The sequence below is a fragment of the Photorhabdus sp. CRCIA-P01 genome, from assembly GCF_003545805.1.
Taxonomy (GTDB): Bacteria; Pseudomonadota; Gammaproteobacteria; order Enterobacterales; family Enterobacteriaceae; genus Photorhabdus; species Photorhabdus antumapuensis.
Map to the genome: position 1 here is coordinate 1 of NZ_NMQR01000037.1, position 41,633 is coordinate 41,633.

Sequence of the window (41,633 nt, forward strand, 5' to 3'; positions counted from 1 at the left end):
ATATAAATGTAGACAATTATTTAATAAAACTCATGAATTAAACTATTTTTACAACAATTAATCATGCAAATATATGTATTTTTAATTCAGATTATTCAATAAAAAACACAACGTTAATTTAACAACATGAGTATTATGACGTTCGGTTGTGCCTTGATGTATTTAATAATTTTTCAATAAAGCAAGAACCAATAATGGAGAAATATATGTTATTAGCTCAACTTCCAGCGGAAAAAACACTGAACGAAACAGATATTCCCTCGGCTACCTTGCAATTACTGACTGGTAAACAAGAAGGTGTTGCACGCCCCGGAGGAATATTTACCAAAGAAGATCTGATTAATATCAAACTGTATGTTAAAAAAGGACTATCACTCCCTTTTAATCTTGAGGAAGTGAAGAGCTACTTGGGTTACCAAAAGATCGAGATCGCCGGATTAGAACCCGAAGATATTCACACGTTGTTTGAAGAAATTCGCACTCACTCGTTTAGCTGGAGCGATGTGGAAAACGATATTCTGCAACAAAGCATAGACCTGGAAGTTATTGGCACACAAATCACCGAAACGGGTGAAAACATCATCAGCATCATTAATGAAATGCCAATTATCACACGCATAAAAAGGAGATTAGGAGAAATATCGGATCGACAACTCGCCGAGATCACCTACACCCATGAAGACAGAGAAGTATCATCTGTTCTAGAGGAAATCCTTGACACCATAAAAAATGATATTAAAAAACAGCGTGAGAAAACTGAAAAGGTCAAAACCAAAGTATCCGATTTCAAGCTAAAGCTGATTGGTGGCAGATTGTCAAACGGCAGCATTGCTCTAGGTTTACAACCACAAGTCGAAAATAAGCGAAAGCTGATGAAAGACAATAAGATGTCGGTCAGCATCGGAGATCTGGACGATAAAATCATTGAGAAAAAAGAAGAAATTATCCAACTCAAGAAAGACTACGATAAATTCGTAGGCTTGGCTTTCTCTGGTATCGCAGGGGGACTGATCGGCCTCGCTATTACTGGCGGCATTTTTGGTTCCAGGGCAGAGGAAGTACGAAAACGGAAAAACATGCTGATAGAAGAAGTGCGCAGTCTGGAAGAGAGCATCAAAGGTAAACGCGCATTACAAAAATCTATTACTGGTTTAGCCCTTGATTTTAGCGACATTGATACCCGTTTGCTGGATGCAGAAGTGGCTCTGAATCATTTGGATTACATGTGGCAATCCATGCTGACCCAGATCAATGCATCGAAAGATAAATTCACTCAAATTAACGACGCACTGAACCTGACCTCTTTTATAACTAAATTCCAGCAAGTCATAAACCCTTGGAAAGAGGTGGAAGGTTCCGCTAAACAATTAGTCAAAGTTTTCGATGAAGCGTTGAAAGAATACAAACATCGCTATAACTAATCGTTCCCCGTATTAAATAGGACTATAGAAAAAAGGAGTCTTAAAATGACTGAAGTCATTACTTTCCCTCAGAAAACTATCACTTATCCAGAAATTAGTGTAAAAACTTTGAGCCAAGCAGTGAAAAACATCTGGCGTTTAACGCACCAGCAAAAATCAGGCATTGAAATCATCCAAGAAAAAACTCTGCGGATAAGCTTATACAGTCGTGATATCGACGAAGCCGCTCGCGCCTCTGTACCTCAACTACAAGCTGTCCTGAGGCAACTCCCGCCTCAAGACTATTTCCAGACCATTATCGAAATTGATACTGCTCTGGAAAATCAAGAATTGGATGACGAGACACGAAATACCCTGTTGGAAGCACGTTCAGAACAGATCAGCAATCTGGATAAAGATGTCAAAAATGTCATTTCCAACTTACACAACGAAGCTAACATAATGGCCAGCAAAATTGCCAATGTTCGTAATGTGGTTATTTTAGAACGTCTGGAAGAGCGTCTGAAAGAAGAACAGGAAAGAAAAGAAGAATTGCAGGCCGATATCACGCAGAAAGAGCAAAATAAGGCCAAGCTAATCCCAGATCGCGATAAGCTCATCGAAAGCCAAAATATCATCCGTCAATATAATCTGGCCGATATGTTTAAGGACTATATTCCCAATACCAGTGAACTGGACAAACTGAATCTGGATAGCCCTAAAAAAGAACTGATAAAACAGGCGATCAAACAAGGAGTTGAAATCGCTAAAAAGATTCTGAGCAATATCTCCACTGGACTCAAGTATATTGAACTAGCTGATGCCAGAATCAAATTGGATAAACAAATCGCTCAATTAACCGAGGATTGCGACGATTTTAAAACCCAGCTAAAAGACGTGGAACAACGGATTGCCGGGATAAATGATGTGCATCAAATCGACAAAGAACGAGCTACCCTATTACTCCAGGCAACTAAACTGGAACAAGTATGGAGCATCTTTGCTGACCAACTACAGGAAACAATAGAGGATCAAACCAACCAGAAAAACCTGACTAAACTCATACACGATCAGTTAGATTACCTCGATAATCTGGAGTCGCAGTACAGCGGACTTCTACTGAAATAAATATAACTTTCCCCTTGACCTTTATCAGGCAATACAAGTTATTAAGTACGATAAGTGAATAAAAGTCGTATGAAGTACAGTTCAGGGGGAAAAGAGTATTATCAATGAGTTGCAATAACCCGGTAAGGATAATCTTACCGGGTCAGGTTATTGACCAACCCATTTAAAAACATCCCCAAAGACATAAGCAGGGCCGCATGTCTGCTAGATTGGAGACATAATATCATTACGCGGAAACTGAAAGATTTTCACAAATCTCCCCTTCTAATAAGCATCAGTCCAGCATTATCGATTGTGTCGCATGATCGATTGTATTGCATGATCGAGTGATGTTTTAATGCTCGCCACCATCTTTTCGATATAAACTAGGAGAATGTAAGTGAACAAACTAATTCTGCCCTCTAATATGTTGTTGAAAGAGGAACAAACTGTTCCGTTGACCCAAGTAGACCTAACCAAAGAAGACTCATTTCTGCTGGAGTTGCTACAACAGCAAATTGAAGCCGAGGACAGTCTCACGCAACAGACCGGACCACGTTGGTATCGTTCGGGTTTCGGCCCTAAACCAACTCAAGGCGGAGCGTATATTTCTGGTACAACCTTAGCTCCCTCGAACGGACCGGCGCCTTCAGGAATTGTGAACAGCATTCAGTGTACCTATGACCGAGTCAATTGGGCTGGCTGGCAAAATCAAATCACGCTGCGTCTTTTCATCAGCACCCCGGATAATTCTACGGCATGGGAAGCATTTCTGGATGTAGCCAGCGACTCGGCCACGATCAATGCCGCAGGAGCGAATGTTCCAGCAGACTGTAGGATTACCCTGCAAATGAAAGTCGGAAATCTCACGGTCGGGTTGTATCAGCCGCCGTACATTTCATCCTATGACTGCTGGGTAAACTACAACTAACACGAACTGTTGAGGACGCGCCTTTGGATATGTGCCAAAGGCGTATTTCTAAATACGTTGTTTACTGTGAAAGATGTTATCCTGAATATATTCTTGAATAAGTCAGATTGGATGCGATAATTAGAGAAATTAAATGAATTTTTAATTGAAAAATAAGAAAACTCTCTTTCACTCACCCCAGTCACATAGTTGTCTATGCTCCTGGGGATTCGTTCACTTGCCGCCGCGCTGCAACTCGAAATCTATTAGGTATATACCATGATGATTAAACTTAATAGAAATCAGGTAGTAAGAGCAGTAAAAACAACGATTAAAACCAAAGGTTAAAAAAATGGCTTTTAATAGCCGTTTAAAACCTGCTCATCATAAAGCCATCAGTGAAAAATGAGAAAAATAATTAACTTTATTAATGATTATAAATAACGTTTCATAATTCTACTACACATGACCATTTTCAACTCATTGTTATACATAGAATTATAAGTGACATAAGATGTATAACCATTTTGAAATCTCATTTATACCCCGTAAAAAAGGCAAATAAGAATATAAAACAGGTTAACAAGGCAATATATTTAAAAAATCAACCGATTTTAATAACGTTTTCAACTGGGAATTAAACTTTTTTATCAGCCAGTTAAATAATCGTTTATAAAGAATCCGATTCCCTGTAATAAAATATTATTAAATGAATTTACTGATTTATTTAAACATCATTTAAATAGACATGGTTTTAAGAGAAAACCTAAAATCATATGACGAGACTGTTTTAATAAATAAAAGATTTTATTTTTATAACCCAAGTCTTTTCAAAACTGACCCGGTAAGGATAATCTTACCGGGTTTTTATATTCCAAATAATCCGTAACAACCGACTGGCTATTTAGAGAATAATTTTCGCTTGCTGTATCACATCAATCAACGGTTGAGGCCAAATACCTAGCGCCAGTACCAATAATGCGGAAATCAGAACAACCATCCCGCCGGCAGTCGATGCCCAGTTCCTTGGTGTGTCACGATTAAGCGCTTTCGGCGCAGGCAAGTACAAACTGACCATGACCCGTAGATAGTAATACAGGCCAATAGCACTACCCACAACCACAGCACCCGTCAACCACCACAGCTCCGCTTGCACACCTAAGACAATGACGTAGAACTTACCAATAAAGCCAAACGTCATTGGAATCCCCGCCAGTGACAACATCATCACGGTCATCACCGCAGACAAGATAGGTTTATGCCAAAACAGGCCACGGTATGAGTAGAGGGAATCTGCATCCGGCCCTTTATATGGGCTGGACATGAGGCTAACAACGCCAAATGCACCGATACTGCTAAACAGATAACCGGCCAGATAGATACCGACCGTTTCTTCTGAAAGCTGGTGATTCTGTACCGCCACCAGCGCCACCAGCAGATAACCCAGGTGAGCAATAGAAGAGTAACCCAGCAGACGTTTGATATTCGTCTGGGTCAGCGCCATCAAGTTACCGAACAACATAGAAGCAATCGCAATAACGGTTAATACCGTACGCAATGCTTCACTGTCCGCCATTGGCGCTTCAACGAATAGACGTATCACTACTGCGAAAATCGCTATCTTACTGGCTGTTGCCAAGAAGGTAGAGACCGGCGCGGGCGCACCCTGATAAACATCCGGTGTCCAGAGATGGAAAGGTACCAATGATAATTTGAAGCCAAGGCCAACAACCAGCATACCCAAGCCTGACAGTATCAAAGGTTGATAGATATAGCTGTCAGACAAACGATGCCCCAATGCGGCAAAAGAGAGATCGCCTGATTCCGCATAGAGCAACGCTATACCAAACAGCATGAAAGAAGAGGCTGCCGCGGACAGCAGCATATACTTGATAGCCGCTTCCAGAGAGCGTTTCTGACGATAGGCATAACCAATCAAACCAAACAGCGGCAAAGTTAATAACTCAATACCGATAAACAATGATGCCAAGTGGTTTGCACAAGCCAGAAGAATCCCGCCCACTGTCGCAATCAGCACCAGTAAATAGAACTCTTCTTTGTTATCTGGATAATTTTCTAGCCAGGAATAGGCGAACGTCGTCGTTGCCAGGCTTGCAACCAGCACGAGACCGATATAGAGCATAGCATAGCGATCCACATGAACCAGTGGAGTGACATCCATCGCTTCTTGCTGTCCGACAAAATAGAGAGACAGCAGAGCCAGATTCAAACCTATCACGGTCAAAGTGGTATTAATAAAGTGATCGCGTCGCCACGCAATGGACAGCATCACAACTACTACCGTCAATCCGACGATCAACAGCGGTAACAGCGCGATCAGTTGTTGAGGAGTTATTGTCATGGCGAATTACGGCCTTGTAGTTGAAATTGAAGCTGAATACCAGGTCTGGATGTTATCCATCGCTGCCGCTGAAGTATCAAGGATAGGTTGTGGGTAGAAACCCATCACCACCAGTAATATCAACAGCACCATTACAATGGATACTTCTCGCATATCCATCCGTCTTAGTGGTTCATCTGATTTTGACTCACCGTAGTAAGCACGCTGCATCATATACAGGGCATAGACAGAAGCGAAGACCAGACCAAACACAGAAATCGTTATAATTAACGGAAATTCACTAAAACTACCAAACAGGATCATAAATTCACCGACGAAGTTACCGGTCCCCGGCATCCCCAGTGTCGCCACGGCAAAAGAGAGCGATAACGCAGGCAGGAACTGCACACGTTTCCACAAACCACCCATAAGATTCATATCACGGGTATGTAAGCGCTCATAAAGCTGCCCACAGAGAATAAACAGACCCGCGGCTGACAGACCATGAGCAATCATCTGAATAATTGCCCCCTGGTAAGCAAGCTGGCTGCCAGAATAGATCGCGATTAACACAAACCCCATATGAGAAATACTGGTATAAGCAATCAAGCGTTTGATATCTGTCTGGCTAAATGCCATCCATGCGCCATAGAAGATCCCAAGCACACCGAACCACATCGCAATCGGTGTGAACTCATGAGAAGCTTCCGGGAACAGTGGCAAAGCGAAACGCAACAGACCATAACCCGCCGTTTTCAGCAAAATACCTGCCAAGTCAACAGAACCCGCTGTTGGTGCCTGACTGTGCGCATCAGGTAACCACCCATGTAAAGGCACAACCGGCATTTTCACGGCAAACGCAATGAAGAAACCGAGCATCAGCAAGTATTGAACGGTATGTGACATTGGTGTATTCAGCAGTTTTTCATAGCTGAATGTCCACTCACCTGTCCCGTTATAGTGAACCAGGACCAGCGCCAGAATCGCAATCAGCATCACCAAGCCACTGGCCTGGGTGTAAATGAAAAACTTGGTCGCCGCGGTGATACGGGTTTTACCGCCTGAGCCTCGGTGCCCCCACAATGCAATCAGGAAGTACATCGGCACCAACATCATTTCCCAGAAGAAGAAGAATAGGAACATGTCGATAGCGAGGAACACCCCCATCACACCACCCAGGATCCACAGCAAGTTCAAGTGGAAAAAGCCCTGATACGGCTGATTTTCCGTCCATGAACAGAGAATAGCCATCAGCCCCAGTAGCGCAGTCAACACCACCATCAGCAGCGATAAGCCATCCAAAGCCAGGTGAATACTGATACCAAAACGTGGGATCCACGGCATAAGAAATTCTAATTGCCATTGAGGGATCCCTTGCGGATTCGCTAGGGTGTAGCCCCCCTGCAACCACAGTTGCAGAGAGAGCACCAGAGTCAACCCCATCGAAATTAACGCGATCCAACGTGGTACACGGGTACCGAAGCGTTCAGCCTGCCAACTCAACAGACCACCGATGAAAGGCATAAGAATTAGCCAAGGTAATAGCCAAGGTAATAGCATGGCGCAATGTATCCCTTAAATTAAACCAGTAGCAGCAGAGCTAAAACCAGCACTGCACCCAACCCCATAGAGGCAACGTACCAACGGACCTGTCCATTTTCACTCAGGCTAAGACCTTTATTACTCCAGCGTGATAACACCGCAGGAATATTCATCAGTGAATTTAGCGGATCGTTTCGCAATAAATGTGTAATGTTCTTGAACGGCTTAACAAATATCCAGTCATAGAGAACATCAAAGCCCCAGGCATTAAACCACCACACGGAGAAGAAACGGCCCGGAGCACTTTGTGCCACACCATTCACTAACTGACGTTTACCCAAATACAGTGCCATTGCTAGCAAAATACCCGCTACCGCGATCACACCAGAAACCACTTCCAGGGTCATTTTTCCTGTATGATCCGTTGAATGGCTTCCCGGCAACACACCCGCCAATGGTGGCACAATTAGTGCGCCCACAAAGGTGGAAAGCACCAGCAATACCAGTAACGGCAGATGATGGGTAATACCTTTAACAGGATGGGCTTTTGTTTTCGCCTCACCGTGGAATACGATGAAAATCATGCGGAAGGTATACAAAGAAGTCATAAATGCCCCCGCCAGACCCGCCAGCATTAGGTTGATATGACCATGTGACATTGCTCCCCACAGAATTTCATCTTTACTGTAGAAACCGGCAGTGACGATTGGCAACGCTGATAACGCCGCACCACCGACCAAGAAGCAGACATAAACCAACGGAATGGATTTACGCAATCCACCCATTTTGAAAATATTCTGCTCGTGATGACAGGCCAGAATGACGGAACCCGATGCCAGGAACAACAGCGCCTTAAAGAAAGCGTGAGTCATCAGGTGGAAGATTGCCGCATCCCACGCCTGAACCCCCAATGCCAGGAACATGTAGCCAATCTGGCTCATGGTTGAGTAAGCCAATACACGCTTAATATCGGTTTGCACTAACGCAGCAAAACCAGCCAACACCAGCGTGACAGCACCGACAGTGCCAACCAGTTGCAGGATTTCTGGCGCCATCAAGAACAGGCCGTGGCTACGGGCAACCAGATAAACCCCAGCGGTCACCATCGTGGCGGCGTGGATCAGCGCAGAAACCGGCGTCGGGCCAGCCATCGCATCAGCCAACCAGGTTTGTAGCGGCAATTGGGCTGATTTACCGACTGCTCCCCCTAATATCATCAGGGTCGCCCAAGTCATCACCGAAGAACCGGCTTCCAGATGTTGCGGCGCCAAAACCGCCAACTCGCGGAAGTTCAGGGTTCCCAGATTGTCATACAGAATAAACATGCCGATAGCCAGGAAGACGTCACCCACACGGGTAACGACAAAGGCTTTCATTGCCGCGGCACCATTTGCCGGGTTGGTATAGTAGAAGCCAATCAGCAGATAACTGCACAGCCCCACCCCTTCCCAACCGAGATACATCAGCATCATGTTATCTGCCAGAACCAGTATCACCATGCTGGCGATAAACAGGTTGGTATAAGCGAAGAAACGGGAATACCCCTCTTCACCACGCATATACCATGAGGCATACATATGGATCAGGAAACCGACACCGGTGACCACACTCAGCATGGTCAGAGACAAACCATCAAGAACCAACGTGAAAGGAATACTGAAATCCCCGACTTCCATCCAGTTCCACAGGTTTTGGCTGTAAATCAGATCACCCGCCGCATTCTGGCTGTTGAAATCAATAGCAACCCACAACGTCACCAGCGCAGCCAAGCCAACAGAACCAATCCCAACGGTGGCTGATGTGTTTTCAGACCAGCGGCCACGGGAAAATGCTAACAGCAAAAATCCCAGCAGTGGCAGCAGAATTGTTAAATAGAGTAAGTTCATCCGCGCATCTCACTGACTGTATCAATATTCAGATTCTGGCGACGACGATAGAGCTGCAATAACAGCGCCAGGCCAATACTCGCCTCTGCCGCCGCCAAGCTGATAGCCAAAATAAACATCACTTGACCATCTGGCTGGCCCCAATAGCTGCCTACCACAACAAAAGCCAGGGCCGCAGCATTAATCATCACTTCAAGGCCAATTAACATAAACAACAGATTACGGCGGATGATGAGCCCGGTCAGGCCCAACACAAATAGAATTGCCGCCAAAATCAGTCCATGTTGAAGAGGTATCATGGTTGTTCCTCCGCATTTCGGTTGCTGAGCACTTCACCCTGTTTATGCTCACGGCCTATGTGATACGCCACCACCATACCGGCAAGTAATAGCAAGGAAGCCAGTTCAACAGCCAATACATACGGACCAAATAAACTGATCCCCACTTCTTTAGCACTAATAACTTCACCCGTGATATTGTCTGCAATATCGCCATGAGAAACATTGATAATGCTATACACCAGCACAACAAGCAGCACGGCTGACAGTATCCCCGGACCAACCCAGGTTCGCGGTTTCAGCCAAATACGCTCCTGTTCAACAACAGATCTGCCAAGGTTAAGCATCATCACCACGAAAACGAACAGCACCATAATGGCCCCGGCGTAAACGATGATCTCCAGCGCTGCGGCAAAATAAGCACCCAGCGAAAAAAACACCGCTGAAAGCGCCAGCAAAGAAACAATCAAATACAAAAGCGCGTGTATCGGATTAGTGTGTGTAATCACCCTGATGGTTGCCAATATCGCAACCAGCCCGGCGGTATAAAACGTAAATTCCATGAATATCGCTCCTTACGGCAACAGGCTTTTAACGTCGATAGGTTTTGCTTCGTCGTCGGCTTCACCTTTTGATTTGCCGTCAATCGCCATACCTGTCTTACGGTAAAAGTTATAATCAGGATATTTACCTGGCCCTGAAATCGTCAGGTCATCTTTTTCATACACCAGATCCTGGCGCTTAAACTCTCCCATTTCGAAATCCGGTGTTAACTGGATTGCGGTGGTCGGGCAAGCCTCTTCGCACAAGCCGCAGAAAATGCAGCGTGAGAAGTTAATGCGGAAAAACTCTGGATACCAGCGGCCATCTTTATGCTCGGCCTTTTGCAACGAGATACAACCGACCGGGCAAACTGCCGCACACAGGTTACAGGCAACACAACGCTCTTCACCGTCCGGATCGCGCGTCAACACAATACGGCCACGGTAACGGGGTGGCAGATAAACCGGTTCCTCTGGATACATTTGGGTTTCGCGCTTATGAAAGGCATGCAAGCCAATCATCCAAATACTGCGTACCTGGGTGGCAAAACCAACCACTAACTCTTTCAATGTCATGGTTCATTCCCCCCTTATTGAGCGTTGTACAAAATCACTGCCGCAGTTGCCAGCAGGTTAAGTAAGGTCAGCGGCAGACAGATTTTCCAGCCAAACGCCATCACCTGGTCATAACGCGGACGCGGTAAAGAGGCACGTATCAGGATGAACATCACCATGAAGAATGCCGTTTTCAACGCAAACCAGACAAACGGCGGCAGGAACGGACCATGCCAACCACCAAAGAACATTGTCACAATCAGGGCGGAAACCGTGACAATACCGATATATTCACCCACGAAGAACAGACCGAATTTCATACCGGAATATTCAATATGATAACCATCAGCCAGCTCCTGTTCTGCTTCCGGCTGGTCAAATGGATGACGGTGACACACCGCCACACCCGCGATAGCAAAAGTCAAGAAGCCAAAGAACTGAGGAATGACATTCCACATATGCTCTTGTGCATTGACGATATCCACCATATTGAAGGAATCTGCCTGCGCAACAACGCCCATAAAAGAGAGACCAATAAACACTTCGTAACTCAGTGTCTGCGCGGAAGCACGCATTGCCCCCAGTAACGAGTATTTGTTGTTACTTGACCATCCAGCAAACAGCACCGCATAGACAGCCAGACCCGCCATCATCATGAAGAACAAAATGCCGATGTCCAGATCAGCGGCCATCCAATTCGGCGTGATCGGCACAATGGCAAATGCCAACAACAGAGAAACGAAACCAATCACCGGCGCCAAGGTAAAGATCATTCTGTCCGCAAAACGGGGGACCCAGTCCTCCTTGAAGAACATTTTGATCATGTCAGCGACGATCTGTAACGATCCGCCCCAACCTACGCGGTTAGGTCCATAACGGTTTTGAAACAGCCCTAGCAAACGACGTTCACCAAAGCTCATCAATGCCCCACAGACAACCACCACTACCAAGATCACTACTGCCTTCAGAACAGCGATCAGCACATCAATAATTTCGGGGGTTAACCAACTCATTGTGCAACCTCCCGCAGATTATTCACGGAAACCCCTGCCAATACCGGAGGAATACCCGGCATTCCCATTGGCAAACCAATCTGCCCTTGAGCAAGATTTTCACTCAGACGAACTGCCAGACGCAGTTGCTGACCAAAACAATCAAACTCCAGAACAGAACCCGTTTTCACACCCAATTGATCCGCATCTTTGCTATTGAGCATCACATAAGGCTCCGACATGCGTTCCTGAATCACATCGGAACGCTGAGTTAACTCTTCACTACCAAACAGGTGATGGTAAGGAGCCACTGTCCATTGGTTATTTTGTGCAGTAAATGCTGTCGGAATTTGATCAAAATAGTTCAAACCCCCGTCAGTTGTTTCAATCAGACGCACACCAGGATCGCCAAAGCGCAGATGACCACCGACCTCCGCCTGGAATTTGTTCCAAGCCTGTGGTGAGTTCCAGCCCGGTGCCCATGCAAATGGCACCTGCTGGCGATAGGCATTAGGGCTATTGTTACCTTCCATTGAGAAAGCAAATGGCGAATCAACATCCTGCGGCTGACGTTGCTCATGTACGCTGAGATTCGCCAACATAGCAGTACGACCGCTGTAACGGTGCGGTGAACGTGCCAGTTTCTGACCACGGATGCGGAATGTAGAATCAGGCGCTGCATCAACAATACCTTTGAGCTGTGGCATTGCTTCAACACAGGCATCAATTACATGGTCAAGTTGCGTCCAATCCAAATGGCGTTCAGAATAAGTTGTATGCAAGGAGTGCAACCAACGCCAACTCTCCAGCATCACCACCGATTTGTCGTAGAAAGAGGGTTCGAAAACTTGGAAGTAACGCTGTGCACGCCCCTCCTGATTCACCAGCGTACCGTCACTTTCCGCAAAGCTCGAAGCTGGCAGAATCAAATGGGCTTTATCCATGATGGCAGTGCGCTGATGGTCAATCACAACCAGGTTTTTCAGATTGTTCAGTGCATCGTCCACCTTATCTGCTGCGGCATGCCGATAGAGATCATTTTCCATCACGATAACCGTATCAGATTTACCACTGCTTATCCGTTGCAGCGCAACATCCAGTGGCTGAGCCTCCATCATTCCCAATCCAATACTATTCGCATAGATCGCGACAAACGACAGACCGACATCCGAGCCTCGATCTTTCAGCGCCCAGGCAACATTGGCTGCCGCCTGAATAATCGCATCACTACCCACGTTACTGCCGCTGATAATCAGCGGTTTCTTCGCGCCGAGCAATGCTTGCGCAACCATATCCACTTTGGCTTTCAGTTCGTCAGGCAAATTCTCGACTGCCGGCGCCGTGTTATCCAATGCATGAGCGACCGCGAAACCAAAACGAGCCTGATCATCAACCGGCGCACGATAATTCCACGCTGCGATATCATCCAGACGGGTATCATCCACGTTGGTCACAAACAGAGGATATTTGGCACGCTGACCAATATTCATCACCGCGGCAATCTGCCAATCAGCAACTTTCTGAGCAGCCGCCATTTCGCGGGCTTTGCCTTTCACAGCCTGACGAACGGACAGTGCCATCCGGGCACCGGTTTGCGTTAAATCTTCGCCTAAAATCAGTACCGCATCATAACTTTCAATTTCACGCAGCGACGGTGTATAAACACCACCCTGTTGCAGAATTTCCAGCATCATATCAAGCCGTTGTTGTTCAGCCGCCGCAATCCCACTATAGAAGTTTTCCGCACCCACCAGTTCACGCAGGGCAAAGTTGCTTTCCAGACTGGCGCGGGGAGAACCGATACCGATGGCATTTTTGGACTGACGCAAAATATCCGCCCCACCCTGCATGGCCTGTTCAGCGTTAAGCGAGATCCAATGATCACCACGCAATTGCCGTGGTTGACGAGGGCGATCTTGACGGTTGACATAACCGTAACCGAAACGACCACGGTCACACATAAAGTAGTGGTTTACCGTCCCGTTATAACGGTTCTCGATACGGCGTAATTCACCATAACGCTCCCCCGGACTGGTGTTACAACCAATACTGCACTGCTGGCAGATGCTTGGCGCAAACTGCATGTCCCATTTACGGTTATAACGTTCAGAATGGGTTTTGTCCGTGAATACCCCGGTCGGGCAGATTTCGACCAAATTACCGGAGAATTCACTTTCCAAAGTGCCGCTTTCAGTGCGACCGAAATAGATATTATCGTGAGCGCCATAGACACCAAAATCCGTGCCGTCAGCATAGTCGTTGTAGTAGCGCACACAACGATAACAGGCAATGCAGCGGTTCATTTCATGAGAAATAAATGGCCCCAATTCCTGATTGTTATGAGTCCGTTTAGTAAAACGATATTTACGGAATGTATGACCCGTCATCACAGTCATATCCTGCAAGTGGCAGTTGCCCCCTTCTTCACACACCGGGCAATCATGCGGGTGGTTAGTCATTAACCACTCAACCACACTCTCACGGAACTGTTTAGCCTCTTCATCATCAATAGAGATAAAGGTGCCATCCATTGCCGGAGTCATACAGGACATAATCAGACGACCACGCGTATCATCCGCATTTTGGTATTGCTTTACCGCACATTGGCGGCAAGCGCCAACGCTTCCCAGCGCTGGATGCCAGCAAAAATAAGGAATATCTAGCCCCAAAGAGAGGCAAGCTTGTAACAGGTTATCAGCCCCGTCTACATCATATTTTTTGCCGTCTACATGTATCGTAGCCATAGTCAGCATGCTTCCAAGTGACCTGCTTTTCAGCAAGTGTTAATCAAAAATTCTGCTAATTTCGTGAAGAACCCATTACCAACGCTGCTTTAGCAGGTTTGGTTGGATACCCGCAATCAGGTGGGAATTCCCATAGTTTTTGGTCACAATTCCAGCTTCGAATTCATCACGGAAATATTTGATGGCACTCTGTAAGGGTTCCACGGCCCCGGGTGCATGAGCACAGAATGTATTACCCGGCCCAAGGAAGCGACAGAGCTGTTCCAGCGTTTCGATATCCCCTGGCTGCCCTTCCCCACGTTCTAATGCCCGCAGAATTTTCACGCTCCACGGCAGTCCGTCACGGCATGGTGTACACCAGCCGCAGGATTCACGGGAAAAGAACTCTTCAAGGTTACGGGTCAGAGAAACCATGTTGATTTCGTGGTCAACAGCCATTGCCAATGCAGTGCCCAGACGGCTGCCCGCTTTAGCGATATTTTCGAAATCCATTGGCAGATCCAGATGGTCAGCGGTCAGGAAGTCTGTTCCTGCGCCACCCGGTTGCCACGCTTTGAATTTCAGGCCATCACGCATGCCACCAGCATAATCTTCAAGAATTTCACGGGCAGTCACACCGAATGGCAGTTCCCACAACCCCGGATTTTTCACCCGACCGGAGAATCCCATCAGTTTGGTACCGGCATCTTTACTCTTGCCTGCACTCAGGCCGATATACCACTCTTTACCAAATTCAAGAATTGAGGGAACGTTGCATAAGGTTTCAACGTTATTGACACAAGTGGGTTTGCCCCATGCACCGGAAGTGGCTGGAAATGGCGGTTTTGAGCGAGGGTTAGCCCGGCGGCCTTCCAGGGAATTAATCAGCGCGGTCTCTTCACCACAAATATAACGCCCTGCACCAGTATGCACAAACAGCTCAAAATCAAAGCCACTGCCCATAATGTTTTTACCCAGCAAACCTGCCGCTTTAGCTTCTTCAATGGCTTTACGCAGATGCACCGCCGCTTCCACATATTCACCACGCAGGAAGATATAGCCACGATAAGCTTTCAGGGCAAACGCACTGATCAGCATCCCTTCCACCAACAGGTGAGGAAGTTGCTCCATTAACAGGCGATCTTTGTAAGTACCCGGCTCCATTTCATCTGCGTTACACAGCAGATAACGGATATTCATGCTTTCATCTTTTGGCATCAGACTCCATTTCAGACCGGTGGAGAAACCGGCACCTCCACGGCCTTTCAACCCAGCGTCTTTTACCAGAGAAACCACTTCAACCGGAGCCATGCCTTTCAGCGCTTTTTCAGCACCGCGATAACCACTTTTGCTGCGGTACTCATCCAGCCATACCGGCTGTTTATCATCACGCAAGCGCCAGGTAAGAGGATGGGTTTCCTCAGTACGGATAATTTCTTTTATTCCTGAATGTGCTGTCATGGATACTGCTCCAGTAACTTCTCAATCTCTTCAGGTTTGACAGAACTGTGAGTATCGTCATCGATCATCATGGTCGGACCTTTATCACAGTTACCCAGACAACAGGTTGGCAGCAGCGTAAAACGCCCGTCTTGTGTCGTCTGCCCCGGACAGATCTTCAAATGCCTTTCAATAGCGGCCTGGACATCCTGATAACCGGTAATGTGGCAAACCACGCTGTCACAGTAACGGATAATATGGCGGCCCACAGGTTGACGGTAAATCTGGCTGTAGAACGTTGCCACACCTTCCACATCACTGGCGGGAATACCAAGCACATCAGCAATCGCGTAAATGGCGCCATCCGGCACCCAACCACGATGCTTCTGCACAATTTTCAATGCTTCAATAGAAGCGGCACGCGGATCTTCGTAGTGGTGTTTTTCATGCTCAATCGCATCGTGCTCTTCGGTACTCAGTACAAAATCTGCTTTTGCCTGAGACTCTGTCACGTTAACCACATCAAGGCGCGCCTGTTGAGCATTCGCGTTAATTTCACTTTGCATAGTTAGCGATCCACATCAGACATAACAAAATCAATACTGCCCAGATACACGATAAGGTCAGAAACCAAGCTACCGCGGATCACCGAAGGAATTTGCTGCAAATGAGGAAAACTCGGTGTACGGACACGGGTACGATAACTCATGGTACTGCCGTCACTGGTCAGATAGTAACTGTTGATACCCTTGGTTGCTTCAATCATCTGGAAAGACTCATTTGCTGGCATTACCGGCCCCCATGACACTTGCAGGAAGTGGTTAATCATGGTTTCAATATGCTGCAAAGTGCGTTCTTTCGGTGGTGGCGTCGTCAGTGGGTGATCGGCTTTGAATGGGCCTTCCGGCATATTTTTCAGACACTGTTTCAGGATCCGCATACTTTGGCGGACTTCTTCAACTTTCAGCATCACACGGTCATAACAGTCGCCGTTATTACCAATCGGCACGTCGAATTCAAAATTTTCATAACCAGAGTATGGGCGCCATTTACGCACATCAAACGCAATACCCGTTGCCCGCAAACCCGCTCCAGTGGTGCCCCATTCAAGGGCTTGTTTGGAATTATAGGCAGCAACGCCAATAGAACGGCCTTTCAGGATGCTGTTTTTCAGCGCCGCTTTCACATAGGAATCAAGGCGTTTCGGCATCCAGTCCAGGAAATCATTCAGCAATTTATCCCAACCACGCGGCAGATCATGCGCCACACCGCCAATACGGAACCATGCCGGGTGCATACGGAAACCAGTAATCGCTTCCACCAGATCATAAATTTTCTGGCGGTCGGTAAAGGCGAAGAACACCGGAGTCATCCCACCGACGTCCTGAATAAAGGTCGAAATGTACAGAAGATGGCTGTTAATGCGGAACAACTCCGACAACATGACACGAATGGTTTTTACCCGGCCGGGTACTTCAATTCCCGCCAGTTTCTCCACCGCCAGCACATAAGGCATTTCGTTAACACAGCCACCTAAGTATTCAATACGGTCGGTATAGGGAATATAACTGTGCCAAGATTGGCGCTCACCCATTTTTTCCGCACCGCGATGGTGATAGCCGACATCCGGTACACAATCGACAATCTCTTCGCCATCCAGTTGAAGAATAATACGGAATGCACCATGAGAAGAGGGATGGTTAGGACCAAGGTTGAGGAACATAAAGTCCTCGTTATCGGTACCCCGTTTCATTCCCCACTCTTCCGGCTTGAAAGTCAACGCTTCCATTTCCAGATCTTCTTTCTGCCGGGTTAGCTCGAAAGGATCAAATTCTGTCGCACGAGCCGGATAGTCCTTACGCAGCGGATGCCCTTCCCAAGTCGGCGGCAACATAATGCGGCGCAGGTTCGGATGGCCGTTAAAGACAATCCCGAACATCTCCCATGTTTCGCGTTCATACCAGTTGGCATTTGGGAACAGAGGAGTTGCCGTCGGCAGATGCAAATCTTTCTCACTAAGCGCAACCTTCAACATAATGTCGCGGTTACGTTCAATAGAAAGCAAATGATAAAACACAGAAAAATCCGCGTCAGGCAGCCCCTGGCGGTGAGTACGCTGGCGTTCATCCATGCCATGCAAATCAAATAGCATGACATAAGGCTTAGGCAGTTTTTTCAGAAAAGTGATTACTTCCAGTAATTGTTCACGCTTCACCCAGACCACCGGTATACCGGTGCGGGTTGGCTGAACAGTAAAGGCATCCGGGCCAAAGTGGTTACGCAGCTCACTCACAACCGGATCATCAAGATGGTCATGAGTTTTCCACGCAGGCCGGGCGCTTTCTTGCGCTATCTGATCTATCATCATTCTTCACCACAACGCTTTGATCAGTGTTTGTTTTGATCAGGTATTGTTATCGCAACACATTGCTCTGGTTACGCTGTACGGCTAAAAGCCCTAAACTTCGTCTGGTGTACGCAGATTTTTCACTGCGATACGTTCCCCGTGCTTACGTTCTCTTTCTGACTGCATATTGGCACGGTAAACCCCTTGATCGCCCACGACCCAAGACAACGGACGACGCTCTTTGCCAATCGACTCCTGCAACAACATCAGAGCCTGCATATAAGCTTCAGGGCGGGGAGGACAACCAGGGATATAAACATCAACGGGGATAAATTTATCAACCCCCTGAACCACGGAGTAGATATCGTACATACCACCAGAGTTGGCGCAGGCTCCCATTGAGATAACCCATTTCGGCTCAAGCATCTGGTCATAAAGGCGCTGAATAACCGGAGCCATTTTGGTGAAACAGGTTCCAGCGACCACCATAAAATCCGCCTGACGGGGTGACGCACGCAAAACTTCAGCACCAAAACGGGCGACGTCATGAACGGCAGTAAATGATGTCGCCATTTCCACATAACAGCAGGAAAGACCGAAGTTATAAGGCCACAGGGAGTTTTTACGTCCCCAGTTCACCAAATCATGCAGAGAGTGTTCCAGTTTGCCCATGTAAACACTACGGTGGACATGTTGCTCCAGTGGATCTGCGACAATTTCCTGTTTTTGCAGGGGATAACGGTCATTCTCACCGTTCGGATCTATGCGGGTGAGCGTATAATCCATTTTTAAATGCCTCGCTATTACTGCGGATGACTATTGTTAATGTTAATCACAACACTTGGTTTACTTACCTGGCGGCTTGAGCGAGATGGCGTCCAATTCAGCGCCCCAATACGCACCAGATAAAACAAGCCCGCGAGTAACACCAAAATGAAAATGCTTGCTTCGATAAAGCCTAACCAGCCACTCTCTTTGATAGAGACTGACCATGCATATAAAAACAGGGCTTCAACATCGAAGATGACAAAGAACATAGCGACCAGATAGAACTTGGCCGACATACGGAGACGAGCACTACCGACAGAATCAATACCGGATTCATAAGGGACATGTTTTGCACGGGCTTTCGCTCTTCCGCCCAAGAAAAATGCCCCTAACAGCATCAAAGCACACAGACCGAAAGCACCTAAAAGAAATACCGCGAATGCCCAGTGATGGGCAAAGAGTTCAGTGGATGTTGACATACTCATTGCTTACTCATCAAAAGTGGTGTCAAAAATGTCTGCTCTTTTGTCTGGCAGTGTTGCACCACATCGATTCAAGGGAAGGGGTAACAACCAAATCTGAAACACTGCTAATCAATGATTGATGGAGTGAATCTTCTTGGTTTTTACTCCTCTCAACAATATTTTGTCTGTTATGACAAAATTAATCTAACATTTATTTACAAACAACAAACTTAGTCTTAACGGATCGTGCCGCCGCACTGCTAAAACGTGTCAGTCAACTGGCATGCGAACAGTGACGGAAACTAGTTTAACCGATAACTCGCTTTTACTACATCATTATCTCAGGAAAAACCTGCCTTTCCACTGCTACATAGGGAGTATTTCTTTGATCAAGTACACAATTTGACAGAAAAAATTTTACTGCTGATGATAATTCATTCAAATCTGAAGAAATTATATTTTTATCCATTAGCGACGAGAAAAGTTCCCGTTCACTATAGAAATTCTTATTTCATCAATTCGGCAAATTATTACTTTGTTAACAATATAACAATTTGTTAACCAAATCAGGGGGTGTTAAGAAAAATGCCACCGTATATTTAATGATTACGATAACAACAGAATAAGGTGAATTTAGTTGATGATTACTTATAAATATATTCGGGGAGCTAATACCTCCTTCCATCCATAATGGAGGTATTAGCAAAGAGAAGTGTTTCAGATATTACTCATCAATAATATCGTCGTTATCAGGAAGTTCTTCAGAAACACCCGTTATCGTGTATGGCGTTTTCTTATTCTCTATTGCACTAAAAACCGTTAGAACAGATTCATTCTGTTCATTACTATGCCTATACAGAGAGAACTGGGTTTCAGGTAAACGAGGAAGCCCTTCACTCTCCCCTAAAATACGCAGATCAGCATTTTGCATCTCCAGAGGACGGGCAGTAATACCAACTTCCGCGTTCACTGCCGTGCGAACTGCCGATAGAGAAGCCGCTTCATAAGCAATCCGCCACGATACTCCCACTTCATCCAGCGTATCCAACGCCAACTGACGGAATGGGTTAGTTTCATCCATCACAACCAGTGGCACAGGTTCATTTGACTGTAGCTGGAAATCAGGAGCACAATGCCATAATACCGGTGTTGAGCGCAGAACAGTCCTTGGATGATGACTGATTTTCGCGGTTGTGAGCGCCAAATCGATCTCATGGTTATCCAGCATACTTTCAATAAATTGAGTACGCTTTATACGGACGTCTATTGCCATCCGTGGATAAACCGAAGCGATGCGATTTAACAAAAAAGGGAGCAGTGTATCCACTGTATCATCGGATGCACCGATTCTTAGTTCACCTTCCGCATCGCTATAGGTTAATGATGCGCTGGCATCATCGTTAGCGCGCAGAATTTGTCTTGCATAACCAAGAAGTTGAAGACCATGCTCTGTAAGAAGCTTATTACGGCCGTGACGGGCAAACAACTCTCTGCCCACCAACTGCTCCAAACGTTGCATTTGCTGACTTACAGCCGATTGCGTTCTGCATACTGCTGCTGCTGCTGCTGCAAAAGTATTTAAATCAGCAACAGCAACAAAAGTTCTTAGCAGATCGAGATCGAGATTCATTATCGGACGATTTGCATTTATCATTGTTTATTCATCACTTTTTTTTGATTTTAATTACTAACTAACCTGGTGTTTTTACGTAAGCACTATCAAATTAAATTAACATCGCTTAGACAGTACTCTACTCTATTAAATAGGGCAAAGATTTACTGCTGTTTTTTTACCTATTGAACCCATTGCGGGTTTTATTTTTCTCCTCTTCTTAGCAAAAGTTACTCGGATTCCTAAATAAATTGAGGACAATCCCTATTTACAACACCCTATATGTAATTTCTAGTTTGGTTATTTTGTTTTCTGACTCACGTCAAAGAATAACATAAGTTATATCAGAAAAACTAAATATAAAGTAAAAATCTACAATATCACTAATGTTTAATAATCCTATTCAGATAAATTTACAACTAGTTTCCAGAAATGATCAAAAATATTGTTCGATCTTTCTAAAATATATAGTTCTGAATTGCCAATTCAAGCCAAATCTTATACATAAGAATAAATTATACAAACACAACAATTTTTATTGGCAAATTGAGCTATGCTCACTTTCTCCCCACAATGGCACGGCCAGACCACTATCACGTTAAAAATTCGCCATTTTCACACTAGAAAACCACAACAATTCAGATTATAAATTTGACCTTATAGGTAAATTCAGACTTTAAATCCAACATAATTTACATAAAAAGATACTCAAATAACCGCTCTCCGACTAAAACAACCGTTTTAACTAAATATATCAATGCATCTTCAAAACATTCAGAGGGAGGAGTACATTAAACGCTACACGCTATATGCCAGGCGACTTTTTTTACCAAGATAAGGTAAGACTCTCTATGCTAACAGTTAAAAAATCCAGCAAATTGGATAATGTTTGTTATGACATCCGTGGCCCTGTACTCAAGGAAGCTAAACGCCTCGAAGAAGAAGGTAATAAAGTCCTCAAATTAAATATTGGCAACCCAGCCCCCTTTGGTTTTGAAGCACCAGATGAAATCTTGGTGGATGTTATCCGTAACTTACCCACCGCACAGGGTTATTCAGATTCTAAAGGTCTGTATTCCGCACGCAAAGCTATCATGCAACATTATCAAGCCCGGAATATGATGGACGTGACCGTTGAAGATATTTATATCGGCAATGGTGTTTCTGAATTAATCGTTCAGGCAATGCAAGCATTACTGAATACGGGTGATGAAATGCTGGTTCCTGCACCTGATTATCCTCTCTGGACTGCGGCGGTTTCACTTTCCAGTGGCAAAGCCGTACATTATATGTGTGATGAAGGAGCAGATTGGTTTCCTGACTTAAATGATATCCGTAACAAAATTACGCCTCGAACACGTGGAATAGTGATTATTAACCCTAATAATCCAACGGGTGCTGTATATAGTAAGGAACTGTTGTTGGAAGTTGTTGAAATAGCCCGGCAACACAATTTGATTATTTTTGCTGATGAAATTTACGACAAAATCTTATATGACGATGCAGAACATCATTCAATTGCCGCCCTCGCGCCTGATCTGTTAACGGTAACATTTAATGGATTATCCAAAACATATCGGGTTGCAGGTTTTCGTCAAGGCTGGATGGTATTAAACGGCCCGAAGAAACACGCCAAGAGCTATATTGAAGGTTTGGAGATGCTGGCATCAATGCGTTTATGTGCCAATGTGCCAATGCAACACGCTATTCAAACTGCTTTAGGCGGTTACCAAAGTATCAGTGAATTCATTTTACCTGGTGGCCGTTTGTATGAGCAGCGTAACCGAGCATGGGAATTAATTAATCAAATCCCCGGCGTTTCCTGCGTGAAACCTAAAGGCGCTTTATATATGTTTCCAAAAATTGATGCGAAACGTTTTAATGTTCACGATGACCAGAAGATGGTGCTTGACCTGTTATTACAAGAGAAGGTCTTGTTAGTGCAGGGAACTGCATTTAACTGGCCGGAACCTGACCATCTCCGCATCGTAACCCTACCAAGGCTTGATGAACTGGAGATGGCAATTCAGAAATTCGCCCGATTTATTGGCAAATATCATCAGTAAAAATAAGAGCCGTTCATGGAAAAATATTACTGATAACGGACATTATTCATACCATGCGTTCTATTGGAATAGAAGAAAACCTCTTTCTTCTATTCCAATAAGTCTAGCCTACCCGCTTTTTCTTCACTGGTGAAAACCTCACCTGTCAGATAGAAATCCTTGATAACCACTTCCATAACTTTCTTTATTGATACCCAATGATCACTCTCTGCAAAATAAGGTCAATAAATTTTCATTTTTTACCGGTAACACAGACTAATTTTTTTATTTTCATGGCCGATTTTTGCAGTGATTATATAAGGCATTAGCAAGATATAAAAGAATTAAACATTGCATTTATTAAACTTAATAAAAGAGAACACCTGAATAAATAACAAACCATTGTAAATTATATGAAATTTTTGTATATAAATTGTATGCAAAATGGAGTAAAAACATAAATTTCTTTTAAAAAATATATCTATTACGATTATAACATTGCCAGTTAATAGTAAATGTAAATTAATCACATTAACCTTTCTATACAGTCTGGATACCAGTTTTAATGTGTACCAGATAAATAGCCAATTTCCCTATTAAAACAAGGGATAAAAATAAGAAACGATTTTAAGGTTTACTTTACCCCTCTCCACCGCTCACAATAAAAACAACATTTACTGTAAGAGATGATTATGAGCCACTTTTTTGCCCACCTTTCCCGTTTGAAACTGATTAACCGTTGGCCTCTGATGCGCAATGTACGTACAGAAAATGTATCTGAACATAGCTTACAGGTGGCCTTTGTCGCACACGCCTTAGCCATTATCAAAAACCGCGAATTTGGTGGCAATGTGAATGCTGAACGCATTGCGTTGCTGGCTATGTATCACGATGCCAGCGAAGTTATCACCGGAGATTTACCCACTCCGGTCAAATATCACAATCCACATATCGCACGGGAATACAAAAAGATAGAAAAAATCGCGCGGAAAAAATTACTGGAAATGCTGCCAACAGAGCTGCAAGAGGATTTCCGTCCAATCCTAGATGACAGCCAGCATACAACAGAAGAAACTTTTATCATTAAACAGGCCGATTCCCTATGTGCTTACCTCAAATGTCTGGAAGAATTATCGGCAGGTAACCATGAATTCAATCTGGCGAAAGCCCGACTTGAAAAAACCCTGGCTGATCGTCACAGCCAGGAGATGGATTACTTTATGAAAGTTTTTGTACCGGGATTCAGCCTGTCATTGGACGAAATTAGCCTTGATATTCCACATTAGAATGGAAACAACCAAGGGACAATCAGCACACTTATCACCATCACCAGTATGGTAAATGGCACGCCCAAACGGACAAAATCGGAAAACTTATAACCACCGGGGCCAAGAACCAGCGTATTCACTGGGGACGAAACCGGGGTCATAAATGCGGCGGAAGCGGCCACACCAATAATCATGGCAAATGGCATGGGAGATACTGCCATTTCACGCGCCGCAGCAATGGCTATCGGTGCCATTAATACCGCCGTTGCCGTGTTGGAAATAAACAAACCGATTACGGCACAAAGTATAAACAGACATAACAGCATCACCCTCGGCCCCATATCACCGGCAATATCCATCAAGCCACGGACAATCAGATCAATCCCGCCGGTTTTCTGTAATGCCAGTGCAAACGGCATCATCCCGACAATCAGGATAATACTGGGCCAATGAATAGAACGGTACGCACTTTCCATATCAATACAACGGAATTTTCCCATCAACAGGCAAGCTATCAATGCGGCAATCACATTGGGTACTTCATCGGTAAGCATCATGGCTACCATCAGCGCCAGACTAAAAAGCGCATGTGGCGCTTGAGACGTTGCCGGGGCCATCTCTTCGATCTCAACCGGCAGATTAAGGACAATAAAATCGCGCATTTTGGTTTGCAGGACACGTATCAGTTTCCAGTCACCAATAACCAACAAAATATCACCAAGTTGCAGTGGCGCATCGACCAATTTACCCGACAACGATTCACCATCACGTCGAATACCAACAACATTCAAACCATAGCAGGTACGAAAACCGATTTCCCGCAGTGACTTACCTAATAAATCCGACTCCGGGATCAGAGAAACTTCAGCCATACCTACGTTACGAGATCGTTCAGAGAAATACTCCCCGCGCAGCACCATTGGCTCTAATAATTGCTCACTGCAAAACTCACGCAGATCCACCTCACTGTCTGACATATCAATCAGCAATACATCCCGTTCTCTCAATTCGGTATTGCCCATCGCGCTGACCATAACGCGCCGGAAACGCCGCCAACGCTCAATACCAACGACATTAGCCCCATAGCGAGCACGCAAATTTGACTCATCAAGAGAAAGACCTATCAGCGGGGAACCTGGGCGGATCGCCAGACGACGCGCGCGGCCTGATAATTTATAGTCACGGATAAGATCACGAAAAGTGCGGCGATTCCATTTGTCATGACCTTTATCCGATTGATTATTTCCCAACCAATGGCGAGCGATCAGCATATAACCAATACCGGCAAACAGAATCAAAACACCAATAGGGGTAATAGAGAAAAATTTGAAACCGGGCAACCCTTCCCGTATCAACTCACTGTTAACCACCATATTGGGTGGCGTTGCGACCAATGTCATCATGCCACTGATAAGCCCGGCAAAACTCAAGGGCATCATCAACCGCCCCGGCGAAATTTTCATTCTTGCCGCCACACTGAGCACCACCGGAATGAAAATCGCAACCACCCCCGTAGAGCTCATAAAAGCACCAAGCCCCGCAACCGTCATCATCAGTAACGCCAACATTTTGGTTTCGCTGTTTCCGGCAGCCCTTACTAGCCAATCCCCCATTTGATAAGCGACACCGGTTCTCACCAACCCTTCACCAATAACAAACAGGGCAGCTATCAGCAACACATTGGGATCACTAAAACCGCTGGTCGCTTCACCGAGCGTCAACGTTCCACTCATGACAAACGCGATAATCACCAATAATGCAACAATATCCATGCGCAGTTTATTGGTAGTAAAAAGAACAATAGCTATCAGCAGCAGGGTCAATACCCACAAGAGTTCGCTATTCAAAATGGCCTCTATCAACAAAAAAGAAGATATTAGTGTCGAAAACTTGGCTAGTAGACCATTTTATTGAGGGAAAAGCTCCAGTTGCGATCAACAATGTGTCTACTTTTCATCATGAATCTTAAATATCATCAAGAAACGACCGATCGAGTTGTTTAAATGCGCGTTTCAGCAATTCTGCGAGAGATTGATAAGTTGGCGTTTGCTGCACTGGCGCCATTGCGATACCGGCTGCGGCAAATTTATCACGGATTTCATGAAACCATTTCAGCAATGCCGCTGGTAACGGTGTTGATGCCCGCTTCCCCAACCACCATAATCCTTGCATAGGTAAACTACAGGCAAACAGCGCAGTCGCCACCGCTGGGCCAAGCTGACCACCCAGTGCGATTTGCCACGTCAGCGTAAAAATAGCCAACGGTGGCATAAACCGGATACCAAAGCGGGTTGCCTTAATAATCCGATTTTCAGGAAACATGGGCGCCAACTGTTTCTCAATCGGCCAAGTTTTCATGTATTGCTGTCCCAGTTGCATCTTTCTCATCCATCCATTACTGGCGGGAGGTATTGCGCTCATCATGACCTCAATCAATTAAAAACACATTTTTTAAAAAAACATTGTAAATGATAAAATATTTTTTGTAGGATTAAGTATATTTTGTCTTTGCTGCTGGCTATCGGTATCCTACATTCACTTTTATGTTATACACAGCAGTAAAGCGGCATATTTTACTTTTTTTACTGCATTTAGGCTCATTTTGTTAACAAATCACTCTATCTCTTAACATCAGAGCTAGCAAAAAAGGTTTTTTGAAAATTTAAACCTTATCATCATGCTCTTCGCACTTAGCATGATGTTAATCATTTAATGTCATCACTATATGCTCTACGCTGATGAGTAATTGACGTTTTATTAATCACATGTCTTATCTGTAAGACTCAATGACAAACACGATATAGGTACTTCCATGTCAAGTAAGCTGGTACTGGTCCTCAATTGCGGTAGCTCTTCTCTGAAATTTGCTATCATCGATCCTGCTAACGGTGAAGAATATCTTTCTGGTCTAGCTGAATGTTTTAACCTGCCTGAAGCCCGCATTAAGTGGAAAATGGATGGCGCAAAACATGAAGCCGCTTTAGGTGCTGGTGCAGCCCACAGTGAAGCATTGAACTTTATTGTTAATACGATTCTGGCCGAAAAACCAGAACTTTCTGCTCAAATCGCCGCCATCGGTCACCGCATTGTTCACGGCGGTGAAAAGTTCACCGCATCCGTCACCATCAATGATGAAGTTATTCAGGGCATTAAAGATGCGGTTCCATTCGCACCATTGCATAACCCTGCTCACTTGATTGGCATTGAAGAAGCGAAAAAAGGTTTCCCACACCTGACTGACAAAAACGTTGCTGTATTCGATACCGCTTTCCATCAGACCATGCCGGAAGAGGCTTACCTCTATGCCCTGCCATACAACCTGTATAAAGAGCACGGCATTCGTCGTTATGGCGCTCATGGAACCAGCCACTTCTTCGTTTCCCGTGAAACGGCAAAAACGCTCAACAAACCGGTTGAAGAGCTGAATGTTATCGTCTGCCACCTGGGTAATGGTGGCTCTATCTCGGCTATCGTTAATGGTCAGTGCGTTGACACCTCCATGGGATTGACGCCACTGGAAGGTCTGGTCATGGGTACCCGCAGTGGTGACATCGACCCGGCGATCATTTTCCATCTGCATGATTCACTGGGCATGAACGTTGAACAAATCAACAAACTGTTGACCAAAGAATCTGGCTTACTCGGTCTGACCGAAGTCACCAGTGATTGCCGTTATATAGAAGATAACTATGAAACCAAAGCCGATGCTAAACGCGCTATGGATGTCTACTGCCACCGTCTGGCTAAATACGTTGGTGCTTATTCCGCACTGATGGAAGGCCGTTTGGATGCCATTATCTTTACCGGTGGTATTGGTGAAAACTCCTCGCTGGTTCGTGAACTGGTGATGAAAAAACTGGCCCTGTTAGGTTTCGAATATGATCACGACCGCAACCTGGCGGCCCGCTTCGGTAAATCCGGTGCTATCACTACCGACAACAGTCGTCTTGCTTTAGTGATCCCAACCAATGAAGAATTGGTGATCGCTCAAGATGCGGCGCGCCTGACCGCGTAATCATTTCACCAACCGCCAGCCACTGCTGGCGGTACTATTTTTGACCAACGAGCAACCGTAAAGAGGTTTCCGTGTCCCGTACAATTATGTTGATCCCTACTAGCACCAGCGTCGGCCTGACCAGTGTTAGTTTAGGTGTAATCCGCTCAATGGAGCAAAAAGGCGTCAGCCTGAGTGTTTTCAAACCTATCGCCCAACCCCGTTGCTGTGGCACCCAAGATCAAACCACCACCATTATCCGCTCTCATGCCAGCATAAAGACCGCTGAACCGCTGAACATGGCGCATGTAGAATCCTTGCTGACAACCAATCAGAAAGATGTACTAATGGAAAAGATCGTGGCCCTTTACCACGAAAACACCAAAGATGCGGAAGTCATTCTGATTGAAGGTCTGGTTCCAACCCGCAAACATTCATTCGCTCAATCTCTCAACTATGAAATTGCCAAGACCCTGAACGCTGAAATCGTATTCGTATTGGCGCTAGGTAACGATTCCCCGGAACAGTTGAAAGAACGTGTTGAACTGGCTCGTGCTGAATTTGGTGGCAGCAAAAACCAAAATATTACCGGTGTTATTATCAACAAACTGAATGCGCCGGTTGATGATCAAGGCCGTACCCGTCCAGATCTGTCAGAAATCTTTGACGAATCCTCAAAAGCCATCGTATCCAACATCGATCCGAACACGCTGTTCAAAAATAGCCCATTGCCAATCTTGGGTTGCATTCCATGGAATTTCGACCTGATTGCAACTCGTGCAATCGATATGGCAAAACACCTGAATGCCCGTATTATCAACGAAGGTGCGATCAAAACCCGTCGTGTGAAATCCGTGACTTTCTGTGCACGCAGCATTCCACATATGCTGGAACACTTCCGTCCCGGTTCCCTGCTAGTCACTTCTGCTGATCGCCCAGACGTTCTGGTTTCAGCCTGTCTGGCGGCTATGAATGGCGTTGAAATCGGTGCGATTCTGCTAACGGGTGGCTATGCCATCGATGAATCAATTAAGCAATTGTGTGAACGTGCCTTCAACACTGGCTTACCCGTCTTTATGGTTGATACCAACACCTGGCAAACTTCCCTGAGCCTGCAAAGTTTCAGCCTGGAAGTCCCGGCGGATGACCATGAACGTATTGAAAAACTGCAAAACTACGTCGCACACCATATCAGCAAAGAGTGGATCGACTCCCTGACAGCGAACTCTGAACGCCCACACCGCCTCTCTCCACCCGCATTCCGTTATCAATTAACAGAACTGGCACGCAAAGCAGGCAAACGCATTGTTCTGCCGGAAGGTGACGAACCTCGTACCGTGAAAGCGGCATCTATCTGTGCTGATCGCGGTATCGCGCAATGTGTTCTACTGGGTGATCCAGAAGAGATCCGTCGTGTTGCCGCTGCTCAGGGCGTAGAACTGGGTGCAGGTATTGAAATTGTTGATCCAGTTGCTGTGCGTGAACGTTATGTCCCACGTCTGGTTGAACTGCGTAAAAACAAAGGCATGACCGAAGTCGTTGCACGCGAACAACTGGAAGACAACGTTGTTCTGGGTACGTTGATGCTGGAACAGAGCGAAGTTGATGGTTTGGTTTCCGGTGCGGTACACACCACGGCAAACACTATCCGTCCGCCATTGCAATTAATCAAAACCGCACCGGGTAGCTCGCTGGTATCATCCGTATTCTTTATGCTATTGCCAGAACAGGTTCTGGTTTACGGAGACTGTGCAATCAACCCAGATCCGACGGCTGAACAACTGTCTGAAATCGCCATTCAATCTGCGGATTCAGCTAAAGCGTTTGGTATCGAACCGCGCGTTGCCATGATCTCCTACTCTACCGGTAACTCCGGTGCGGGCAGTGATGTTGAAAAAGTTCGTGAAGCAACTCGTTTGGCACAGGAAAAACGTCCAGATCTGATCATTGATGGCCCATTGCAATATGACGCCGCAATCATGGCGGACGTGGCGAAATCCAAAGCACCAAACTCACCGGTTGCCGGTCAAGCTACCGTGTTCATCTTCCCTGATCTGAACACCGGTAACACCACCTACAAAGCCGTACAACGTTCTGCGGATCTGGTTTCTATCGGGCCAATGCTGCAAGGTATGCGTAAACCAGTGAACGATTTGTCCCGTGGCGCTTTAGTAGACGATATTGTTTACACTGTCGCACTGACTGCGATTCAATCAGCGCAGGGAGAAGCGTAACCGTTTCTTGCACACGCTAATCACATTAATAAGGTCTGACCTTCTTACAGGGTTCAGACCTTTGAATTTATTCTTCTGTGTTATAAACGCTACACCAATCTTATTTGATGAAATTGGGCATAATTAGTCTGTCTGGTGATTTGTTTTAATTCAATACAATTTATAGAAGATTAAGGATCATAACCCGTAATGGGTTGTTTTCAGCACTAATAAGTTTAATCGCTAACACACAACATACCAATATCAGCATCGGTCTTATTAAACGAGGACCTACTTTAACAGCACAACGAGCACCTAACTGTGCTCCGACAAAAGACGCTATGGCCATTGCTAAAGCCAATGGCCATATAATGACGCCTTTAGTGATAAAGATAAATAACGCACCAATATTGCATGAAGCGTTTGCTAACTTAGTAAAACTCATTGCCCGCATCATATCGAGGCCACAGAAGAACATAAAACTCATCATGAGAAAAGAACCCGTTCCTGGGCCAAATATGCCATCATAAAAGCCAAGTACTGGCGCGATTAAAAATGAAAATAACAATACAGATATTCTTTTCCTATTACTTCTCCCACTAAGTTTCGGAGCGAAGATAAAATAAATTGCGACGACGATTAATAATATTGGCACACAAGCTTCTAATACTCTCTTACTAACAATACTAACAAATAATGCACCAATAACTCCTCCTAATGCGCTAAAAAGTATTAAAAACACTGACTTTCTCCACTCAATTAACCCTTTACGCGCAAAAGTTACAGTAGCTGATATACTAGCCGAAGTTGCCTGGAATTTATTGGTAGCCATAGCACTGATAGGTTCTATTCCTGCAAGAAATAGCGCGGGTAATGTTATTAATCCTCCACCACCTGCTATTGCATCAAAAAAACCCGCCAAAAAAGCAATAGTTGCTAGTATGCCTATTAGGTCCCATTCCATCATGATTCCACATATTATTAAACGTTTTAAAATAGCTTGAATTATTAATAATGCAAGCTATTCAAATAGATTTTCATGATTGTGCTTTACATTCAGCCAGCCCTTATACGTCGTAGAATATAATACACTTACAAATTCGATTAAAAAAAGCATCGGTGTAACGCTACTTTAAAATTTCCATATAATATAATTAGAATACGAAATAATAACTATATTTTACTTTATTGCAACAACATAATGAGAAATGATTTAGCCTTTAAGTAATAAAGGATCATCCGAAATGACAATTCCTTCCGCATATTTTGCAAGACCAAACAACCGTACCAACAATCTACGATTGTCCTTTACTACATCCCGACAATGTAATGCCCGATAGTTATTAATAACAATTGCGGATTCTTGTGTTAATACACATTGGTACGGTATAGCGTCGTTAACTGCCTGACAAAATATTTCATATGCTTGTTTGACAATATTTGAGGATTTTTCATCAACGGAAAAACGGTAGGAATTATAACGGATAGAAAAAAAGAATTTTTCATTAAAGTCTATTATAGATACATCCTTACCATCTTCCCCCTCTCCGTCTGCATAAGAATCACTGTATGTAAAATTAAAGCTGTATGACGACAGAGCCAAAACATTAGTTACACCTACTCTTTCTAATACTTCAGGCATTGGAATGACAAGTGTAGGTTCCATTAGAGGATTCCACATTGATGATAAAATCAAAGAAGATGGTGAAGGAGAATGACCATTTTTAGCTTTCACTGCACTCCAATATGGTCCTTCGGTATGAGGGCCAAGAGATAAACCTGAATGAGAACTTAATTCTACTTTACTATTTTCAGAATCAATGTCCTGCAAACCTCCGCCTTTAAAATGAGCAACCAGACGTACTATTTTTCCATAATTTTCAATATCATATGCAAAAGCTCTATGCTCAACAAATTCCAGCAAGATTTGATTGCGAGCAGCCAAATAAAGAATAGGATATTGATTCTCTAGTGAAGAAAATGAGGGTAATTTATTAGGGAGTATGTCATTGGTAACTTCTTTCATCCCTTCAAAAATCAGAGCAGACATTAAACCATCAGAATATACTCTAACCACTTCTCGTTGGCTTTCTGAAAATGTTTGTTTTAATTCTATCCCAGCTTGTACCACAATCATTCTAACTCCGATAACCTGTGGACCACCACGTTTAGCAATATCTTCAGAAAAATAGTGAAGTAGGCTCGCTTGTTGATCATTGAATATAAATAAATTAATTTCCTTATTTCTTGTTATATTACATGATGAAACCGTTTGTGTGTTTTTTTCTATAATTAACTTATATTCCATTTTTTTATACTCTTAGTTATTTTAGTTTCATTAATTACGGTTTTACTCTATCGAGTAAACTATGTTATCAGTTATTAAAATAATTACGAGTACCCAGACACACTTCGAGATTTAATATCATTATATGCTGTGATTTTCATGAAATTATAAATCAGGGTTATACCCATACCTTTTTATAATTTCTTTCGCTTGTTAATTACTATTTATAATTTATTAAAAATACAATACAACTGATATACAATAAATCACAAAAAAATATAAAATTAAACTTTATTCACTAATCTTCCAGACACATCTGGTTTCTATCGGGCCAATGCTGCAAGGTATGCGTAAACCAGTGAACGATTTGTCCCGTGGCGCTTTAGTAGACGATATTGTTTACACTGTCGCACTGACTGCGATTCAATCAGCGCAGGGAGAAGCGTAACCGTTTCTTATCCATAGCAGATTAATGGCTGATAAAGGCTGAATCCTGTGTTTCACTGGGTTCGGCCTTTTTATTTTCCTTTACCTTACTCGCTTTAACATTGCGATAGTGTGTATAATGTGTAATATGTGGCTATCAACAACACACGGAGCATGGTGAAAAGTTCAGAGTTAATAATCAGAGTTAATAAAACTGTTAGAAAAAAATGGCTGGGCTTTAGAGCGAATAAAAGGTAGCCATCATCAATTCAGGCATCCTGATTTTTCGATAGTTATAACCGTTCCTCATCCACGGAAAGACATAAAAATTGGAACATTACACAAGATTATGAAAGATGCCGATCTCAAATGAAGTAACCAGAAATACTCAAATCAGGAGAAGAAAATATGTTATATCCCGCTTTTATTGAAGTTGATACAGATGGCAGTGCAAGCGGCTGGTTTCCTGATGTATCCGGCTGTTATTTTGCTGGCGATACACTTGAAGAAACCTGGCAAGATGCAAAAAGTGCTATTGAGGCACATTTTGAATTATTAGCGCAAAATGAATCAGAACTCCCCAAGGCCAGAACAATGCAAGAACATCTCGCTGAAAATATTTGTGAATATGTTGGTGGTCAATGGTTCTTAATTGATGTCAATATGGATAAATTCGATGGCAGAGCAGAACGGATCAACATTACCTTGCCACATCGTTTATTACATCGTATTGATACCATTGTACATGACCATCCTGAATATAGCAGCAGAAGCGGTTTTCTGGCTCAGGCTGCACGCAATGAACTGCAAAAAACAATTTAATTGTGCCGCATATCTGCGGCACTTCACATTTATATTTATCTGCACAAATTTAAAGTTAATAATAACATGAGTTGCAGAACAAATATTACAGCTATTTTTACGGATTTTTGGATAATAATACATAAGAAACTTGAGATTGTATTTTATGTCCTGATAACCAGTTGTTAAATTCAATCCCTGTCTTATATATACCCTATGGATTTCAAGATGCATCGCGACGGCAAGGGAGTGAATCCCCGGGAGCATAGCGAACTATATGACCAGGGTGAGCGAGTGCAACCAACAAAGAGGCAACTTGAAAGATAACGGGTATATCTACATTCCTGACCCTGTAAATAATTCTATCTCATTATCACTATTTTCAGTTTTCTTATTCGTTAGTGTAAGTTTATTCGATGTGTTGACTGTAAATTTAAGAACACAATTTTCATATATAAGACATTATTTTGGTCTTTGTCAATCCATTTACCGTTATTGCGTTTCTACCTGATTTCTAATGTCCTCCAGATCTTCCATACAGGCGATACTGAAACTGCTAATAACTAATAAAAATGGCGAAATAAAGAAAACCTTTTTATTAAAATTCATGTTTCTCTCCTTACTTGATTTATGGTTTTAGCACTAAATGAAACAAAAATTAATTTCGCTATTATTAAATTGAAATACAATTTACGACATAAATAACAATCTGAATCACAACTCAGGCATAAATAAGAAATTAATAACAACAGAGCATTACAATATAAATCATTTAATTCAATTAATAATCTATCCTTCCTTAAATAAGGATAGATTATTAAATCAAAAAATACAAATTACAGAATTATTAAACTGTAAAATATTTTATTTAAACACATCAGAATCAATATGGGAAAATTTATAAAACAATTTAACGCTGGGATATCTCACAATACGTATAAAGAGTTTAATACCGGCACTCAGGGCGCAGTATTAAATAACGCCACACAAGCAGTTAACTCTCAACTTGCCGGCCAAATCAATGCCAACGCCAATCTGCATGGAAAAGCAGCCCAACTTATTATCAACGAAGTCACTGGAAGCAACCGTTCCGAACTACTGGGACAGCTGGAGGTTGCCGGCCAGAAAGCCAACATCATGATAGCCAACCCCAATGGTATTACCTGTAATGGATGTGGATTTATTAATACCTCAGGAGCAGTATTGACACCGCAATTTGATAAACAAGGTGCACTTGAAGCCCTGAAAGTGACAAAAGGCCAAATCACCATTGGTGGCAAAGGGTTAAATGGCCAGTCAACAGATTATGTCGATATTATCAGCCGGGCTACTGAACTGAATGGAAAAATAATAGAATTTTAGAATCAAAATTAAGCGCCGGAAATAATTTGGTTTTTGATTTTAAAGAATCAATTCTGATAAAAAATAAATTACCTGATGAAGCCAACAGTATTGATCAAATAATATCTGATAATAGCCAGATATCTTTAAATGCAAAGAATATTTTGCTGCACGCCAAAGGCATTGATGTTTCAACCGGGATAAAAGCAGATAATGATATTAATATTATCTCTGACGACACCATTAAAGTATCTTTATCCGCCTTAAATTCTGGAGAAAATATTGCTATAACGGCACTTAATGACATTAACTTATTACAAAGCAATTTAAAAAGTAAAAACGTTGCTTTGATGAGTCATAATGGCAATTTAAATATAAAAGATCCTTTAAGATCTTTTCATTTAGATAATACCCGCTGGCTAAACAAATTAGATGCATCTGACGATTTAAGTTTTTCTGCTGGAAAAAACATTTACATTAAAGATACGTTATTTGCATCCAAAAGTAAAAATATTTCATTCAATGCTAATAAAGATATTACTATTGAACACACAGATGATTTACTGAACCATCATAACATAATGCAACCAATTTCAGTTGATCGAGAAGCAGAACTGTTCAGTAGCTTATCTCCCACAGCAACATTAAATTCATCTGGTTCAATTTTAATGAATAGCGGTGGAAGTCTATCTTTAAACAGAGTAAATTTAGAAGCTGATAAAGATATTGAACTATATGCTGGTTACGATTTTAATCATTATATAAAAGCAATTAATCCTAAGAATTTCAGAGTTTCGACTATCGCCAGATTTCCAAATCTCCAAACTCATATTAAATCTGGCAATAATTTACTCATCAATACACGGCATGATATCACTTTAGAAGGCTCAGACATTTTAACGAAAGGTTCAACCAATTTATTAGCCGGAAACTCAATAAATTTATTATCGATATCTTATAAGTTTTTTGAGGAAACGATGATAGAGATAATGAACTATCTCTTTCCTTTTAAAAATCCGTCTATAAATATGAATTATATTATTACAACGATTAAGGCTGATAAAGATATAAATTTAACAACCGGTGGAAAGCTTTTAGCAGAAGCTACAAAATTATCAGCTAATGGTAATATTATCGCATTTTCTGACGATAATATGAACTTTGAGTCAGTGACTATTTCTGATCGCAACTATTCTAAAGATACTGGACGCGTTGAAAAAACAACCAATAAAGTATCTGAATTAACTGCTGGTGGTATTTTAAAACTATTTACCAATGGAAGTATTTTATTTGAAGCAACTAAATTAACCGCGAAAGGGTTAGGAGCTGTTTGGAAAGATCCTATTCCTGTGTCAAACCATAGTGGTCCGGTAGTCAATGTAGAATCCAAAGTACGAGATGCTCAAGAAAAGCTTGAAATTATTCAAAAGGAAAAAGCTCCCTTAGAAAAAGAAGTGAATGATTTAAAGCTGGCTATTGCAAAAATAGAAGCTCCATTTAACGATTTTCATGAAAAAACAAAAAGAAATGGAAAGCCTAATGGTAACAAAGGTATATTATTCATGAGAGATTTGGCTACTAAAGAAAAACGAGAAAAATTAGCCCTCAAACTTACTGAGTTAAATGAAATAGAATCTAAATTTAAACAAGCTACAAATGTATTATATACAGCTAATAATCAATTAGCCCAAGCTAAACAAGAGGCTAAAAATAAAGGTGATTCTGAAATAAAATTACAAACTGATATAGATGCCCATAATAAAGCAGAAGCAATGCGTATAGGGACTATCGATGTTGCGGCTAAAGGTGGATATTTATATGCCAAAGCACAAATGAATTCAGAGAAACATAAAATAACCCGAAAAAGTTCAAGCGGAGGTTTCTTTGGTGGTACTAAAACAACCACGACAGTTAGTCATAAAACTGGCCATGATGTAAGCGAATTTATTGCGGCTGGAAATATTACTATGCTAAGTCATGATGACAGTACTTATGAAGCGAGTAAAATAGAAGCAGGTAAAAACATTAGACTTATTAGTACTCATGGTTCAGTTAATTTTAAATCTATGCCAAATACTTCATTTGAGCAAACGACTAGTCATTCGAAAGGTTTTTTCATTAAACAATCTAATAGTGGACATAATAACACCACTTGGACATTACCAGCGATATCTGCTGGGAGCTTATTTACTGTAGATGCTAATTCAGGAATTAACGCTGATATTAAGACACAAAAAAGCCAATCTCTGCAAACTGCATTGAAGATGCTTGGAGAAAATCCAGAAACTGCTTGGTTAAAAGATTTAAACAATCGACATGATGTAAAATGGAATGAAGTTCAGGATGCTTATGAGAATTGGAATTACAGTAACCAACAATTAAGCCCGGTAGCTTCTGCTGTTATAGCAATAGCCGTAGCAGCAGTGACTGCGGGATCGAGTTTAGTTGTCGCTGCTGGCGCATCTGCGGCTTCTACCGCTACGGGAGTTGGTGCAGCGACAGCCGCAACAGCAACGACTACAGGCGCTGTTGTTTCCGGCGCAACCATTGCAGGTATATCGTCTTTAGCTTCTAAGGCAGCGGTTACTCTGGTTAATAACCAAGGAAACTTATCTAAAACCTTTAGAGATTTAGGTAATAGTGACACGGTAAAATCCACCATTACTTCAATGGCGATTGGTGGTGCACTGACCGGGTTCGATCAAGCGATGGGTTGGACTGCCACTAAAGATGGCGCTAACGCAGCGGCTTCATCAACCCATTCAAATATCCCTCTATTAAGTAAAGGCGCAGATTGGAGCAAAGTCGCTCAACGTGTTGCTGGACAATCAATTATCAGTTCCAGTTTAAATACCACAATTAATGGTGGCAGCTTTAAAGATAATTTTGCTACAGCATTGCTTGCCAGTGCCGGCAATCAAATTAATGCAGAAGGAGCGAATGTTATAGGAGACTATGGCAAAGTACTCGGCATTCCTGGAAAGGCCATTAGCCATGCAGCAGTATCAGCTATTGCTGCACACATTGGAGGTGGAGATGCAAGGGGCGCAGCCGCTGGCGCACTCGCCGCTGAACTTGGAGCCGTGACGCTGGCTAAGACATTTAATGATCCAGCACAAATTCTGGCAGGCGGCAAAATCATCGGCGGTATTGCCGGTGCATTTGCTACAAATAGTGCACAAGGCGTTAACAGTGGCGCAAATGCGAGTGAAATCGTTCTTGAGCATAACTTCTTTGCGCATGATCTGCTTGAGTTGGACGAAGCAATCAAGGCAGCGAAAGAGAAAGGTGAAGACACAGCCTCTATCTTTGAAAGAAAGCGCAATAACCTAGCAGAACAGCGGGAATCCGTCAAAGCAGAGTGCCAAGCTCATCCGACCATCTGCGCTCTTACACTTCGCGAGTACGCCAATCAAGCACTAGAGTCCGTCGACACCCTTATCGGCAGACTTTATTTTGATCGTAGTGTTGTAGCATTCACCCATGAAGAATCGGCTAAGGATAACGCCGTCATTGACAATTACACAAATGGAACTGGTCAATCACTGGAATATGTGCTTAACGGTGCAAAATTTCTGGGTGGCGAAGACACCAAATTTTCGATGACAGGAAAAAGCATCAAAACACGAGTCCATAACCAACAAGTAAATCCGTCAAATTCTGCGCCAGAGGTAGTTGTAATAAAGACAGAGTCAGGCAAAAAAGGAAATTGGAACAAGGACCTAAACAAACCTCAACCAAATACGATTTATCATGTGGATGGAAATAAAACATACCATACTGATTCCTTGAGCAGACCTGTTAACATTGAGGCTTCATTAACTCTGTCGAGTAATGATCGTAATTACTATCAGCAACGCAAAACTGGTCACCAGGGCAATTCAGGAGATGATGGAGGTCATTTGATAGGCACTATTTTCAATGGCCCAGGTGAAAAGCTTAACATGGTGCCGATGGAATCCAGCTTAAATAGACATGGTGCATGGAGAGATATGGAGAGAACTTGGGCTGATGCGTTAAAAACTGGTAAGACAGTTGATGTGAAGATAAAGCCTACTTATTCTAATGATAGTCTTAGACCTGACAAATTTACTGTGAGTTATTCAGTAGATAATGGTAGAGTTATTGACAGAGTCTTCAAAAATGCTCCGAGCGAAAAATGATGAGAGATGATCAAGAGATTTATAATGATATTGGTAAGGTTTTATTTTCTATAGCTCCTGATGATGCATCTAAGGTCATTGTTAATGCTTCATTAGAACCCAAAAATGATAGCGGTGAGTTTATTTACGATTACGTTAATAAGAATGGCGAAGAAAAATGGATTAATGATACTTATGATGCCAGTCCTCAACTGTTAGATTTACTGGTTGAGTTAAGGATCTATCTTTTAGATAATTTTAAATCGGAAAAACCACCTTTTTGGCATTCCTGTGTTATCACACTTGATATTGAAAAAGTGAAAATCAATGTAAATCTCAAATACGAAGATTAACCCGAAAACGATCCCAGCTATTACGCTGGGATTTTCTTTACCCCAACTTGTTCTCAAGAAGCCAAATCACCAACCGCTTAGAAAGTTCTTGAAGCAGCTTGTTTGGCGTAGGAAAAACGTCCAGATCTGATCATTGATGGCCCATTGCAATACAACTCCGCAATTATGGCAGACGTGGCGAAATCCAAAGTACCAAAACATCTCGCTGAAAACCTTGGCAAATATATTGGTGGTCAATGGATCTTAGTTGACGTCAATATGGATAAATTCGATAACAGAGCAGAACGGTGCACGTAATGAACCGCAAAAAACAATTTAATCGTGCCGCATATTGCGGCACTTTATATTTATCTGCACAAATTTAATGTTGATAATTATATGGTAACAGAACAGAGGTTAAACCTTATTTTTATGGCTTTTTCGGTAACAATACATAAGCAACTTTATGTTGTATTCTTTTTCCTGATAACCATTGGTTAAATTCAGCGCCTACCCTATATTCAGGAGGCTTACAGCTACTCACTTTAGCACCCGATGTTCCTGTTCTACCAAGCCCATATGTCCCCCCACCTTCCGCTTTAAGGCCACACCCATGTCCTCCTTTGTTTACCGGTGTACTGAATTCTTTATATAACCAACCAGATCCTTCTGTAGTGAATTCTATAGTAATTTTGGGCTTTTCACTTTTCGGATATGTTATTGCATAAGTATATTCAGGTGTAATTCCACAATAGCTTTCTTCTGTAACACAAGGGATTGCATTATATTTATTGCTGTCTAATGATATATATTCATTTTTGCCCATCCCTCTATACCAATAACTTGCTTTTTCTGCATTATAATCCTGGTTATGAGTAGAAGTGTTATTTAATTCAACGTCATTTCTCTTTTCAAAACCGCTTAATTTCGCTCTAAGTTTGCAATTTTCATACAGCGACATCACTTCAGTATTTTGCAGGCCATTGCTTCTTATTACTTTTTTTACCTCAGTTCTAACTTCCTCCGGATCTTCCACACAGGCCATACTGAAACTACTAATCGCTAATAAAAACGGGGAAATAAGGAAAAATTTTTTATTCAAATGCATGCTTCTCTCCTTGCTTTATTTATGGTTTTATACCCTTCATCTTTCAAGCTGCTGCTTTGTTGGCTACTTTCACTCACCCCAGTCACATAGTTATCTATGCTCCTGGGGATTCGCTCACTTGCCGCCGCGCTGCAACTCGAAATCTATTAGGTATATCACTCAATGGAACAAAAATGAATTTCGGTATTATTAAATTGAAATACAATTTACGACATAAATAATAATTTAAATCACAATTTAGACATAAATAAGAAATTAATAACAATAGAACATTACAATATAAATCATTTAATTCAATTAGTTATTATTACCTTCCTTAAATAAGGATAGATTATTAAATCAAAAAATACAAATTACAGAATTATTAAACTGTAAAATATTTTATTTAAACACATCAAAATCAATATGGGAAAATTTATAAAACAATTTCAATAACATATAAAATAAACAATTTATCAATATTCAAACGTTATATACCCAAGAAACTTCAAGATGCAGTTTTTAGCACCTGAAAATGGTCGTTAATTCTAGACGTCAGCGAGTCCGCTATATCAGGTAACGTTGTGGTGAAAAATTTGAAGACTTTGTCTCGAAATTCATGCTTATCAGCGAAATAACGGTTATTTCGAACCTGTTCATTCATGACCTTCCATAATCGCTCTATCGGGTTTAAATTTGGGCTGTATGGAGGAAGGTAATGTAACTCAATATTGCTAACATAAGCCCACTCCTTCACAAGATGAGCTTTGTTGTAACCCGCCCCATCCAC

At 43.0% G+C, this 41,633-nt stretch carries 31 protein-coding genes and 3 pseudogenes; 14 read left to right on the forward strand and 20 right to left on the reverse strand.

The features are described 5' to 3' along the window. The first annotated feature begins 194 nt into the window (after window positions 1-194). The 3 genes from D3222_RS18140 to D3222_RS18150 all read left to right on the forward strand — a co-directional run bounded on the left by D3222_RS18140 (window position 195) and on the right by D3222_RS18150 (window position 3,438). A complete protein-coding gene (locus tag D3222_RS18140) occupies window positions 195-1,421 on the forward strand; it encodes an alpha-xenorhabdolysin family binary toxin subunit A (RefSeq protein ID WP_118987406.1) in 1,227 nt (408 codons plus the stop codon). A gap of 45 nt (window positions 1,422-1,466) precedes the next feature. Beyond that, window positions 1,467-2,528, forward strand: a complete 1,062-nt coding sequence (locus D3222_RS18145) for an alpha-xenorhabdolysin family binary toxin subunit B (protein ID WP_118987407.1) — start codon at window positions 1,467-1,469, stop codon at window positions 2,526-2,528. 379 nt (window positions 2,529-2,907) lie between these two features. Further along, the gene (locus tag D3222_RS18150; RefSeq protein ID WP_118987408.1) at window positions 2,908-3,438 is read left to right on the forward strand and encodes a hypothetical protein; all 531 of its coding nucleotides are present in this window, start codon (window positions 2,908-2,910) and stop codon (window positions 3,436-3,438) included. Between the two features lie 883 nt (window positions 3,439-4,321). Here the strand turns inward: D3222_RS18150 and nuoN are convergent. The 14 genes from nuoN to hexA form a co-directional block, all read right to left on the reverse strand. Next, window positions 4,322-5,779, reverse strand: coding sequence for an NADH-quinone oxidoreductase subunit NuoN (gene nuoN / locus D3222_RS18155; RefSeq protein WP_118987409.1), 1,458 nt, complete (start codon window positions 5,777-5,779; stop codon window positions 4,322-4,324). 6 nt (window positions 5,780-5,785) lie between these two features. After that, window positions 5,786-7,318 carry an NADH-quinone oxidoreductase subunit M gene (nuoM, locus tag D3222_RS18160; protein ID WP_118987410.1) on the reverse strand — a complete coding sequence of 511 codons (1,533 nt, stop codon included), beginning with the start codon at window positions 7,316-7,318 and terminating at the stop codon, window positions 5,786-5,788. Between the two features lie 20 nt (window positions 7,319-7,338). Continuing rightward, window positions 7,339-9,186 carry an NADH-quinone oxidoreductase subunit L gene (nuoL, locus tag D3222_RS18165; protein ID WP_118987411.1) on the reverse strand — a complete coding sequence of 616 codons (1,848 nt, stop codon included), beginning with the start codon at window positions 9,184-9,186 and terminating at the stop codon, window positions 7,339-7,341. After that, a complete protein-coding gene (gene nuoK / locus D3222_RS18170) occupies window positions 9,183-9,485 on the reverse strand; it encodes an NADH-quinone oxidoreductase subunit NuoK (protein ID WP_011147297.1) in 303 nt (100 codons plus the stop codon). The genes nuoL and nuoK overlap by 4 nt, the downstream gene beginning before the upstream one ends. Further along, window positions 9,482-10,027, reverse strand: coding sequence for an NADH-quinone oxidoreductase subunit J (gene nuoJ, locus D3222_RS18175; RefSeq protein ID WP_118987412.1), 546 nt, complete (start codon window positions 10,025-10,027; stop codon window positions 9,482-9,484). Before nuoJ ends, nuoK begins: the two co-directional genes overlap by 4 nt. A 12-nt stretch (window positions 10,028-10,039) precedes the next feature. Next, the gene (nuoI, locus tag D3222_RS18180) at window positions 10,040-10,582 is read right to left on the reverse strand and encodes an NADH-quinone oxidoreductase subunit NuoI (protein WP_118987413.1); all 543 of its coding nucleotides are present in this window, start codon (window positions 10,580-10,582) and stop codon (window positions 10,040-10,042) included. A 14-nt stretch (window positions 10,583-10,596) separates the two neighbouring features. Then, window positions 10,597-11,574, reverse strand: coding sequence for an NADH-quinone oxidoreductase subunit NuoH (nuoH, locus tag D3222_RS18185; protein WP_118987414.1), 978 nt, complete (start codon window positions 11,572-11,574; stop codon window positions 10,597-10,599). Continuing rightward, window positions 11,571-14,297 carry an NADH-quinone oxidoreductase subunit NuoG gene (gene nuoG / locus D3222_RS18190; protein ID WP_118987430.1) on the reverse strand — a complete coding sequence of 909 codons (2,727 nt, stop codon included), beginning with the start codon at window positions 14,295-14,297 and terminating at the stop codon, window positions 11,571-11,573. The genes nuoH and nuoG overlap by 4 nt, the downstream gene beginning before the upstream one ends. Window positions 14,298-14,372: 75 nt before the next feature. Further along, window positions 14,373-15,737 carry an NADH-quinone oxidoreductase subunit NuoF gene (gene nuoF, locus D3222_RS18195; protein WP_118987415.1) on the reverse strand — a complete coding sequence of 455 codons (1,365 nt, stop codon included), beginning with the start codon at window positions 15,735-15,737 and terminating at the stop codon, window positions 14,373-14,375. Beyond that, the gene (gene nuoE, locus D3222_RS18200) at window positions 15,734-16,282 is read right to left on the reverse strand and encodes an NADH-quinone oxidoreductase subunit NuoE (RefSeq protein ID WP_046975740.1); all 549 of its coding nucleotides are present in this window, start codon (window positions 16,280-16,282) and stop codon (window positions 15,734-15,736) included. The genes nuoF and nuoE overlap by 4 nt, the downstream gene beginning before the upstream one ends. Window positions 16,283-16,284: 2 nt before the next feature. Then, complete coding sequence (nuoC, locus tag D3222_RS18205) at window positions 16,285-18,084, reverse strand: NADH-quinone oxidoreductase subunit C/D (RefSeq protein ID WP_198672857.1); 1,800 nt, start codon at window positions 18,082-18,084, stop codon at window positions 16,285-16,287. Window positions 18,085-18,174: 90 nt separating this feature from the next. Further along, window positions 18,175-18,849 carry a NuoB/complex I 20 kDa subunit family protein gene (locus tag D3222_RS18210; protein WP_118987417.1) on the reverse strand — a complete coding sequence of 225 codons (675 nt, stop codon included), beginning with the start codon at window positions 18,847-18,849 and terminating at the stop codon, window positions 18,175-18,177. 17 nt (window positions 18,850-18,866) lie between these two features. Further along, entirely contained in the window at window positions 18,867-19,316 is a 450-nt protein-coding gene (locus tag D3222_RS18215) for an NADH-quinone oxidoreductase subunit A (RefSeq protein WP_011147306.1), read from the reverse strand. 703 nt (window positions 19,317-20,019) lie between these two features. Then, window positions 20,020-20,949, reverse strand: a complete 930-nt coding sequence (hexA, locus tag D3222_RS18220) for a transcriptional regulator HexA (protein WP_118987418.1) — start codon at window positions 20,947-20,949, stop codon at window positions 20,020-20,022. 809 nt (window positions 20,950-21,758) lie between these two features. On the opposite strand from hexA, the gene D3222_RS18225 reads away from it, so the two are divergent. Both D3222_RS18225 and yfbR read left to right on the forward strand, forming a co-directional pair. After that, entirely contained in the window at window positions 21,759-22,973 is a 1,215-nt protein-coding gene (locus D3222_RS18225) for a pyridoxal phosphate-dependent aminotransferase (protein WP_118987419.1), read from the forward strand. A 671-nt stretch (window positions 22,974-23,644) separates the two neighbouring features. After that, window positions 23,645-24,238, forward strand: coding sequence for a 5'-deoxynucleotidase (gene yfbR / locus D3222_RS18230; RefSeq protein WP_118987420.1), 594 nt, complete (start codon window positions 23,645-23,647; stop codon window positions 24,236-24,238). Here the strand turns inward: yfbR and D3222_RS18235 are convergent. Together D3222_RS18235 and yfbV are read right to left on the reverse strand one after the other, a co-directional pair. After that, window positions 24,235-26,067 carry an SLC13 family permease gene (locus D3222_RS18235; protein ID WP_118987421.1) on the reverse strand — a complete coding sequence of 611 codons (1,833 nt, stop codon included), beginning with the start codon at window positions 26,065-26,067 and terminating at the stop codon, window positions 24,235-24,237. The two genes, yfbR and D3222_RS18235, sit on opposite strands and share 4 nt — an antisense overlap. A 118-nt stretch (window positions 26,068-26,185) precedes the next feature. Next, window positions 26,186-26,641 carry a terminus macrodomain insulation protein YfbV gene (gene yfbV / locus D3222_RS18240; RefSeq protein WP_118987422.1) on the reverse strand — a complete coding sequence of 152 codons (456 nt, stop codon included), beginning with the start codon at window positions 26,639-26,641 and terminating at the stop codon, window positions 26,186-26,188. Window positions 26,642-27,032: 391 nt separating this feature from the next. Here yfbV and ackA point away from each other — a divergent pair, with 391 nt between their 5' ends. Together ackA and pta are read left to right on the forward strand one after the other, a co-directional pair. Then, window positions 27,033-28,235 (forward strand): acetate kinase, encoded by a 1,203-nt coding sequence (gene ackA, locus D3222_RS18245; RefSeq protein WP_118987423.1) that lies wholly within the window; start codon window positions 27,033-27,035, stop codon window positions 28,233-28,235. Between the two features lie 86 nt (window positions 28,236-28,321). Beyond that, complete coding sequence (gene pta / locus D3222_RS18250) at window positions 28,322-30,448, forward strand: phosphate acetyltransferase (RefSeq protein ID WP_198672860.1); 2,127 nt, start codon at window positions 28,322-28,324, stop codon at window positions 30,446-30,448. Between the two features lie 160 nt (window positions 30,449-30,608). Here pta and D3222_RS18255 read toward each other — a convergent pair whose 3' ends face one another. Together D3222_RS18255 and D3222_RS18260 are read right to left on the reverse strand one after the other, a co-directional pair. Continuing rightward, complete coding sequence (locus tag D3222_RS18255; protein WP_232832573.1) at window positions 30,609-31,394, reverse strand: TSUP family transporter; 786 nt, start codon at window positions 31,392-31,394, stop codon at window positions 30,609-30,611. Window positions 31,395-31,640: 246 nt separating this feature from the next. After that, window positions 31,641-32,735, reverse strand: a complete 1,095-nt coding sequence (locus tag D3222_RS18260; protein WP_198672858.1) for a hypothetical protein — start codon at window positions 32,733-32,735, stop codon at window positions 31,641-31,643. A gap of 295 nt (window positions 32,736-33,030) precedes the next feature. On the opposite strand from D3222_RS18260, the pseudogene D3222_RS18265 reads away from it, so the two are divergent. The 7 genes and pseudogenes from D3222_RS18265 to D3222_RS26145 all read left to right on the forward strand — a co-directional run. Beyond that, a pseudogene (locus tag D3222_RS18265) lies at window positions 33,031-33,162 on the forward strand (phosphate acyltransferase); the annotation flags it as partial. Window positions 33,163-33,348: 186 nt separating this feature from the next. Next, window positions 33,349-33,513 carry a type II toxin-antitoxin system HicA family toxin gene (locus D3222_RS18270; RefSeq protein WP_118987432.1) on the forward strand — a complete coding sequence of 55 codons (165 nt, stop codon included), beginning with the start codon at window positions 33,349-33,351 and terminating at the stop codon, window positions 33,511-33,513. A 35-nt stretch (window positions 33,514-33,548) separates the two neighbouring features. Further along, on the forward strand, window positions 33,549-33,962 hold the full coding sequence (locus tag D3222_RS18275; protein ID WP_118987426.1) for a type II toxin-antitoxin system HicB family antitoxin: 414 nt from the start codon (window positions 33,549-33,551) through the stop codon (window positions 33,960-33,962). A gap of 894 nt (window positions 33,963-34,856) precedes the next feature. Next, window positions 34,857-35,291, forward strand: a pseudogene (locus D3222_RS18280) (two-partner secretion domain-containing protein); the annotation flags it as partial. Window positions 35,292-35,329: 38 nt separating this feature from the next. Then, window positions 35,330-39,445 carry a DUF637 domain-containing protein gene (locus D3222_RS18285; protein WP_118987427.1) on the forward strand — a complete coding sequence of 1,372 codons (4,116 nt, stop codon included), beginning with the start codon at window positions 35,330-35,332 and terminating at the stop codon, window positions 39,443-39,445. Continuing rightward, on the forward strand, window positions 39,442-39,777 hold the full coding sequence (locus tag D3222_RS18290; protein WP_232832576.1) for an immunity protein YezG family protein: 336 nt from the start codon (window positions 39,442-39,444) through the stop codon (window positions 39,775-39,777). The genes D3222_RS18285 and D3222_RS18290 overlap by 4 nt, the downstream gene beginning before the upstream one ends. Window positions 39,778-39,888: 111 nt before the next feature. Next, window positions 39,889-39,972, forward strand: a pseudogene (locus D3222_RS26145) (phosphate acyltransferase); the annotation flags it as partial. Window positions 39,973-40,186: 214 nt separating this feature from the next. Here the strand turns inward: D3222_RS26145 and D3222_RS18300 are convergent. Both D3222_RS18300 and D3222_RS18305 read right to left on the reverse strand, forming a co-directional pair. Then, on the reverse strand, window positions 40,187-40,864 hold the full coding sequence (locus D3222_RS18300; protein ID WP_118987429.1) for a hypothetical protein: 678 nt from the start codon (window positions 40,862-40,864) through the stop codon (window positions 40,187-40,189). Window positions 40,865-41,351: 487 nt separating this feature from the next. Next, the coding region (locus tag D3222_RS18305) for a transposase (protein WP_198672859.1) at window positions 41,352-41,633 on the reverse strand (282 nt) is incomplete at its 5' end.

Coding starts and splice junctions, on each gene's coding strand:
- hexA (WP_118987418.1), bottom strand. CDS start 20,949: ATGATAAATGCAAATCGTCCGATAATGAATCTCGATCTCGATCTGCTA.
- ackA (WP_118987423.1), top strand. CDS start 27,033: ATGTCAAGTAAGCTGGTACTGGTCCTCAATTGCGGTAGCTCTTCTCTG.
- nuoJ (WP_118987412.1), bottom strand. CDS start 10,027: ATGGAATTTACGTTTTATACCGCCGGGCTGGTTGCGATATTGGCAACC.
- yfbR (WP_118987420.1), top strand. CDS start 23,645: ATGAGCCACTTTTTTGCCCACCTTTCCCGTTTGAAACTGATTAACCGT.
- D3222_RS18260 (WP_198672858.1), bottom strand. CDS start 32,735: ATGGAATATAAGTTAATTATAGAAAAAAACACACAAACGGTTTCATCA.
- nuoN (WP_118987409.1), bottom strand. CDS start 5,779: ATGACAATAACTCCTCAACAACTGATCGCGCTGTTACCGCTGTTGATC.
- nuoI (WP_118987413.1), bottom strand. CDS start 10,582: ATGACATTGAAAGAGTTAGTGGTTGGTTTTGCCACCCAGGTACGCAGT.
- D3222_RS18210 (WP_118987417.1), bottom strand. CDS start 18,849: ATGGATTATACGCTCACCCGCATAGATCCGAACGGTGAGAATGACCGT.
- D3222_RS18300 (WP_118987429.1), bottom strand. CDS start 40,864: ATGCATTTGAATAAAAAATTTTTCCTTATTTCCCCGTTTTTATTAGCG.
- nuoE (WP_046975740.1), bottom strand. CDS start 16,282: ATGCAAAGTGAAATTAACGCGAATGCTCAACAGGCGCGCCTTGATGTG.
- D3222_RS18145 (WP_118987407.1), top strand. CDS start 1,467: ATGACTGAAGTCATTACTTTCCCTCAGAAAACTATCACTTATCCAGAA.
- D3222_RS18290 (WP_232832576.1), top strand. CDS start 39,442: ATGATGAGAGATGATCAAGAGATTTATAATGATATTGGTAAGGTTTTA.
- pta (WP_198672860.1), top strand. CDS start 28,322: ATGTTGATCCCTACTAGCACCAGCGTCGGCCTGACCAGTGTTAGTTTA.
- nuoF (WP_118987415.1), bottom strand. CDS start 15,737: ATGACAGCACATTCAGGAATAAAAGAAATTATCCGTACTGAGGAAACC.
- D3222_RS18255 (WP_232832573.1), bottom strand. CDS start 31,394: ATGATGGAATGGGACCTAATAGGCATACTAGCAACTATTGCTTTTTTG.
- nuoC (WP_198672857.1), bottom strand. CDS start 18,084: ATGATGATAGATCAGATAGCGCAAGAAAGCGCCCGGCCTGCGTGGAAA.
- nuoG (WP_118987430.1), bottom strand. CDS start 14,297: ATGGCTACGATACATGTAGACGGCAAAAAATATGATGTAGACGGGGCT.
- nuoK (WP_011147297.1), bottom strand. CDS start 9,485: ATGATACCTCTTCAACATGGACTGATTTTGGCGGCAATTCTATTTGTG.
- nuoH (WP_118987414.1), bottom strand. CDS start 11,574: ATGAGTTGGTTAACCCCCGAAATTATTGATGTGCTGATCGCTGTTCTG.
- yfbV (WP_118987422.1), bottom strand. CDS start 26,641: ATGAGCGCAATACCTCCCGCCAGTAATGGATGGATGAGAAAGATGCAA.
- D3222_RS18215 (WP_011147306.1), bottom strand. CDS start 19,316: ATGAGTATGTCAACATCCACTGAACTCTTTGCCCATCACTGGGCATTC.
- nuoL (WP_118987411.1), bottom strand. CDS start 9,186: ATGAACTTACTCTATTTAACAATTCTGCTGCCACTGCTGGGATTTTTG.
- D3222_RS18140 (WP_118987406.1), top strand. CDS start 195: ATGGAGAAATATATGTTATTAGCTCAACTTCCAGCGGAAAAAACACTG.
- nuoM (WP_118987410.1), bottom strand. CDS start 7,318: ATGCTATTACCTTGGCTATTACCTTGGCTAATTCTTATGCCTTTCATC.
- D3222_RS18275 (WP_118987426.1), top strand. CDS start 33,549: ATGTTATATCCCGCTTTTATTGAAGTTGATACAGATGGCAGTGCAAGC.
- D3222_RS18225 (WP_118987419.1), top strand. CDS start 21,759: ATGCTAACAGTTAAAAAATCCAGCAAATTGGATAATGTTTGTTATGAC.